82 protein-coding genes and 1 tRNA gene are annotated in these 50,414 nt (G+C 61.9%); 78 read left to right on the top strand and 5 right to left on the bottom strand.

Annotation, left to right across the window (positions count from 1 at the left end; all coding sequences use genetic code 11):
- Positions 1–30 precede the first annotated feature (30 nt).
- From OJ996_RS23310 to OJ996_RS23350, 9 genes are all read left to right on the top strand, one after another.
- Positions 31–501, top strand: coding sequence for an MOSC domain-containing protein (locus OJ996_RS23310; protein ID WP_264516115.1), 471 nt, complete (start codon positions 31–33; stop codon positions 499–501).
- A gap of 185 nt (positions 502–686) precedes the next feature.
- A complete protein-coding gene (locus OJ996_RS23315; protein WP_264516116.1) occupies positions 687–1,028 on the top strand; it encodes a hypothetical protein in 342 nt (113 codons plus the stop codon).
- 233 nt (positions 1,029–1,261) lie between these two features.
- Positions 1,262–1,630, top strand: coding sequence for a hypothetical protein (locus OJ996_RS23320; protein WP_264516117.1), 369 nt, complete (start codon positions 1,262–1,264; stop codon positions 1,628–1,630).
- Positions 1,631–1,681: 51 nt separating this feature from the next.
- Positions 1,682–1,984: a hypothetical protein gene (locus OJ996_RS23325; RefSeq protein WP_264516118.1), complete on the top strand. Its 303-nt coding sequence runs from the start codon at positions 1,682–1,684 to the stop codon at positions 1,982–1,984.
- A gap of 86 nt (positions 1,985–2,070) precedes the next feature.
- Positions 2,071–2,550: a hypothetical protein gene (locus OJ996_RS23330; protein ID WP_264516119.1), complete on the top strand. Its 480-nt coding sequence runs from the start codon at positions 2,071–2,073 to the stop codon at positions 2,548–2,550.
- Positions 2,551–2,604: 54 nt separating this feature from the next.
- The gene (locus OJ996_RS23335) at positions 2,605–3,018 is read left to right on the top strand and encodes a lipoyl domain-containing protein (RefSeq protein WP_264516120.1); all 414 of its coding nucleotides are present in this window, start codon (positions 2,605–2,607) and stop codon (positions 3,016–3,018) included.
- Positions 3,019–3,038: 20 nt separating this feature from the next.
- On the top strand, positions 3,039–3,632 hold the full coding sequence (locus OJ996_RS23340) for a DUF4304 domain-containing protein (protein ID WP_264516121.1): 594 nt from the start codon (positions 3,039–3,041) through the stop codon (positions 3,630–3,632).
- A 146-nt stretch (positions 3,633–3,778) separates the two neighbouring features.
- The gene (locus OJ996_RS23345; protein WP_264516122.1) at positions 3,779–4,267 is read left to right on the top strand and encodes a tetratricopeptide repeat protein; all 489 of its coding nucleotides are present in this window, start codon (positions 3,779–3,781) and stop codon (positions 4,265–4,267) included.
- A 104-nt stretch (positions 4,268–4,371) separates the two neighbouring features.
- Positions 4,372–4,860, top strand: coding sequence for a hypothetical protein (locus OJ996_RS23350; protein WP_264516123.1), 489 nt, complete (start codon positions 4,372–4,374; stop codon positions 4,858–4,860).
- A 205-nt stretch (positions 4,861–5,065) separates the two neighbouring features.
- Here the strand turns inward: OJ996_RS23350 and OJ996_RS23355 are convergent, their stop codons facing one another.
- Complete coding sequence (locus OJ996_RS23355; protein ID WP_264516124.1) at positions 5,066–5,902, bottom strand: DUF642 domain-containing protein; 837 nt, start codon at positions 5,900–5,902, stop codon at positions 5,066–5,068.
- A 229-nt stretch (positions 5,903–6,131) separates the two neighbouring features.
- Between OJ996_RS23355 and OJ996_RS23360 the strand changes: the two genes are divergently transcribed.
- The 54 genes from OJ996_RS23360 to OJ996_RS23625 all read left to right on the top strand — a co-directional run bounded on the left by OJ996_RS23360 (position 6,132) and on the right by OJ996_RS23625 (position 36,278).
- Positions 6,132–7,580 carry a hypothetical protein gene (locus OJ996_RS23360; RefSeq protein WP_264516125.1) on the top strand — a complete coding sequence of 483 codons (1,449 nt, stop codon included), beginning with the start codon at positions 6,132–6,134 and terminating at the stop codon, positions 7,578–7,580.
- Positions 7,581–7,644: 64 nt separating this feature from the next.
- Positions 7,645–8,091 carry a GNAT family N-acetyltransferase gene (locus tag OJ996_RS23365; RefSeq protein ID WP_264516126.1) on the top strand — a complete coding sequence of 149 codons (447 nt, stop codon included), beginning with the start codon at positions 7,645–7,647 and terminating at the stop codon, positions 8,089–8,091.
- A 116-nt stretch (positions 8,092–8,207) separates the two neighbouring features.
- Entirely contained in the window at positions 8,208–8,588 is a 381-nt protein-coding gene (locus OJ996_RS23370; protein ID WP_264516127.1) for a hypothetical protein, read from the top strand.
- Between the two features lie 38 nt (positions 8,589–8,626).
- Positions 8,627–8,962: a hypothetical protein gene (locus OJ996_RS23375; protein WP_264516128.1), complete on the top strand. Its 336-nt coding sequence runs from the start codon at positions 8,627–8,629 to the stop codon at positions 8,960–8,962.
- Between the two features lie 248 nt (positions 8,963–9,210).
- The gene (locus OJ996_RS23380) at positions 9,211–9,426 is read left to right on the top strand and encodes a hypothetical protein (RefSeq protein WP_264516129.1); all 216 of its coding nucleotides are present in this window, start codon (positions 9,211–9,213) and stop codon (positions 9,424–9,426) included.
- Between the two features lie 378 nt (positions 9,427–9,804).
- Positions 9,805–9,951, top strand: a complete 147-nt coding sequence (locus tag OJ996_RS23385; protein WP_264516130.1) for a hypothetical protein — start codon at positions 9,805–9,807, stop codon at positions 9,949–9,951.
- A 213-nt stretch (positions 9,952–10,164) separates the two neighbouring features.
- Positions 10,165–10,440, top strand: a complete 276-nt coding sequence (locus OJ996_RS23390; protein ID WP_264516131.1) for a hypothetical protein — start codon at positions 10,165–10,167, stop codon at positions 10,438–10,440.
- Between the two features lie 72 nt (positions 10,441–10,512).
- Entirely contained in the window at positions 10,513–10,911 is a 399-nt protein-coding gene (locus OJ996_RS23395; RefSeq protein WP_264516132.1) for a hypothetical protein, read from the top strand.
- 55 nt (positions 10,912–10,966) lie between these two features.
- Positions 10,967–11,425, top strand: coding sequence for a hypothetical protein (locus OJ996_RS23400; protein WP_264516133.1), 459 nt, complete (start codon positions 10,967–10,969; stop codon positions 11,423–11,425).
- Between the two features lie 90 nt (positions 11,426–11,515).
- The gene (locus OJ996_RS23405) at positions 11,516–11,953 is read left to right on the top strand and encodes a VOC family protein (RefSeq protein ID WP_264516134.1); all 438 of its coding nucleotides are present in this window, start codon (positions 11,516–11,518) and stop codon (positions 11,951–11,953) included.
- 3 nt (positions 11,954–11,956) lie between these two features.
- Entirely contained in the window at positions 11,957–12,154 is a 198-nt protein-coding gene (locus tag OJ996_RS23410) for a hypothetical protein (protein WP_264516135.1), read from the top strand.
- A 229-nt stretch (positions 12,155–12,383) separates the two neighbouring features.
- Positions 12,384–12,926: a dihydrofolate reductase family protein gene (locus OJ996_RS23415; RefSeq protein ID WP_264516136.1), complete on the top strand. Its 543-nt coding sequence runs from the start codon at positions 12,384–12,386 to the stop codon at positions 12,924–12,926.
- A gap of 67 nt (positions 12,927–12,993) precedes the next feature.
- Positions 12,994–13,311 carry a hypothetical protein gene (locus OJ996_RS23420; protein WP_264516137.1) on the top strand — a complete coding sequence of 106 codons (318 nt, stop codon included), beginning with the start codon at positions 12,994–12,996 and terminating at the stop codon, positions 13,309–13,311.
- Positions 13,312–13,333: 22 nt separating this feature from the next.
- On the top strand, positions 13,334–13,855 hold the full coding sequence (locus OJ996_RS23425) for a GNAT family N-acetyltransferase (RefSeq protein ID WP_264516138.1): 522 nt from the start codon (positions 13,334–13,336) through the stop codon (positions 13,853–13,855).
- 126 nt (positions 13,856–13,981) lie between these two features.
- The gene (locus OJ996_RS23430) at positions 13,982–15,088 is read left to right on the top strand and encodes a hypothetical protein (RefSeq protein ID WP_264516139.1); all 1,107 of its coding nucleotides are present in this window, start codon (positions 13,982–13,984) and stop codon (positions 15,086–15,088) included.
- Between the two features lie 132 nt (positions 15,089–15,220).
- Entirely contained in the window at positions 15,221–15,466 is a 246-nt protein-coding gene (locus OJ996_RS23435) for a hypothetical protein (protein ID WP_264516140.1), read from the top strand.
- Between the two features lie 381 nt (positions 15,467–15,847).
- Positions 15,848–16,273, top strand: a complete 426-nt coding sequence (locus OJ996_RS23440; protein ID WP_264516141.1) for an ester cyclase — start codon at positions 15,848–15,850, stop codon at positions 16,271–16,273.
- Positions 16,274–16,514: 241 nt separating this feature from the next.
- On the top strand, positions 16,515–16,865 hold the full coding sequence (locus tag OJ996_RS23445; protein ID WP_264516142.1) for a nuclear transport factor 2 family protein: 351 nt from the start codon (positions 16,515–16,517) through the stop codon (positions 16,863–16,865).
- A gap of 9 nt (positions 16,866–16,874) precedes the next feature.
- Positions 16,875–17,345, top strand: a complete 471-nt coding sequence (locus tag OJ996_RS23450; RefSeq protein WP_264516143.1) for an SRPBCC domain-containing protein — start codon at positions 16,875–16,877, stop codon at positions 17,343–17,345.
- 14 nt (positions 17,346–17,359) lie between these two features.
- Positions 17,360–17,755, top strand: coding sequence for a hypothetical protein (locus tag OJ996_RS23455; protein WP_264516144.1), 396 nt, complete (start codon positions 17,360–17,362; stop codon positions 17,753–17,755).
- A gap of 128 nt (positions 17,756–17,883) precedes the next feature.
- Positions 17,884–18,627: a hypothetical protein gene (locus OJ996_RS23460; protein ID WP_264516145.1), complete on the top strand. Its 744-nt coding sequence runs from the start codon at positions 17,884–17,886 to the stop codon at positions 18,625–18,627.
- 177 nt (positions 18,628–18,804) lie between these two features.
- A complete protein-coding gene (locus tag OJ996_RS23465; RefSeq protein ID WP_264516146.1) occupies positions 18,805–19,692 on the top strand; it encodes a nucleoside hydrolase in 888 nt (295 codons plus the stop codon).
- 63 nt (positions 19,693–19,755) lie between these two features.
- On the top strand, positions 19,756–20,088 hold the full coding sequence (locus OJ996_RS23470) for a hypothetical protein (protein WP_264516147.1): 333 nt from the start codon (positions 19,756–19,758) through the stop codon (positions 20,086–20,088).
- Between the two features lie 222 nt (positions 20,089–20,310).
- A complete protein-coding gene (locus tag OJ996_RS23475) occupies positions 20,311–20,619 on the top strand; it encodes a hypothetical protein (RefSeq protein WP_264516148.1) in 309 nt (102 codons plus the stop codon).
- 14 nt (positions 20,620–20,633) lie between these two features.
- Positions 20,634–21,008 carry a hypothetical protein gene (locus OJ996_RS23480; protein WP_264516149.1) on the top strand — a complete coding sequence of 125 codons (375 nt, stop codon included), beginning with the start codon at positions 20,634–20,636 and terminating at the stop codon, positions 21,006–21,008.
- Positions 21,009–21,056: 48 nt separating this feature from the next.
- Complete coding sequence (locus tag OJ996_RS23485; RefSeq protein WP_264516150.1) at positions 21,057–21,314, top strand: hypothetical protein; 258 nt, start codon at positions 21,057–21,059, stop codon at positions 21,312–21,314.
- A 97-nt stretch (positions 21,315–21,411) separates the two neighbouring features.
- On the top strand, positions 21,412–21,660 hold the full coding sequence (locus OJ996_RS23490) for a hypothetical protein (RefSeq protein WP_264516151.1): 249 nt from the start codon (positions 21,412–21,414) through the stop codon (positions 21,658–21,660).
- A gap of 67 nt (positions 21,661–21,727) precedes the next feature.
- Positions 21,728–22,120 (top strand): RidA family protein, encoded by a 393-nt coding sequence (locus tag OJ996_RS23495; protein ID WP_264516152.1) that lies wholly within the window; start codon positions 21,728–21,730, stop codon positions 22,118–22,120.
- A gap of 104 nt (positions 22,121–22,224) precedes the next feature.
- On the top strand, positions 22,225–22,968 hold the full coding sequence (locus tag OJ996_RS23500) for a hypothetical protein (RefSeq protein ID WP_264516153.1): 744 nt from the start codon (positions 22,225–22,227) through the stop codon (positions 22,966–22,968).
- A gap of 4 nt (positions 22,969–22,972) precedes the next feature.
- Positions 22,973–23,440 carry a hypothetical protein gene (locus OJ996_RS23505; RefSeq protein WP_264516154.1) on the top strand — a complete coding sequence of 156 codons (468 nt, stop codon included), beginning with the start codon at positions 22,973–22,975 and terminating at the stop codon, positions 23,438–23,440.
- A 147-nt stretch (positions 23,441–23,587) separates the two neighbouring features.
- Positions 23,588–23,794 (top strand): hypothetical protein, encoded by a 207-nt coding sequence (locus OJ996_RS23510; protein ID WP_264516155.1) that lies wholly within the window; start codon positions 23,588–23,590, stop codon positions 23,792–23,794.
- A 49-nt stretch (positions 23,795–23,843) separates the two neighbouring features.
- Entirely contained in the window at positions 23,844–24,296 is a 453-nt protein-coding gene (locus tag OJ996_RS23515; protein ID WP_264516156.1) for an AAC(3)-I family aminoglycoside N-acetyltransferase, read from the top strand.
- A complete protein-coding gene (locus OJ996_RS23520) occupies positions 24,293–25,021 on the top strand; it encodes an NAD-dependent epimerase/dehydratase family protein (protein ID WP_264516157.1) in 729 nt (242 codons plus the stop codon). The genes OJ996_RS23515 and OJ996_RS23520 overlap by 4 nt, the downstream gene beginning before the upstream one ends.
- A gap of 102 nt (positions 25,022–25,123) precedes the next feature.
- Positions 25,124–25,279 (top strand): hypothetical protein, encoded by a 156-nt coding sequence (locus OJ996_RS23525; protein WP_264516158.1) that lies wholly within the window; start codon positions 25,124–25,126, stop codon positions 25,277–25,279.
- 100 nt (positions 25,280–25,379) lie between these two features.
- Positions 25,380–26,012, top strand: coding sequence for a hypothetical protein (locus OJ996_RS23530; protein ID WP_264516160.1), 633 nt, complete (start codon positions 25,380–25,382; stop codon positions 26,010–26,012).
- A 5-nt stretch (positions 26,013–26,017) separates the two neighbouring features.
- Complete coding sequence (locus OJ996_RS23535; RefSeq protein WP_264516161.1) at positions 26,018–26,692, top strand: hypothetical protein; 675 nt, start codon at positions 26,018–26,020, stop codon at positions 26,690–26,692.
- A 38-nt stretch (positions 26,693–26,730) separates the two neighbouring features.
- On the top strand, positions 26,731–27,147 hold the full coding sequence (locus OJ996_RS23540) for a hypothetical protein (protein WP_264516162.1): 417 nt from the start codon (positions 26,731–26,733) through the stop codon (positions 27,145–27,147).
- A gap of 19 nt (positions 27,148–27,166) precedes the next feature.
- Entirely contained in the window at positions 27,167–27,679 is a 513-nt protein-coding gene (locus OJ996_RS23545; protein ID WP_264516163.1) for a hypothetical protein, read from the top strand.
- 39 nt (positions 27,680–27,718) lie between these two features.
- On the top strand, positions 27,719–27,970 hold the full coding sequence (locus OJ996_RS23550; RefSeq protein WP_264516164.1) for a cysteine-rich CWC family protein: 252 nt from the start codon (positions 27,719–27,721) through the stop codon (positions 27,968–27,970).
- Positions 27,971–28,035: 65 nt separating this feature from the next.
- Positions 28,036–28,740: a hypothetical protein gene (locus tag OJ996_RS23555; RefSeq protein ID WP_264516165.1), complete on the top strand. Its 705-nt coding sequence runs from the start codon at positions 28,036–28,038 to the stop codon at positions 28,738–28,740.
- 8 nt (positions 28,741–28,748) lie between these two features.
- Positions 28,749–29,333, top strand: a complete 585-nt coding sequence (locus tag OJ996_RS23560) for an LOG family protein (RefSeq protein WP_264516166.1) — start codon at positions 28,749–28,751, stop codon at positions 29,331–29,333.
- Between the two features lie 17 nt (positions 29,334–29,350).
- A complete protein-coding gene (locus OJ996_RS23565) occupies positions 29,351–29,872 on the top strand; it encodes a hypothetical protein (RefSeq protein ID WP_264516167.1) in 522 nt (173 codons plus the stop codon).
- The gene (locus OJ996_RS23570; RefSeq protein WP_264516168.1) at positions 29,869–30,414 is read left to right on the top strand and encodes a hypothetical protein; all 546 of its coding nucleotides are present in this window, start codon (positions 29,869–29,871) and stop codon (positions 30,412–30,414) included. Before OJ996_RS23565 ends, OJ996_RS23570 begins: the two co-directional genes overlap by 4 nt.
- A 49-nt stretch (positions 30,415–30,463) precedes the next feature.
- Positions 30,464–30,814, top strand: coding sequence for a hypothetical protein (locus OJ996_RS23575; protein ID WP_264516169.1), 351 nt, complete (start codon positions 30,464–30,466; stop codon positions 30,812–30,814).
- Positions 30,811–31,197: an iron chaperone gene (locus tag OJ996_RS23580; protein WP_264516170.1), complete on the top strand. Its 387-nt coding sequence runs from the start codon at positions 30,811–30,813 to the stop codon at positions 31,195–31,197. The genes OJ996_RS23575 and OJ996_RS23580 overlap by 4 nt, the downstream gene beginning before the upstream one ends.
- Positions 31,198–31,287: 90 nt before the next feature.
- Positions 31,288–31,797 (top strand): GNAT family N-acetyltransferase, encoded by a 510-nt coding sequence (locus OJ996_RS23585; protein WP_264516171.1) that lies wholly within the window; start codon positions 31,288–31,290, stop codon positions 31,795–31,797.
- A 120-nt stretch (positions 31,798–31,917) separates the two neighbouring features.
- The gene (locus OJ996_RS23590) at positions 31,918–32,232 is read left to right on the top strand and encodes a nucleoside triphosphate pyrophosphohydrolase family protein (protein WP_264516172.1); all 315 of its coding nucleotides are present in this window, start codon (positions 31,918–31,920) and stop codon (positions 32,230–32,232) included.
- 90 nt (positions 32,233–32,322) lie between these two features.
- Positions 32,323–33,078 (top strand): TIGR03067 domain-containing protein, encoded by a 756-nt coding sequence (locus OJ996_RS23595; RefSeq protein WP_264516173.1) that lies wholly within the window; start codon positions 32,323–32,325, stop codon positions 33,076–33,078.
- Between the two features lie 11 nt (positions 33,079–33,089).
- Entirely contained in the window at positions 33,090–33,527 is a 438-nt protein-coding gene (locus OJ996_RS23600; RefSeq protein WP_264516174.1) for a hypothetical protein, read from the top strand.
- Positions 33,528–33,602: 75 nt separating this feature from the next.
- On the top strand, positions 33,603–34,085 hold the full coding sequence (locus OJ996_RS23605) for a GyrI-like domain-containing protein (protein WP_264516175.1): 483 nt from the start codon (positions 33,603–33,605) through the stop codon (positions 34,083–34,085).
- Positions 34,082–34,669 (top strand): hypothetical protein, encoded by a 588-nt coding sequence (locus tag OJ996_RS23610; protein ID WP_264516176.1) that lies wholly within the window; start codon positions 34,082–34,084, stop codon positions 34,667–34,669. Before OJ996_RS23605 ends, OJ996_RS23610 begins: the two co-directional genes overlap by 4 nt.
- A gap of 10 nt (positions 34,670–34,679) precedes the next feature.
- Positions 34,680–35,027 (top strand): MmcQ/YjbR family DNA-binding protein, encoded by a 348-nt coding sequence (locus OJ996_RS23615; protein ID WP_264516177.1) that lies wholly within the window; start codon positions 34,680–34,682, stop codon positions 35,025–35,027.
- Positions 35,028–35,048: 21 nt separating this feature from the next.
- Positions 35,049–35,369 carry a hypothetical protein gene (locus tag OJ996_RS23620; protein WP_264516178.1) on the top strand — a complete coding sequence of 107 codons (321 nt, stop codon included), beginning with the start codon at positions 35,049–35,051 and terminating at the stop codon, positions 35,367–35,369.
- 138 nt (positions 35,370–35,507) lie between these two features.
- Positions 35,508–36,278 carry a hypothetical protein gene (locus OJ996_RS23625; protein WP_264516179.1) on the top strand — a complete coding sequence of 257 codons (771 nt, stop codon included), beginning with the start codon at positions 35,508–35,510 and terminating at the stop codon, positions 36,276–36,278.
- Positions 36,279–36,424: 146 nt separating this feature from the next.
- Here OJ996_RS23625 and OJ996_RS23630 read toward each other — a convergent pair whose 3' ends face one another.
- Positions 36,425–37,288, bottom strand: coding sequence for a transglutaminase family protein (locus OJ996_RS23630; RefSeq protein WP_264516180.1), 864 nt, complete (start codon positions 37,286–37,288; stop codon positions 36,425–36,427).
- Between the two features lie 251 nt (positions 37,289–37,539).
- Between OJ996_RS23630 and OJ996_RS23635 the strand changes: the two genes are divergently transcribed.
- The 3 genes from OJ996_RS23635 (at position 37,540) to OJ996_RS23645 (ending at position 39,161) form a co-directional block, all read left to right on the top strand.
- Positions 37,540–38,310: an Npun_F0296 family exosortase-dependent surface protein gene (locus OJ996_RS23635; protein WP_264516181.1), complete on the top strand. Its 771-nt coding sequence runs from the start codon at positions 37,540–37,542 to the stop codon at positions 38,308–38,310.
- 254 nt (positions 38,311–38,564) lie between these two features.
- The gene (locus tag OJ996_RS23640; protein WP_264516182.1) at positions 38,565–38,861 is read left to right on the top strand and encodes a hypothetical protein; all 297 of its coding nucleotides are present in this window, start codon (positions 38,565–38,567) and stop codon (positions 38,859–38,861) included.
- Between the two features lie 87 nt (positions 38,862–38,948).
- Complete coding sequence (locus OJ996_RS23645; protein ID WP_264516183.1) at positions 38,949–39,161, top strand: hypothetical protein; 213 nt, start codon at positions 38,949–38,951, stop codon at positions 39,159–39,161.
- A gap of 3 nt (positions 39,162–39,164) precedes the next feature.
- Here OJ996_RS23645 and OJ996_RS23650 read toward each other — a convergent pair whose 3' ends face one another.
- From OJ996_RS23650 to OJ996_RS26480, 3 genes are all read right to left on the bottom strand, one after another.
- Positions 39,165–39,641 carry a hypothetical protein gene (locus tag OJ996_RS23650; RefSeq protein ID WP_264516184.1) on the bottom strand — a complete coding sequence of 159 codons (477 nt, stop codon included), beginning with the start codon at positions 39,639–39,641 and terminating at the stop codon, positions 39,165–39,167.
- A 213-nt stretch (positions 39,642–39,854) separates the two neighbouring features.
- Positions 39,855–39,923 (bottom strand) — tRNA-Ser (locus OJ996_RS23655).
- A gap of 393 nt (positions 39,924–40,316) precedes the next feature.
- Positions 40,317–40,640, bottom strand: a complete 324-nt coding sequence (locus OJ996_RS26480) for an HNH endonuclease signature motif containing protein (protein ID WP_345783807.1) — start codon at positions 40,638–40,640, stop codon at positions 40,317–40,319.
- A gap of 208 nt (positions 40,641–40,848) precedes the next feature.
- Between OJ996_RS26480 and OJ996_RS23660 the strand changes: the two genes are divergently transcribed.
- The 12 genes from OJ996_RS23660 to OJ996_RS23715 all read left to right on the top strand — a co-directional run bounded on the left by OJ996_RS23660 (position 40,849) and on the right by OJ996_RS23715 (position 50,350).
- Positions 40,849–41,289 (top strand): phage terminase small subunit P27 family, encoded by a 441-nt coding sequence (locus OJ996_RS23660; RefSeq protein ID WP_264516185.1) that lies wholly within the window; start codon positions 40,849–40,851, stop codon positions 41,287–41,289.
- A 37-nt stretch (positions 41,290–41,326) separates the two neighbouring features.
- Complete coding sequence (locus OJ996_RS23665; RefSeq protein ID WP_264516186.1) at positions 41,327–43,018, top strand: terminase large subunit; 1,692 nt, start codon at positions 41,327–41,329, stop codon at positions 43,016–43,018.
- A gap of 295 nt (positions 43,019–43,313) precedes the next feature.
- On the top strand, positions 43,314–44,591 hold the full coding sequence (locus OJ996_RS23670; protein ID WP_264516187.1) for a phage portal protein: 1,278 nt from the start codon (positions 43,314–43,316) through the stop codon (positions 44,589–44,591).
- A complete protein-coding gene (locus OJ996_RS23675) occupies positions 44,588–45,406 on the top strand; it encodes a head maturation protease, ClpP-related (RefSeq protein ID WP_264516188.1) in 819 nt (272 codons plus the stop codon). The genes OJ996_RS23670 and OJ996_RS23675 overlap by 4 nt, the downstream gene beginning before the upstream one ends.
- Positions 45,396–45,530: a hypothetical protein gene (locus OJ996_RS23680; RefSeq protein WP_264516189.1), complete on the top strand. Its 135-nt coding sequence runs from the start codon at positions 45,396–45,398 to the stop codon at positions 45,528–45,530. The genes OJ996_RS23675 and OJ996_RS23680 overlap by 11 nt, the downstream gene beginning before the upstream one ends.
- A gap of 3 nt (positions 45,531–45,533) precedes the next feature.
- Positions 45,534–45,896 (top strand): phage head completion protein, encoded by a 363-nt coding sequence (locus OJ996_RS23685; RefSeq protein ID WP_425605575.1) that lies wholly within the window; start codon positions 45,534–45,536, stop codon positions 45,894–45,896.
- A gap of 49 nt (positions 45,897–45,945) precedes the next feature.
- The gene (locus OJ996_RS23690; protein ID WP_264516191.1) at positions 45,946–47,238 is read left to right on the top strand and encodes a phage major capsid protein; all 1,293 of its coding nucleotides are present in this window, start codon (positions 45,946–45,948) and stop codon (positions 47,236–47,238) included.
- Positions 47,239–47,331: 93 nt separating this feature from the next.
- Entirely contained in the window at positions 47,332–47,616 is a 285-nt protein-coding gene (locus OJ996_RS23695; protein ID WP_264516192.1) for a hypothetical protein, read from the top strand.
- Positions 47,617–47,621: 5 nt separating this feature from the next.
- Positions 47,622–48,152 (top strand): head-tail connector protein, encoded by a 531-nt coding sequence (locus OJ996_RS23700; RefSeq protein WP_264516193.1) that lies wholly within the window; start codon positions 47,622–47,624, stop codon positions 48,150–48,152.
- Positions 48,153–48,158: 6 nt separating this feature from the next.
- A complete protein-coding gene (locus tag OJ996_RS23705; protein ID WP_264516194.1) occupies positions 48,159–48,623 on the top strand; it encodes an HK97-gp10 family putative phage morphogenesis protein in 465 nt (154 codons plus the stop codon).
- A 4-nt stretch (positions 48,624–48,627) separates the two neighbouring features.
- A complete protein-coding gene (locus tag OJ996_RS23710; protein WP_264516195.1) occupies positions 48,628–49,029 on the top strand; it encodes a hypothetical protein in 402 nt (133 codons plus the stop codon).
- Between the two features lie 454 nt (positions 49,030–49,483).
- On the top strand, positions 49,484–50,350 hold the full coding sequence (locus OJ996_RS23715) for a hypothetical protein (protein WP_264516196.1): 867 nt from the start codon (positions 49,484–49,486) through the stop codon (positions 50,348–50,350).
- The last annotated feature ends 64 nt before the right edge of the window (positions 50,351–50,414 follow it).

Consider the following 50,414-nt stretch of genomic DNA (forward strand, 5'->3'; position numbering starts at 1 on the left):
TTGGTGTAGAGCCACGCTGAGAACCGGGTGATGAGTGCACAAGTGAGAGAGATCTACGTCGGCCGGCAGCGGGAGGCGCCGATGCAGTTCGTCCGCAAGATCGAGGTGATCGCCGGCAAGGGACTGGCCGGGGATCGCTATGCCGAGGGCACCGGCTCCTACTCGAGATCGAAAGGCATCCGGGACGTGACCCTCATCGAGATTGAAGACCTGTGGAATTTCTACGGGAGATCGGGGATCGATCTCCACCCCGGCCTCACGCGGCGGAATATTGTGACTGAAGGGATCAAGCTCTCGGACCTCATTGATTCATCCTTCACCATCGGGCCCGTGTCCTTTCTCGGCCTGCGCCCTTGCCCTCCATGTCGGCATCTCGCCAAGCTCATCGGCATCCCTGATGTTCTCCATGGTCTAGCCCACTCCGGGGGGATCTACGCGCAGGCCCTGAGTGACGGGATCATCAGCATCGATGACCCCGTGGGCCTGCCGGGGGCTGAATGAACTCGAATCAAGCGCAGCATGAAGGAAAGCCGAGGCGCGGAAGACGGCGGGGTATGGAGATGCATAGGGCCACTTCCGGGGCGCCGTATCCTCGACAGCCCGGGGCGCGGTTGCCTAGTATCGGGAGTCTGGTGCTGCCATGCTTCGAGCCGTTCTCCCGAGAGATGAACTTTCTATCCCGCATCATGATCCTCTCAGCGCTGCTCTCGCTCGCGGGCTGTGGCGATGGCGACAAGCTATGGGAGGACGGGAACTACCGGGTCTATGCGCGGCCCAATTGCCGCGAGATCATCATGGGATACCACTTCGGAGACGGTGGCGTCTTGGGACTATCCGGTCCCACCGTGACTGCGGCCGGGGCGGATGCCAGGCATGTGGTCTTTCAGGTGAACGGGGCGTCCCATTTCTACATCGTGAGAGAGGAGGGCGGGGAGGGGACGACTCACGGGCCGTATGCTGTCGAGGCATTCGAGGCCATCCGCCGGGAACTATCGCTGCCTTCCTTCGAGTGGCACCTCCGCCGATGATCCGGCAGGCGAGGTTGGTGTGGTGGTGAGTTTGGCTTCCACTTCAATCGGCCTGCTGCCTACGATCGGAACATCAGGCTGCATGATCACTTGATGAAGAGGGCACAACCCCAAGCATCCCGGTAAAAGGATGCTTGGAATAGATCACAAGGATGTGGAACAAGATTGGCCGGTTTTTAATTCAGTTTATGAGACGGGGTTCCCTCCCGTTTCCATTCGCGTTGCTCCTCAGCATGCTGCTCTTGGAGGCTTCCGATCAAATCCTGAGACCTGACCCAAGCAATATTTCGTCGGGCGATCCGGGCGAGACTCTGGGGGGATACTTGGTAGCCGCGCTAATCGTGTTGCTTCAGGGATTCATCGGCTTCCCAGCGCTGCTTTTCCTCGATCATGGCAGGCTCGGGCTCCGAAGCTTCCTCGGAGTTGCTGTGGTTATGTCCCTCCTGATCTCTGCATGGATAGGCTCGGCGCTGCGGGCCCCCCATCTCGGGGAATCGTTCGGCTTCATGTTCTCCATGGCCTTGGCCTTTCTCGGGCCTCCCCTTTTGCTCAGCTTCTGGATGGCTTATGCCCTTCGGCCGAAGAGGACAGCAGTGTCTTAAGGCTTTCCCGTCCTTTCGGGAGATGCCTGATTCTTACATTTTAAGAGAGCCATGCCTGCCGACGAATCCGATCCAATTGAAGCGTTCTTCGAGGGGCTCGTGGAAACGGTCTTCTACGGCGCTTCCTATTTCACCGGAGCCTTGGTGTTTGCCCTGCTAACTTTGGGGCAGATTCCTTTCGCCCCGCTTTCAAGCATTCATGAGAGGAAACGAAACAAGAAGCCGCCGAAGGGCTGGAGCATCTGGCTGCACCACCCCGTGCAGAAAAAGATCCTCCGCGCCGAGGTGATCTGCGCGGTCGGGTTTTTCAGTTGGATCGGCTTGGGATTCGCGATTTACCATGTGGTGAAGTGAAAGCGCCCCGTAACTTGGTGAAGCAGATCTCCCTATTTGCCGCTCTGTTTTCGTGCGGGTTCGCGGAAGCGCAGGAACCCAAGAAGATGCTGCATCCAGATTTTCCGGTGATCGAAGGCAAGTATCAGATGACCGACAACTGGTCGGTGACGCTGGACCAGAAGCATAACCGGCGGATCGAGGAAGGGAGCCTGGTGATCTGGCGACCGGGCTTCACGATCTGGACCCGGGTGTGGAACCTGAAGGAAGGGGAGACGGCGGAGGAGCGGCTGAAGAGTTTGCGGGCGGATATCTCGAAGGAGGCCACCGATGTGGTCGAGAGCAGGGATAGCATGCCGCTGCGGCTTTCCTACCGGCTGAAGGAGAAGTCGGAGGACGATCGGCAAGCGGCGTTCTACGGGGTCGCCGTGAGTGCGTCGGGCCATGTCCATGTCGCGATCTATTTCGATGATGCCAAGGACCTGAAGACGGCGCAGGAGATCTTCGCCAGCCTGACACCGGCGAAGGCCGAGGCCAAAGCCAAGGACGATGGTGGCCAGCCGACGAAGGGGCCGGAGGCGAAGTGAGATCCGCGGCTTTCGGCTAGAAGGGGCGGGCGGGTTCGGCTAAGGCTGGGTGGAGTGATCCGATTGAAAGTAAGAGCGCCCTACTCCGGGGAGAAGGTGAAGGACTGCAAGCTGGTGAGATGGCACCGGGAGGATGGGGCTGCGGTCGAGGTGGGCGCCTTGATCGCCACCTTGGAGACGAGGAAGGCGGTCAACGAGATCGAAGCCGCGGATGCGGGCGTGCTGCGGCACCTCGTGAAGGAGGGAGATACGGTGGCGATCGGAGCTTGCTTCGCGATGATCGAGAACGACGGTTTACGCGAGGAGGGTGATGCGCTCCACCTGACGATGGAGATCTCCCGGGATGATCTGGCCGCGATCGATGCGAGGCGCGGTGAGCTGAGCCGTGATGAGTATGCGCTGCGGTGTGTGCGAGAGAGGCTTGAACAAGATGCAAGCGCTAGCAGCAGCCATTCCGACGAGGCGTGATCTCGGCCGTTATTCTCTCAATGGAAGCGACCCCACAAGCCATCATCAAGGAGGTAAGCTCGAAGCTCCATCGCGACGTGCTGAAGCTGTGCGGATTCAAGAAAACGGCGTATGTATGGACCCGGGAAGGCGACTGGCTCAAGATCATCGATCTACAGTTCTCAAGCTGGAACAGCTCAGAGGAGGCAAGGCTCACCCTGAATCTGGGCGTCTTCATTCCGAATCTTTATCGTGCGATGCGATCTCATCCTGTCCCCGACAAGCCCAAGGAGTTCCACTGCGATGTCCGAACCCGGATCGGGATGTTGTTGCCGCCAGGCACCGACAAGTGGTGGACGGTAACGGCGGCAAGCAAAGCTCAAGACTTGTTCGATGAGTTGAGCGCGGATCTATTGGAAACTGGAATCCCTTGGCTCGATGGCCTTCACAGCTATGAAAGCGTTGCCGCGGAATTGCTGCTCCAGAAGAACCCTTTCAAGGCTGCCGTTGTGCTCAAGCTTGACGGTCGCGATGATGAGGCTGCCAAAGTAATGAGAACCGCTCGGGAGAAGGCTCACAAGCTGGCCTTGCCAGAGCTCGTGCGAGTCGCGAAAGCGTTGGGCATACCAGTCTAGATACGCTAAGTGCAGGCAGACCAGCGCTTGGCTTGAGTTTCATGCTCCGTTGGTCAAGGCCGGGCTTCGGGCGCTGCCATGAGGCTTGCGGCAAGTGTTGTGCTCTCGTGTGTTGTGGTAGATCATCGGGGGACAGGAGCCTGTTCATGGAATCAATCAGCGACATAGAGCAGATGGCAGAGGCTGCGTGGGATGCCGGTCACAACCGGCTGGCCCAGCGCCTGCTCCAGCGAGGTGCGGACTTGGGATCGGACGGGTGCATGCTGAACCTCGGCTACGCCTATGACGTGGGACTCGGCACCCGCACCGACAAGGTGATGGCGATGCGCTGGTACAAGCGGGCTTACCGCCGGGGCCATGCATCGGCTGCATCGAATATCGCCGTGCTCTACAGGGAGCAGGGCAGGGACCGAATGGTCTTCGCCTGGTACTTGCGTGCCGCAGAGCTTGGGGATGGAGGTGCCATGCTGGAGCTTGCGAAGCTCCTTCTCGCGGGTCGGGGTGTCCGTCGTTCTCCTTCGGAGGCCTTGGGCTACTTGCGGGGCGCGCTATCCACCAAGTTCATCTGCGAGGAGTCTTGGGAAGAGGCGGAGGAACTCATGCAACAGCTTGCGCCGAAGATCGTGCATGAGTGAAGATCGGCTGCGTCGGGGAGATGATGCGAGTCCCGTCGTTATCGGTCTTGTGCCTTTCCTCGACCTTGTGAAACATCGCGAGCCTTGAAGCCTACCTTGGAGAAATGAAACTCGGCGCCGATGACTGTCCGCACTGCGGGAATCTCTACGTCTTCTTCACCGGTGGATTGATCGGAGTTAGGTGTCGTGCCGAGGGCTGCCAAGCGGGGTATGTGACGAGCAATGTGCCGGCGATCTACTCCGATCACGTGGACTACACCTGCTTCGTCGAGAGCCTTCCCGAGGACTGGAAGCGGGCGGTGGCGTGGCTGGCAAACCGCTTCCAGATCCCGGTGAGAGAGGTCAGGAGATACAGGGATGATCCTTCAGGGCCCCTCGTCACCCGGAAGGCTCCGGAGCTTCTCGGGCTCCGCGCGGAGCTTGAGGAGCATGGCATCCGCATCCGGATCGAACCGGAGTTCAGGTGGACTGAAGATGACATCGTGCCTGAAAGCGGGGAGAGGCCGCTCAACGACGAGGAGTTGCGGACGATGAGCGAGATCATTGGCGAGGAGCGCGAATTGGATAGGCGGCCAAGTGAGGCCGAGATGTGAACATCAGTTTCTTTCTGAAATGCTATGCGACCGAACCGGAGCTCGAGCTGGCTCTACTGCACGAAGTGCGGGGTGTTGACGATCGCGCCATCGATCCCGGAGCACCGGAAGGAGCTGGGTCTGGATCCGTGAAGAATCCGATCGCGCAGGCCTCCGCGTGCGCTGCGGTGACGATATGATCTTGGTGACCCCGATGGATCACGCATCACTCGCTGAGCAAGGAGGCGCGGTAGAAGCGGCGGCCGATTGAGACGGGGGAGGCGGGGTCGGTGTGCTCCTGCGAAGCGGTGGCCAAGGTGAGATCGACCAGCGGGGACCAGGAGAGGGCGCTCATGTCGTGCGACCACTCGATGCGGTAGGTGGAGCCGACCGAACCGGTGAGGGTGAGCTTGGCCAGGCCGGTCATCGGCGCGATGGCGAGCGTGGGTTCCAGCACCTCGACGACGGAGGTGTGATCGAGGCCGATGTAGGCACCGCCGGCGGTGGATTGGCCGGTGATGCTGATGAGGGTGCTGGCGCCTTGTGCCACGAAGACGAGCTTGAATTCCTGCCACTGGCTGCCGGTGGTGCCGGTGGGATTGAAGGTGAAGGGCGCGGTGGTGCTGCCGGCGCTGGCATTCACGGAGATGGGCCCGTGGGTGGCGGGCGAGCCGGCATCCTGCTGGGTGCCGAGGTGGAACTTCAGCACATATCTGCGCCCGGCCACGGTGGGGATGCTCTGGGAGACGCCACCGAAGGGCGAGTTCTGCACGCCATCTCCCTGGAGATCGAGGAAGAAGGTGCCATCCCGCGGGATCACCGGGTGCACGTTCGGCGCGGAGTTCGGATACTCGCCCCAGGCCAGGCTGTCGTTGATCACGGTCCAGCCGGTCATGGCGGTGGAGCCGTTCGGCAGGATCTGGAAGCCATCGCCGCGATCGACGAAGGTGCCGAGCTCGAAGCTCGGATTGACGAGGAGGTTCTGGGCCTGCGCGGGTGCGGCACAGAGGAGGCAGGCGAGACCGAGGAGGGCGGGACGGGAGATGCGCGGGAGCGTCTTCATGCGGTGAGTGGCGTTCGGATCGGGAGTGTCGGGTGAGGAGCATGGGGGGAGGAAGCCAACCGGACCACTTTAGTCCGCCGAGGCATCTTGCCAAGATCGTTCCGGGCGGCGGGTCAAGGGTGTTATCGTGACGGGAATTTTTACTAACATCTACGGTATATCCGGATGTGCGAACTCGTGATGAAAACTTTGCCAGCCGCGGGATGCCATGCCTAGGCTGGGCGGGACTATGAGAACCCCCTCCCTCCCTCAGGTTATCCTCGCCCTCCTCTCCTGCACCGCTGCCCAGGCCACCGAGACCGATGCGGTCTCCTACAGCCCGCGGATCCACCCCCACGGCCTGTATGCCGACCGGCCGGCGGTGAATCCGGATGAGGTCCGCACGCGCGACAACGGCGGCTTCGACGTGCTGACGAATCTAACAGGTGTGACCGGTATGCGGGCGGACGCGGTGAAGGCCACGGCCAGTACGAGCTCGTATGAATTCCTGAACCTGCGCGTGGCATCGAACCAGACCACCTACGATGACTTCCTGGTGGGCTACTACAGCTTCGATCTGGCGACGCAGCGGCTGGTCCCACAGCGCTACGAGAAGGCGCCGGCCCTCGGGATCTTCGAGCCGGAGAACTACTTCCTGCTGAAGGACAACACGGATGCGGTGAACTTCTACACCAACCCGGCGACTCCGGCGCAGTTCGCACAGGGCATCCAGCACACGCTGCAGAGCAATACCGACTACTTCGCGAACCTGACGGCGGGGCAGCGGCTCTGTCTCTCGATCACCAACCTGCCGGCGGGTCAGGTGATGCGGGTGATCATCTCGCTGCAGGACGGGACGATCTATGCGGATGACCAAATCACCAGTCCGGGCACCTCGGTGGTGGGGACCTTCTCGAAGCTGCCGATCCTGGTCACGGGCACTTACCGGCTGCGGATCGAATCGGTATCGCCCACGGCGGCGTTCTCGTATCGTGCGCGCTTCTTCAATGAAAACGGCGCTGCAACGACCAACGTGGTGAACGGCAGCAATCTCGGCGTGAGCCTGGCCGGTGCCGCGGGGGGATTCGGTCTGCTCTATCAGAAGTATCGCGTGAGCCTGAGCAACGGCCAGACGGTGAGCGTGCCTGCGGATGCGGACACGGCGAGCTACCTGATCAACTCGCGCGGGAAGCTGCTGGACGGCGGCACGAACTCGGGGATCCAGAAGACGGTCACGGAGACCGGCACCTACTACATCATCGTGGCTCCGCTGAGTGAGAACACGTTCGCGAGCGAGTCTTACACCGGCACGCTCACGATCACGAGCGCGCTGAGCTTCCGGAACTGGTCCGTGGCTCACGATCTCTCCTATGGCAAGGATGGCAGCGAGCAGGATGCCGATGGAGACGGGGTGAAGAACATCGTGGAGTATGCGCTGGGGATGAATCCGAAGGCCAGCGATCCGGCTCCGCCGACCGCACTCACGCGCAATGGGAACGCGGTGGCGCTGAGCTACCTGAAGCCCGACTACGTGCAGGGCACCACGGTGCAGCCGCGCTTCTCCACGAACGGCCAGAGCTGGAGCAACGGCACGGCCACCGCGGGCGCGGCGGAAGCGGGCGGCACGCGCATGTCGGCCACATTTCCAGCGGGCTCAGGCCGCGGCTTTGGTCGGCTGGAGGTGAGCGGGGGCAATTGAAGCGGCGAGCGCCGGCTTGTGCTCTCGTCATGATTCCCGGACACTCGGGGCATCTGCTCCAGCAGTGTCACGCGTGAACGAGATCGAAACCAGAATCGAGGACGATTGCCCGGATGAAGTCCGGGAGCAGATCGTCCGCTCGCTCGTCGCCTACAACGATGCGAATGCGTCGCCGCAAGATTACCGCGATTTGGTGGTGGTGTCCCGCCTGGGAGGCGAGGTGGTCGGCGGCCTGATCGGGTTCACGCATTGGAATTGGCTATTCATCAAGCAGCTCTGGGTATCGGAGTCGGTCCGTGGCCGCGGCGTCGGGACGGAGCTGATGCGGGCCGCGGAGCGGGAGGCGGTGGCGCGTGCCTGCCTGCATGCGCACCTCGATACCTTCGGCTTCCAGGCGCTGCCCTTCTATCAGGGGCTGGGCTACAGCGTCTTCGGGCAGCTGGGGGATTACCCGGTGGGGCACACGCGGTATTTTCTGCAGAAGCGGGATCTGAAGGCGGGGGAGGTATGATCGTGTGGCGCGATGAGAAGCTCGGTGCGAGAATAACGACCCGGGCGAAGCTGTGAGAACGACGCTTGCCATGCCTGACAGGGGGCTCAATCTCCTCAGGATAGGTAGCGACCGAGATGAGTGGTATGCCGAGATACGAGATCATCAACCTCGGCTTTTCGCCGGCCGACGGCGAGAGGCCTGAGCTTCGATTCATTGAAGGGGATATCCATTTCTCATTCCTTGATTGGCGGGAAGTGCTCGTTCGGTTCACGGCATACGACGTGCGTTATTTCTCGTGGATCGAGGAGCTGGATGTGCCCGGTATTCGGGATGACGTTGCCTACGAGGTTCTCGAATCGGAAGTCATCCGGAAGTATAAGGAGCAGAAGATCATATCGCCAGATGATGTCTATCGACACTTCAAGATCTGCTTCAATGAGCAGGGAGTTTTGGATGTGGTGTGCGAAAGAATTGCCGTGCATGGCCAGAAGGGCTTGGATGAGGTGATTCCTTAATCTGATGACTCATGGATGCGATGGATCGAAGGCCTGACATGATGCGCCACTTTCCGAAGCGTCTCGCCCGGTGGCGAGGTGCGCGGGCGCGCTTGTGGACGCTCACGAGTGGCCATCCGGTCCTGACGATTCTGCTGACGATGGATGAAGTTCCGGGAGGTCTCATGATCTACTGTGGTAGCCCGGAGCGGATCGAGGCACCCCGGCACTGGGATAGCTCGGATATCCAGATCGAGCTCGATGCGGGTCTCTTTCGCGTGGTCGATCATGGAGCACGGGTTCTCATTTCCGAGTGTTCGGTGGGCCTCCGCGAGTTTGATTCGATCGATTGGGGCGCGCTTACCGAGCATGAAGGTGTGCCGGGGGATTCGTGAGTCTTGGACCGCAAGGGATTTGGCCTTCGCGGTGTGGGTGGGGGCGCTGGATGGCAGGCATCCGGAATCGGGGCGGCGTGCGCTTGAGCGGCTGGGACAGGCGCTGGTGAAAGGCGGGAAACTGTTCATCAATGGGGAGATCCGATCCGGGAGATCGGTCGTCAATCCGGGCCTTGAAGGATTGGAGGCTCGACTGACCGCGGCTGCAGGTGGATCCTTCCGATGTTAGCTTGGACCTCATCGAACGTATGAACCGGAATCAGATCTCTTGGTGGCTGTGGGCCATTGGCACGGTGTTGATCGCGCTAAGTTGGTTCGATGTGGTCAGTGGCACCGTGGGCTGGTGTGGCTTCGGAATCGGCATGATCGGTAGTGTCCTCGGGTGGGGTGTCGTCCCGCCCCGGGGCAATCCTCCGCCCGAAGGTCCGGAAGCCGATGGGCGCGAGAAGGAGCGCGAGGATTAAGAGCCTCATCCCCGGAGGATCACGGCGCGCTCGAGCCACCTTTCAGCGGGCTTGAGATCCGCGGTGGATTTGCAGATGCTCGGTTAGTCAACGCGAAGTCCATGCAATCGAGAAAAGACACCGCGTGGAAGAAGAGCCGGAAATTCGGCGATGTGAAGGGCGGCAGGCAGCGGCCGAAACTGGCGGACAATATCTTCGCCCGGGCGCACTCGCTGCAGCGGCCGGGGAGGGGGATCGAGCTTCCGCTGTTCATCAGGGACAATCCTTCGCGGGATTACTTCTTTCCGGTCGGGGAGGAGGAGTTGCGCCGGGAGTTGGCGCACTTGCCGCGGAAGGATTGGCGGGGCATCACGCACATCTGGTTCCGCGCTGCGGCGGGTGCTGGAGCGTTACGGGGCGGAACTGACAACCCGGGACGGGGAGTGGATCTCCAAGTGGAAGCTGCCGGGGCTGAAGAATTTCTACGTGGAGTATCTGTTCTTCCACGAGATCGGCCACCATGTGGACCGCTACCTGCGGCACTAGAGCAAGGCGAACCGGCGGACCCTGGAGGAAGCGGCGGATCAGTATGCCTTTAGCAAGACGACGAAGCGATCGATCACCTACAGGGCGGAAAAGGCGAGGATCAACGAGCGTGAAGAAGACTAGCAAATCGCGATGAGAGCACCGGATGCCACGCTTGTTTACGAGGACGTGATCCTATCGCCTGCCTGAAGAGGGGCATCATCATGCATCTTCGTGGTGGAGAGGCACTCCAGCTCGCTGCGGCCTACGCGGCGTTTCGGTCATGTCACGGTCTCATTCTCGGAGACGGAGGACATTCCCGTGATGATCTCGGGAACCCTTCCGGAGAATTGGAGCGAGGGGAAAAGCTTCGTCGGATTCTGCACGGCCCTGCTGGCCCACGTCGGGCTGTCGGCCGATACTCCCTACGATGCCAACTTTCATCTCGGCGGCCTGAAGGTGGGGATCCACGCGGAGGTGGACCGGCACGGAAACGTGATCAGATTCTAACAGCGAGAGGGGATTGATTTGAAGGGGTCGACTTGAGCAGCGCTCTCTGCTTCTTTCTCCGGCTAGATGTGGATGCGCCCGTTGATTGCCCTGCCGGTGATGCTGGCCTTGTCCGGATGCGGTGCCGGTTCCGGGGTCGTGCAGAATGATGAGCGGCCGGTAATGAGCGGGAATCCGGTGCGGGATGCCTACGCGACCGATCTGCACGAGTTCAAGCGGACGGGGCTGGTGAAGGCGGAGGTACTGGCCCGGGTGGGAGGTACGGCTTCGCAGCTGAAGACTCCGGACGATCTGAGGAAGCTGCCTCACTCGGAGCTATCCACCGTCATCTTGTCTCCGGAGGCGCTTGCGGAGAGGAAGCTCGAGTATGGGCGGAGTGCCGAGACCTATCATGTGCTGGCGGAGGGCGGGAGCGATATGATCCTCTTCTTCGAGAGCGAGGGACGCTTGCGGGAGTATTTCCATTTCTAATGGGATTCTCCTTGAGCCAAGGAAACTCCGGGTATGATGCCGACGGGTAAGAACCATGCGAAAGCCAGCACTTGTCATCGTCGGATTCCTACTATTGTTCGCAGTGGTGGTGCCATGGGTGGTCGCGTATCAAAGCAGCTGCTCGGTGACTCACGGCTACGGGCGATTGAATGGCCGCCAGACCGATTGCGTGGCGGTGGATGGCACGCACTTCGACCGCTACTTGTGTCTCATCTTCGATGGCTCGGCAGGTCATCGGGTTTCCCCGGGGGAGCGTGACATCCTCCTTGATGGCCGGCCGGTGGAGTTCCCGTATGGTGAGAACGTGGGATTCCTCCATTCGGACGGGCGGATCGAGTTCACGGCCATCTCCCAGGCGAATATCGAGTCGGAGAGCTATCGAGGCAGTAGCGAGATCTACTATCTTCTGGGACGATTGCCCTCGCAGAAGCAGATCGCCTTCGGTGTCCCCCGCGAGGAATTTGTGAGGCGGAAGTTCTTGGGGCCGGAATGAAGGTCAGCCTGCTCTTGCGCGCGGGAACGGGAGTTGCTTGATAAGGGATGCTGGCAAGAACGTCGGCGAACCAATAACCCTGAAACCGACATGGCACTCAAGCGCATGGATAACGTGCTGATCGTGGTGGAAGACCTCGATGCGGCAATCGACTTCTTCACGGAGCTGGGGATGGAATTGGAGGGGCAGATGACGGTGGAAGGGGCGTGGGTGGATCGGATCATCGCGCTGGAGGGTTCGCGCAGCGACATCGCGGTGATGCGGACGCCGGATGGTCATAGCCGGATCGAGCTGGACCGCTTCCAATCGCCGAAGGCGATCCGGCGCGAGGTGGAGGATGCGCCGGTGAATACGCTGGGCATCCGCCGCATCATGTTCGCGGTGGATGATCTGGAGGAGGTCGCCGCGCGCCTGCTGGCGAAGGGGGCGAGCATGGTCGGCGAGATCGTGCGCTACGAGAATGCCTACAAGCTCTGCTACATCCGCGGGCCGGAGGGGATCATGATCGCGCTGGCGGAAGAGCTGTAGGGTATGAGGAAGCTGCTTCTCTCTCTTCTCTTGGTCCCGCTGTTGCTGGTGGTGGTGCTCGGCTTCAAGGGGCTGCTGCCGGGTGGCGATGGCGTGGTGGCGCGGCGGAAGCTGGCGACGATGCAGTGGGAGCGGCCTGATGTTGCGGGGTGGCGCACGGACGCGCCGCAGGAGCTGAGGGATCCGCCTGATGTCAGGTGAGTCATAGGCGCATCCAGCGATGAGGCTCCGGCATCGCGGACACAAAGGGTTTGGCCGTGGACTCCTTGCTCCCCTTTAGGGAGCGGGCGGGTGGGGCTCTCACCCGGGGTTGCGTCGCGGTGCTTCTTACCCCGGGCTATCTCCTTGCCGCCCCTTTGGGGCTCTAGATCGGAGGCTGTAGCGAAGCGCAAACTGGACGGCGCGGGAGGGACTGGTGCAGGGTGCTGCCATGCGACCTCTGCGGTATTCCATCAATGTGACGCTGGACGGGTGCTGCGATCACCGCGTGATGTCCGGAGGCGAGGAGATGCACCGCCGTGCGGCAGAGAATTTGGAACGGGCGGATGGACTGATCTTCGGCCGGGTGATCTATCAGATGATGGAGGAGGCCTTCCGCCCGGCAGCGCAGACGGCGGAGGGTCGGTCGGATCCCTTCGTCCGCACCATCGATGCAGCGAAGAAGTATGTGGTCTCGGGCACCTTGGAGAGCGTCGATTGGAATGCGGAGCTGCTGAGCGGCGATCTGGCGGAGGCCGTGCAACGGCTCAAGCAGGAGCCGGGCAAGGGATTGGCGACCGGCGGGGTGACGCTCCCGCTGGCACTGGCGGAGCTGGGATTGATCGATGAGTATGAATTCATCGTGCACCCGCTGCTGGCGGGTCATGGCCCCAGCGTCTTCGCGGGGCTATCGAAGCATGTAGCCCTGAAGCTGGTGGACCGGGTGGAGTATGACTCCGGTGCGGTGGCGCTGCGGTATGAACCGCAGAGGTAGTGACGGGATCATGGATCTTGGATTCCACTCGCCCGCACTTATCATCCCAACCCCCAAGCATACAACCATGACTGCAAGTTCCCTCAGTGCCCTGATCGTCCGCTTCTTGGCCGTCGGGCTGGGAGTCTATGGCGTCACTCTCCTCATCCGCGGGATCGTGGTGCAGTCGCAGGTGAGCCAGATGCAGAATACATTCGCGGCATTCGAGAGCCTATCCGGACCGGGATCCACGGGGGACTCCGAGCTCTTCGGTGGTGCAGCCGGTTCCTTCAGATCGGTGATGCGGCTGCTCTACTGGGGATCGGGGGCTTCGCTCGTGGTCTCGGTAGTTCTCTACGCGGCGAGCCGGAAGCTCGGAGCACTGATCGCCCGCGGGCTGGATTGAGATCGTGGACAGCGATCATGCCATGAACCTCATCCGCTGCACGCAGGAACGCCATGCCGGAACGATCCTGGAGATCCTCAATGAGGCGATCTTGAACTCCACGGCGCTCTTCGACTACCAGCCGCGGAAGCCGGAAGCGATGGTGGCGTGGTTCGAGGCGAAGGAGCGGGGTGGCTATCCGGTGATCGGCGTGGAGAGTGGGGATGGCAAGCTCATGGGCTTCGCTAGCTATGGCAGCTTCCGGGCATGGCCGGCCTACAAATATTCGGTGGAGCACTCTGTATACGTGCACCGGGACCATCGCGGGAGGGGACTGGGGCGGATCCTGATGCGGGAGTTGATCTCGGCAGCGGAGGAGCAGGGCTATCATGCGATGATCGGGGGAATCGAGGCGGGCAATGCGGGGAGCATCGCACTGCATGAGTCGCTAGCCTTCACCCACGCGGGGACGATCCGCGAGGCGGGCTTCAAGTTCGGGCGCTGGCTGGATCTGAGCTTCTACCAGTTGATCCTGCGGACCCCGGCAGAGCCTTGTGACGGGTGAGACATCAGCTCGGAACGAGACGAGCCTAACCGTAATCTCGTCCGGGATACCGACAAGTTCCGGTGCCGCTGGCTTTCTTGATTTATCAAATCGTTCAATTCGTGGGGGCGCCTCATGAGAAAAGAAATGAAAGCACTTTGGATCTCTCTGCTGGCTCTGGTGCTCGTGATGCCGGCTTTCGGCACCTCGATCATCTTCCCGACCTTTTCGACCCCGGTAATGGCGGGAGATACCCTGGTGGTTGTATCGCCTGATCGAATGGCTTTTATTGGCCTCTCCAAGTCGGGAAAGAAGATGTGGACACAGCCCTTGTCGACGAAGGGGAGCCTGATCGAGCATGGATCGGGTAGGACGCTGCTCGTCCAAGGAAGTTCGGTAAGCTCCTTGAACCCAAAGGATGGGACCATCAAACCCCTCTTCGATTCGGATCCGAAGGTCGAGTGGATGAAATACTCTCCGGAGGCAGACCTGTTTTGGGGGCGATTGCTAGGTGATGAACCGGGATTAGCGCTCTTCGATGGTGATACCCATACCTGCCTGGCGAAGGAGGTGAGCGGCGAAACGGTAGCCTATGCCGATGCCGGTTTGGTCGTCATCGCGAAGGGCCTGCGCAAGCCTGTACGGGGCGGCCATACCTTTTCAAAGGGGTGGATCGAGGGTTTCGACCGCAAGGCGATGAAGCGCATCTGGTCGGCTCCGTTCGAGAAGGAGCCGTCGCCCTACCATTTTGTAGTCCGTTGCGGAGGGTATGTCGTCTGTGAAGACGGCCGGGAGTTGATGGTGATCGACGTGAAAAGCGGGGAGTTGCGCCGCCGCCCCGCCGCGATGCCGGAGGATGCCCTTGGGCCGAAAGGGCTGAGGGATGAGAACGGGGATCTGGTCTATCTGACAACGGTCATGAACATGAGTAACTTCCACGAGAGCGAGCAGACCCTTTACCGGTTAAGGCTGCCGCATCTGGAGGTCTTGGAGAAGAAGGTGATGAAGGTCATTGAGGCCGTGACGAGTGAGAAGGCCGGGGATCTCTTGATCACGGATGCCCTGTATCGGACCGCTTGCTTCCGGCCTGACGGGTCCAAGCTCTGGGAGCACTTCCAAATGCATCGGACGCCGGTTATAGACGGCGTGATCTATTTCTCCGACTATAAAGAGGGAGTCGCCCGAATGGGAGCATTGGACGTTTCCACCGGGGACCAAACGATCTTCATTTCCGAGAAGGTGGAGATGAGGTAGAAACGCCATGAACTGCTATCGGGAGGACCCGCATCAGAAGAAAGGCACATTATGAAGGTATCCCCCTCTAAACGATTCTGTGCCGCTTGGCTCCGCTACTTGGGGCGTGGGGCCCATGTGCTGGTGGCGCTGATGATTTCCGGCTTTGTCGTGCAGGTTCTCTCGGTGGCCGTCTTCTGGCTGGTCCAAGTGGTCTCCGGATCGGAGAGCGGAAGCGATGGCCCCATGAGCGGGATTCTCATTCCCGCGGTGTTCTTCATCTTGGTCGGCCTTCCTTTATTCGGATTCCTGTTCTCGAGGGCTTATTCTCCGAGCGAACTTGCGGCGGTGGATCGGGATGAACCCGGTGGGGAGTCCGTGCATCCGGTCCGGCAATGAGCGTGCAGGATCCCGACCAGTGGTATATCGAGATGGTGGAGGGCTTTGAGCTGTATCTCTAGGGCTTCATCAAGGAGGTTGTGGCCCGATGGCGCCGGAACTAAGACTCACCGAAGACGAAGTGCAGGCTCTGCGGGCAATCCTTTCATGCCTGGTGGTGAAGGATCGCACCGGGACGCTGGGGATCATGCATGGGGCCGAGCGCTTTGTTTCGACGGGGCGCAATTTTAAGAAGGCGGAGAGGGACCAGATCGATTCACTCGCTAGGAAGGCGGGGTTGGGTTCGGGCTTGCCGCTCTATCGCGGGTGAAGACGGGGACGGTCCTTGCAGGCCGCTTGGAGGGATCTAGTGTTAGGGCCTGCTTGCGCTCACTCCTGTCTATGCCTGATGCCGAACGTCGGAAAGAGATCCTGTCCCGCTTCTTGAAAGAGGTGTGGACCGACGGAGATGCGGATGCTGCGGAGCGCTACATTGCACCGAGCTACACGATCCGCCATGATCCCGGGGACCCGTGGGATGGGAAGCTGCTGGATCTGGAGGGCTACAAGGAGCGGGTGAGAATCTCCCGCGCGCCCTTTCCGGATCAGCGCTTCGAGGTGCAGGAACTTTTCGCCGATGGCGATGCGGTGGTGGTGACCTGGCTGTGGTCGGCCCCGCATCTGGGTGAGATCCCGAGCTTCCCGGCATCGGGCAAGACGATCCGCATGTCCGGCGCGACGGTGTATTACTTCGACGGGGATCGCCTGACGGGGCATTGGCAGATCACGGATCGGCTGGGGGTGTATCGGCAGCTATCGAGCCCATGAGGGAAGGCAAGGAGAACGCGGAGCGATAAGGAGCGGGGACATTCTTGTCCCCGGAGGGAGCGTGCACCACGACGACAGGAATGTCGTCGCTCCTTATGTAGCGGGACGACTTCGACGTTCCGGCTGGGGGCATGCGCGTAAGGGAAGCTCATGGCGATCCCCGGGGAGAGTCGCCCGCTACGATAGAAGGCCGATCCATGTGCGGGATTTGAAATCTCACCCGTCTGCCTTAGCTTGCGAGATGTCCGATGAGAACAAGGCGACACTAACGAAAGCGAATGCGGCGATCAGCGCCGGTGACTACGAGGGCTTCCTGGCGCACTGCACGGAGGACACCACCTGGACCTTCGTGGGCGAGCAAACTCTGGCAGGTAAACAGGCGGTGCGGGAGTGGATGAAGACGGCTTACGTGGAGCCGCCGAAGTTCAAGGTGGCACGCCTGATCGCGGAGGGGGATGCGGTGGTGGCGATCGGGGAGATCATCCTGAAGGATGAGGGCGGGGAGGAGACGCGCCATGAGTACAGCGATGTTTGGAGCTTCCGCGAGGGGAAGATGTCGGGATTGAGTGCATTCGTGGTGCCGAGCAAGTAGGAGGATCTCGTGTCCAAGCGAATCGACACGGCCACGAAGCGGATCCATGCACCCGCCGCCGCGATCTATGCAGCCTTTGCTTCGGCGGAGGCGATGGCGGCTTGGCTGCCGCCGAAGGGGATGAAGGGAGAGATGCTGAAGTTCAGCTTCCGCGATGGCGGCGGCTACCGGATGCGGCTCATCTATGAGGAGGCGGGCCAAGGCGCCGGGAAAACGAGCGAGGATACGGATGAAGTGGAGGTCCGCTTCGTGAAGTTGGTGCCGGGCGAAAGGATCGAGGAGTCGGTGAACTTCGATAGCGAGGATGAGGCGTTCGCGGGCACCATGCGGATCATCTGGCTGCTGGATCCCGGGCCGGGTGGCACAGAGGTGACGGTCCGTTGCGAGGACGTGCCACCGGGAATTGCCGCGGAGGATCATGAAGAAGCACTCGCATCTACGCTGGAGAATCTGGCTGCATTCGTGGAGCGCGGTGGGTAGGGTGCGTGCCACTGATGCGCTACGTCCTCCTCGGCTACATCGGCCTGTTCGGCTTGAGCTATCTGCTGATGGCGGTGTCCGAGTTCTTCCTGACGCCGGCAAAGGAACGGGATCCGCTGCGGGAGACGCTCGTCGATTTCGGCTGTGGTGCGATTCTTCTCGCGGGGATGTTGTTCCTCGCGACCGGAGTATCGGACCTTCTTCTCAGGCAGATATGGCTGATCGCGGCTCCTCTCGCGGTGCTGCTGCAGCTGGCCCTGAGTTGGCGTGCGCGGCGGCGCGAGGCGCAGTCATCCGCACAGGGTGATACGCCTCCGTCCTTTCTCTTGCCGGATCTCGGCACGCTTCTCCTGAGCCTGCCTGCGCTTGGCTTCAATCTCCAGTTCGCGCTGGCCGGATGGACACGCTGACCCGGGCTTCTGTCGCGAGATTGTTGCCACCCGACGGTTAGGCCGCACAAAATGCCGTCCGGTTTCATCGCCGGGGAGCTTGCAGCCCCGGAATTGCTCCACTATCAGCGGGGTAACCGCTTGAACCCATGAGCCGCCAACCCTGTAAGCGCTGCGGCGCGATGATCCTGGAAGCCACCGCAGATGCGAACGATGGACTCTGCGCCCCCTGCGCGAAGGGCGGAGGAGTTTGCGAGGTCTGCGGCACGCGGATGTCCCAGCCGAACAAGAGCGGCGGCTATGTGTGCTGGGATTGCGAAAAGTCCCGGCGGATCGATGCGGTGCCGAGCCTGCCGAAAGGCTGGCAGCAGGAGATCGATGTGGATTGGGAGCTGGTGACGGACAACTATGCGCTGGCAGTCGATTCGGTCCTGCAGCGTTTCCTGCCTGCGCAGGGGGATGATCCTGCTTGCAGCGCGGTCTTCCAACTCTCGCAGAACGCGATGCTGGAGCTGCACCTCAACACCCGGGACGGCATCGCCGGGATCCCGGCCAAGATGCGTAGCATCGCGAACTGGGGCCAGGAGCTCTCCGATGAAGGATGGGTGGAGCGGGTGGGACTGTGGTACACACCAGCATGGAAGTATTCCGAGCTCGGCCTCGCCTTCGCGACCGACACCTCGAGGGCCATCGAAGATTTCCACTACGACCTCTACGAGAAGCTCTCCGAGGACGGCGCGACGGAGGGATTCAATACCGCGCGCCTGGCCGCGATCGAGCGCGTGCGGCAGTCCGATGCCTTCGCTCGTATCGTGAAGACGCCGGACTTCACCGTGCACGTGGCGGATGACGACGGGCTCGAGTATTACAGCAAGGCGCAACTGGGAGGATAACCCCTATTGGGGATCGACGCGGAGGCGGCGCGTGGGTGTCATGATCCATGCTCAAGCATCTTCGTCCTCTTCTGTGGATCGCATGGGGCGCTCTCGCGATTGCTTGCGCGCAGGGTGAAGAGACGGCCAAGCCGCGGGCGCGGGTGATCGTGGACAACGATTTCGGCGGTGATCCGGATGGCTTGTTCCCAACTGGCGCATCAGCTCCTCTCGCCCTCGGTGAAGGTGCGCGGGATCATCGGCTCGCATCACTATCCGGGCGGATTTTTCAGCTACTCCGGGGCGCCGGAGGAGGCGTGCAAGGCGGCGAAGGAATTGCTGGAGGTGATGGGGCTGGGTGGGAAGGTGCCGGTCCATCAGGGCGCGAAGGAGCGGATCGGCGAGGATGGCGCGGCGCGGCCTTCGGATGCCGCACGCTTCATCGTGCAGGAGGCGATGCGTGAGGATGTGAAGACGCCGCTCTTCATCGCCTGCGGGGCCGGGCTCACGGATCTGGCGAGTGCCTATCTGCTAGAGCCGGCGATCGGGAAGCGCATCCGGCTCATTTGGATCGGCGGGCACGAGCATGAAGGCATCGCCACACCGCCGCCCGGCGGGCAGAGGATCGAGTATAACCTGGGGATCGACCTGAGAGCCGGGCAGATCGTCTTCAATCAATCGGACATCCCGGTCTGGCAGGTGCCGCGGGATGCCTACCGGCAGGCGCTGGTCTCCACCGCCGAGCTGGAGATGCGGATGAATGATGGCGGCAAGCTCGCGGGCTTCCTGAATGCGCGCCTGCAGGAACTGATGACGCGGGCCTATCGCGATACCGTGGAGACCTATGTGCTGGGTGACAGCCCGCTGGTGCTGCTGACCGCGCTGCAATCTCCTTGGGAAGCGGACCCGGCCTCGAGCCGCTATCTCAAGCTGCCGACACCGCGGATCAACGGAGACGGTCGCTATGATGCGAATCCGCAGGGCCGGGAGATGCGGGTCTATACCCAGATCGACAGCCGCCTGATGTTCGAGGACTTCTACGCGAAGCTCGCACTCTTCTCCCGGCAGGGTGGGGAGGGGGAGTGAGAGGGAAGAGATAAAATTCGGCTGCAAGTGGTCGCCGCAGGCTGCTAGGGTAGTTTCCTCACGATGCCCAGTTACACGGTCAGATGTCTGTTCGAGTGGTCCGCGGACAGGGTCGAGACGCTCAAGCACCTCTACGAGGAGCGCATTACGTTGTGGAATGCCGCCACCTTCGAGGAGGCTATCGAGCTGGCGGAGCAGGAGGCTTCCGAGTATGCGGAGGAGCACGGCTTCACCTTCATCCAGCTCTCGCAAGCGTTCTGGATGTTCAGCGAGGTCCAAGGGTCCGGTGTCGAGGTCTATTCGCTTTTGCGAGAAAGCGATTTGGAGCCCGACGCTTATCTGAACGCCTTTTTCGATACCGGCTTCGAACGCGAAGAAGATGTTCGAGCTTCGTGATGTTGCGAGGAAGTTCACCCAGGCCAAACTCCTGGAGAGGTTCGGACTCGTGGTCATCGCCATGACGAGAAGCGGAAGGACGCGATTGCCGGGGTGATCGGCGATTGTCTCGACGCCGCTGATCGTCGCATCTACGAGTTGCCAGTCCTTCGCGGCACTGTTGCCGATTTTACTCTCATCAAGCTTCTTCCTCTACTCGCGGTTCCCGTCCTCGGACTAATGATGAGCGCTTGCGAGCCTTCGGACCCTAACGGGTTACCGCCGATCTCCTCGATCCCGCCGACGACCACGAAGGAAGGTAGCCTGGCCAACAAGGCCCTCACGCAGGATGCCACGCAAGCCATCCGGAAGATCACGGGAGGTAGCGGGGCCTTGGTGAAATTCGTGATCCAGCAGCCGGTGGGCACGGTCGGCAAGAAGGCCTGGCGGGAAGTCTGGGTCCATGAGCCGAAGGGCCTGGGGCAAAGTTTCATCCTGACCTTCCGCGAGGATGGCCAAGGCTCGGCGGACTTCGAGATCCAGAAGATGTAAAGGAGGGCGGCGCAATGAAGGCAGATCTGATCGCCCAACTCACCAAGGCCCTGTCCGAGGTCGAGACAGCACTCTCGCGGCATTCCGCTCCTTGGAGTGATCTGTCCGAGCGTTGCTCGTCGTGGCGAGAGGTGATCGGCAGCAGCGATGCCGTGATGCTCGAGCAGGCGGCCAAGGAGATCAGAATCAAGTTCCATCCCAAGTCTGAACTGCCCCTCGACTACGAGCTGCAGGAGGAGGTCGAGGCGCTTGCTCTGGGCTTGGAATCAGAGCAGCTGTGCCAGTCCTATGCGGCCGTCATCCAGCGCGTAGGACGGAAGCGGGCGCAGCGGGAGTGGGAGGCTGCCATCTCTGATCCGGAGGCCTTGTTCCCACGTGGGCTGGAGTAAGGCCTGTCCATGCTTGATGGCAGAAGGAGGATCTGCGAAGACCCGGGCATGAGCCGTCTCGACCAAGTAATGGGCACCCTGCTAGAGACATGGGACCAACGCTATACCTTCCGCCACGAGCGCACGGAGCCGCGGCTGAGCTTCGAGGTTCCCGGTTTCACGCTCGATGTGGTGGAAGCGGCCGGGGAGGATGAGGTGGCGCTCCACTTCGAGGAAGCCGGCGTCAAGCACCGGGCCGAGTGTTCGGTCGAGGAGGCGCCGCGTATCATCGAAGCGCTGTTGTTCCCGGAAGAGGAGGAGGGCTAAAGCGGACGCATGCCGACGGGTCACGGACTCCGATCGTGATCTTCGTGCCGGATTTTTCTCCCATTGGGGAGAGCGCGGATATAAAGGGTGCACTGCCATGGGCATGGATATCACCGGCTTTCTGATTATGGATGGGGATGGGGACCAAGTCCTCGCGGATGCTCAAGGACAGTATCTGGCTTTCGATTGCCCGGGATGCGGCCACCCCCTGCTCGCTACCACGCTGGAGAACCAAAGAGGGTCCGATGAGGATCACCCGGCGGAGTGTCCGGATTGTGGTGGGGCTTACTTCCTCGATCCCCGTCTTTCGGCGAAGAAGCTCTATATTCACTCGGTGGAAGAATAAGGGACGCGATGTTTGGATGCCTACCCCTTGACTCCGTAAAAAGCGCGGCGACCTAGGGGCTCTTACCATGAGCACGCGCACCGCCATCTTCCCAACCAGCCCGCACGCCCTTTACAAGGAGCACGGCTATTCCCCCGCGATCCTCTCCGGCGATTTTCTCTTCGTCTCCGGCATGGTCGGAGCGCGTCAGGATGGCTCGCCGGAGCCGGATCTCGCGGCGCAGGTGCAGCTGGCCTTTGATAATCTGGAGGGCGTGCTCAAGGCCGCAGGCGCGGGCTTCGACGATGTGGTCGACCTCACCTTCTACATGATCGATCCGGATGCCAGCGTGGGTTACGTGCTGGAAGGCATGAAGAAGGCCTTCCCCGCCGAGCCGCTGCCGAACATCACGGCGGTCGGCGTGAACTGGCTCGCGGGATTCCAAGTGGAGATCAAGGTCACCGCGCGGGTGCCGAAGTGAGAGGATCTCCGCGCGGAAATTTGCGCCCTTCTTCGTGAAAGCTTCACGCGGCGTCTGGTAAGATCCGGCGCATGGGGATGCGCTCGATGGATGATCTGTTCAGGATGGGTGTCAGAGGCATCATGCTGCTGGCGCTGATTCTGTCGTCGGCGGTGTGCGAGGCCCGGGCGGTCCGCAGCATGGGGATGAAGGAGCTGGTGGCGCAGTCTGCCTTGGTCTTCGTAGGGCAGGTCACATCCATTCGTCCCTCCGGCATCACCACCACGCTGACCTATCCCACCTGGGGGAATACGGTCTTCGAATGGCTGGAGGTCGAGGTAAAGGTGATCGAGGAAGTGAAAGGCGTGAAGAAGGGCCAGGTCGTCCGCACGCTGATGCTCTCGATCCGGGGCGAGTCGTTCATCGTCATCAATCCTCCCGGGATGGTGAAGCCCGGGCTCGGGCAGCACCATTTACTCTGCCTGCTGCCGACGACTCAGCCCGGCTTTCATGCATCCATCACCGCACCTTTCGATGACCGGGAGGGGATCTTCCTGCTCGACCGCAAGGAATGGACGGAGGGTGCCACCTACTTCGATGACAAGGGCAGGAAGGTGGCATTCAAGGATCAGAACGAGAAGAACGCGATGCTCTGGAATCTGGTGGATGGCCGCGGCAGGATCATGCCAGGTGGTGCCGCGGCGATGCGGAAGAATTATCAAGCCGAGATCGCGAGGAGACCGCCGGCGGAATCCGTGGTCCACCTGAAGTGGAAGAAGGTGGAAGGCAAGGGCGGCTGGCAGTGGAATGAACCTGCGGAGGAGAAGAAGGTCGAGACGAGGCGGCGGCCAAAAGCGAGCGGGAAATAGTGGCATGGTGGAAGGGCTCTTGGAGCGCCGGCGCATCTCGACTCTTGTCTCCCGGTCGTTTGGCGGCTTTCTTGGATACGTGCCTCTTGCCGCCCTCTCGTCCGAAGTAATCACAGCTCTCGGCGTCGTGCTCTTGCTGCTGGCCGCGATCCACATGGCCGCTTGGTGGAGATGTCCTGTTGAGAGGCGCGTTCACTACCTGAACCAATTCGGCTTCTTTCTCTTTCTTACTCTCTTCATCCCCATTTATCCGGGAGGTGGCCATGTCCGCAGAACACTGCTGTGGGAGGTCTACAACTTTCTCTTCATCCCCGGATTCTATCAGGACGACCACACCCGGCTTCATACTGTCGATTACTTGGTATTCGGGGCCATCGTCCTACATCATTTGGTCTGCGTGGCTTTGGCCAAAATGACTACGCGGTTCCTCTTCCGTAGGAAAAAGGTCTCGGATGGGAGTGATGGAGATTGATCGAAGAAGCTCCCGGAGGCTCCAAGGGGGCGGACCTTCCGCCAAAGCAGCCAGCGCGTGCTTGTGCAGCCCGCCTCTTTCTGAATACTGGCGGGTGCTGGATACTCCTTGCCCTAGCCTGAAACCATCCCGGGAGGGATCGATGCCATGAATCCGATCGAGAAGAGAAAACTTCTGAAGTGGAACACCATCCTCTGGCTGCTGGCGATGATCGCGCCCGCGGCGCTCAGCCTGTCGCTCGCCGGGACGAAGTTCCCGTGGCCGATGATCCTGCCCTTCCTGCTGCTCGGCTGTTTGCTCGCCTCGAACAAGATGCTGCTCCGCGCGCTGGAAGCGGCAGATGGCGCGCCGTGAGACAGTGCGCGGGTTTGACTCTGCGGCAGGCTTTGCTTCCTTGCGAGGCATGAGCGCCTACACGATCCGCCACCTGGGGCCCGATGATCTCCCCTTGATGAGGGGGATGCTCGATCTCTTCGGTCGCGCCTTCGAGGAGCCCGTGACTTACGGAGACAAGCGGCCGGGCGATGCCTACCTGCGGAGCCTGTTAGGCGGGGATTCCTTCATTGGCATCGTGGCCGTGCAGGAGGGTGAGGTGGTCGGCGGGATCGGTGCCTACGAGCTGCGGAAATTCGAGCAGGAGCGGAGCGAGATCTACATCTACGACCTGGCGGTGGCGGAGGAGCAGCGGCGCCAGGGCATCGCTACGGCGATGATCGAAGCGCTGAAGGGCATTGCGCGGGAGCGCGGGGCCTGGGTCATCTACGTGCAGGCGGACCTGCAGGATGATCCGGCAATCGCGCTCTACACGAAGCTGGGCGTGCGGGAGGATGTGCTGCACTTCGATATCGCACCATGAAGCGGATCTTCATCGCCGGGGCCAGCGGGGCCGTGGGTCGACGGCTCTGCCCCATGCTGGTGGCGGATGGTTACGAGGTGACCGGCATGACCCGTTCGCCGGACAAGGTGCCGATGCTGCACGAACTCGGCGTGCAGCCGGTGGTCGCGGATGCCTTCGATCAAGCCGCGCTGGATAAAGCGCTGCTGGATGTCCGGCCGGAGATCGTGATCCATCAGCTCACGGAGCTGCCGCGCGCGCTGGCCGCGGAGCAGATGACGGAGGCCCGTGTCCGCACCGCCCGCATCCGGGAGATCGGCACGCGGAATCTCATCGCTGCCAGCGTGGCGGCGGGTGCCAAGCGCCTGATCGCCCAGAGCATCGCCTTCGCCTATGCGCCGGGCGAGCCGCCCTATGACGAGTGCGCGTCGCTGAATCTCGACGATACGGTATTTGCGGTCAGCGTTCGCGGTGTTGTCAGCCTGGAGCAGCAGGTGCTGGGCGCGCCGCTCACCGGCATCGTCCTGCGCTACGGGAAATTTTATGGCCCCGGCACCGGCTTCGATCACCCTGCTGCGGGTGGGCCCGTGCATGTGGACGATGCCGCGCGTGCCGCCTGCCTCGCCATCGCGCGCGGCGAGCGTGGCATCTATAACATCGCGGAGGAGGACGGCATTATCTCCAGCCGGAAGGCGCGGGAAGAGCTCGGCTGGGTGCCGGGCTTCCGACTGCCGGGCAGCGCTTGATCCGTTCTTGCCGCAGGCCGGGGGAAATGGTGAGATAGCGAGCGAGGATCCATGGAGCTTGTCCCGCCTCCATCCCTCGTTCTCACCCCTCGTAGACACACCATGATCCGTCCAGTCGCCACTCACTGGGCAAGGCGCGGTAGGGATGCCGCCTTGTTTCTGTTCCTCGCCACGCTCGCGCTGCTGGCCTTCGCCTTCTACACCGGAGAGCCGGGCTTCTTCCTGAAGTGGTTCTTCGGCCTGCAGGCGGACACCTGACCTGGCCGGGAGCGCTTGCCTGCGGCTCCTGCTTCTGTTGCTCTCTTCGGATGAAGAGAGAGGGGACCATGCGGCCATGATGGAAGGGCTGAGGAATGCCATGAATCTGCTCTGGCTCATCGTGCTTCTTGGTGCGCTGGTCGGGGTGATTCCTTTCCTCTTCGCGCTGGTCCGGACGATCCGCGGGAAGCAATGGCCGCGCTTACGGAAGCTGGTCCTGATCCCGCTGCTGGGATTCGGTCTCTTCCTCGGTGCGAATGCTGCGGTCCGCCACTTCAGCTACCGCGAGTATCTGGCCAATCTCTTCGATACGAAGGTGGCTCTGGGGAAACCGGTGTTCGCCTACGATTCGGAGCGCTCCTTCAATGGCGATGGCTACTCGATCACGGTCTACGAACTGCCGGACCCGATCCGGCAGCGCTTCTCAAGCGCCGATGAAAGGCTGCTGAGCGAGTTTCCCAAGCGACCGGGTTACCGCAAGCATTGGCAGTCCGAGTCGTGGCGGCGCACGCCTTTCGAGGCGCGGTTTGCTCGTGAGGTCGATATGGCCCTGAACGATCTCCGCGGCGGAGATCTCAAGACGCGGTTCGCGGAAGTCCGCGAGACGCTTTCGAAGGAAGGGGCCTACTACGCCTTCTTCTACAAGAAGCCGGGCGACTACGTTGCCAATGTGGATTTCTACATCGTCGATCTTCCGGGCAATCGATTGTATATCATCAATCACAATACTTGAGGCCCATGAGGCGCTGGATTCTGCTCACCCTGCTTTCGCTCTCCATGCTGGCCTCGGGGTTCGTGCTGAGTGGCTATCTACATTGGACGCGGGATGTCGCGCGTCGTGATGAAGATGAAGCGCGGCACGCTGAGGAAGTCGCGGGCCTTCGCCAGCGGATTTTCGGCGACAACTACTTCCATCACGAAGGCCTCTCCCCGGAGATGGATTCGCGCCTCGCGGCATTTGACCCGGCGAAGGATGGATCACGGCTCAGCCTGTCATACGCGGGAGGCATGAGCGGCCGGGAGTTGCATCTCGTTCTCTCCGGAGATGGAAGTCTGGAATCCGAAGAGAATGGTGAAAGTGAACGCTTGGCCACGATCCCCGCCGGGCAGTGCAGGAGCGTCTTTCTGCAAGTGCTTCGTAGCGGCTTTCTCAACTACTCCGAGGGCACGGTTGAGCTGAAAAGGGAACTTCTGTGGCCGGGATCCCGGCGCAGTGTCACGGACAACCCGGATACCGTGATTCGCATCACGGCGCCGATGCTTGAGATCGATAAAACGGTGTCGATCTACACACCGCAGGTGGAACTGGACAACTATCCGGACATCATCGAGTACCAGATCTTCACCCGGATCGAGAAGGACATGCTCGCCTTGGTTCCGGAGGGCAAGTCACCTTGGAAGGAGTCGAGGTGAGCTTGCCATCCTAGACCGCTTATCTTCATCCTCCCCTCATGTCCACCGCTGCCCCTCCTGCCACCGAGCCGCTCTACCGCTGCATGACGAAGGGCGTGAAGGGCGCGGCGGAGTCCTTCGAATACGGCATGAGCTGGGTCACCTCACGCCGCGCGAGGCTCAAGGTCTTCCCGGACCGGCTGGAGTGCGGCGATTGGGCGATCCCCTACGCGGCGATCACCGATGGTGTGCTCTTCGAGACGCGGCAGATGTTCATTCCCTGCTACATCCTGAAGGTGCGCACCGCCACGGAGTGCTATCAATTCGGCCTGAACGGGAATAAATTCTGGCGCAGCGAATTGCCCTTTCCCGTCACGCGGCAGAAGGGGCGGCTGAAGTATTCGGCAGTGAGCATCGCGATGCGGGTGGTGCTGCTGATTTGTCTGGCTTGGTACTGGTGGTCGAGCACCCGTTGAGATGGCGATGCAAGATCCCATGGAAGACCCGCCACCCGGCACATGGCAGCGTCCGCAGTCGCGGTCGCGCAGGACCTTCGGTTGCTTCATGACGGTGCTCGGAGTCGTGGTGCTGCTCTTCCTGCTGCTGCTGTGGTCGATGCCGGATTGCAGTGCCTCCTCCAAGCAAGCGAAGGTGGCGCGCGCTCTTTCGCCGGAGCAGTTTCAGGAGCTCCACCGCGTGATGACCGAGTTGAGAGCCTCGATCCCCGAAGAGGACCGCGACTATCAGAACGACCTCTGGGGCGATCGGATCCCTCCGTCCTTGCGATGGCTCAAACCCGCGGTGGTGAGGGTGGGCGGTGATCATCAGGTCATCCGTCTGGAAGGCTGCATGGATCACTTCCTGGACTTGCGATTCTATCGACTGGGGGAAAAGCCGGGAGTGGTGGAGAGGGATCTCAGCCCGCGGATCGTTCTCGTATCGGGTGAATTCGATCGGCAGGAGGAAGTGCTGTGGCGCGCTGAGAAGCCTGTCGCCGAGCCGAAGTGAAGCTTGGCAAGGCTTGCCCCGCCCGGTCTCATTTCCGAAGTGATCGCCGAGATCCCGCAACCCTTGCCCGAGTTCCACTGCCCGCTCTGCGGTGGGCCGAACGACTGCGCCGCGGCGGCGAACTGCAGCTTCACCGCGCCCTGCTGGTGTCGGGAAGTGACCTTTGCCGCGGAGCTGCTAGCCCGCGTGCCGGAGCCGATGAAGGGCCGGGCTTGCATCTGCCGGGCCTGTGCGGAAGCAGCGGCGGCGGGGCAGGGTAGCCTGACGGATTCTTCACCGCCCATGTCGTGACTTTGTATCGACCGCTTGCGGCGGGCGGCTCAGTGGTATTTATTCTCACATCGTAGCCCTATCTCATGAAAATCTCGATTGCACGGATCGCCCTTCTTTCCGGGATGCTGATCCTCCCCGGAGCCGCCAAGGAGCGCACTTTTACCAGCGCGGATGGCAAGGAACTGACGGCTGAGATCGTCTCCGCCACGGAGAAGGATGTGACGGTCAAGAAGTCCTCCGACGGCAAGGAATACAAGCTGCCGCTGGAGCGCCTCTCGAAGGCTGACCGGGACTTCGTGGCCGCGTGGCTGGAGAAGGCGAAGATCAACATGCGGGCGGAGAAGGACATCGAGGTGGAGTTGGAAGACGGCACCAAGCGGACGATGAAGATCCCCGCGGGCGAGTATCTCTCCTGGGACGGGACCCTGACCCTCTACGCCGGCGAGACGGTTCACCTGGAATTCGCGAAGGATGGCGACAAGTGGGGTGACGCCGAGGTGGTGGCGGAGGTGAAGCACCCGGAGCGGACCATCACCTTCTCGCTCACCCGCACGCCGCAGATCACAAGCCTGAACCGCAAGACGGCGATGCAGGAGACCGTGGCGGTGGATTGCGGTAGCCGCGAGATCGGCTCCGAGGACTTCGCCCGGAACAACCTGATCCCCACGGAGAAGGGGAAGGAGGCCACCGATAGCTGGGGCGGCGCCGTGTGGAACGTGCGCCTGACGAATATCGATGTGAGCACCCGCCCCGCGCTCGAGGTCTACGAGGAGCGGCTGGCCAAGTGATGGGCAGCATGCGCAGCGTCTGTGTCTTCTGCGGCTCGAATCCCGGGCGCGATCCGCTCTATCGGGAGGCCGCGCAGTCGCTCGGGCGCTATCTGGCAGGGCAGGGGATCGGTCTCGTTTATGGCGGCGGCCGCGTGGGTCTGATGGGTGCGGTGGCGGATGCGGTGCTGGCAGCCGGTGGCCGTGTCACCGGCGTCATCCCGCGCGCGCTGGCGGAGAAGGAGATCGAGCACACCGGGCTGAGCGAGCTGCACGTGGTGGACTCCATGCACGAGCGCAAGCTGATGATGGCGGATGCCGCCGATGGCTTCATCGCCCTGCCCGGAGGGGTCGGCACGCTGGAAGAGATCTTCGAGGTGATCACCTGGACGCAACTCGGCATCCATGTGAAGCCTTGCGGCTTCCTCAATGTCGGCGGCTTCTTCGATCCGCTGCTGGGCTTCCTGCGGCACATGGCCGCGGAGCAATTCCTGCACGGGAAGCACCTCGAGATGATCGCCAGCGAAAGCGATGCCGGTGCCTTGATCGCGCGCATGGCCGCCTTCACCCCGCCGCAGGTGGAGAAGTGGGTGGACCGGCAGGTGAGGCCCTGAATCATGGAAACCCGGGAATGAAATGCCTGACCGATAGCGAAGTTTCCGTCTGGCTGCAGCCACGCGGGATCGCGGAGGACCCCTATGCCAGAGGAGTAGCGCCGGAGCACTACCTCCAGTTCCTTGTGCCCCTGAAGTATTCCCGGATCGAGAGCTTTATCGGTTGCTACTGCCGACAGTTAATCCCTGAGAGCGAGTTGCTGATCCAAGTGACGGATTGGGCTCACTACACGCCGGAGCAGATGTTGATCGTGGACGGGATCCGCGCGCTTCATAGAGAGCAGCGATGCTTGATTGATGCGCCGGGCCATTGGATCGCACCGGACGAAATGCCGGTCGCCCTGGCGCTCTTCACCCACTGCACTGCCGCCGCCTGGAGCGCCTATCTTTACAGTCCGCAGGATCGGACCACGCTTCACATTTGGGAGGGAGAGCTCTTCGATTTCTGGTCGGACAGCGCCGAGAAGCACGCCGCGATGCGGGCCTTGCTTCGCGAGTTCAAACTTGAGGAAACATCGTCGACGAAACCCGAATCGTGAAGAAGCTTCTCATCCTCCCGCTCCTCGTCGTCATCGCCTGCCTGCTGGCGGGTGCCTACGGGGTCTTGCACGATCAATTCACCTACAGCATCTCCAAGGAGTACTACACCAAGTTCAAGTTCCGGCAGTTCGGTTTGCTGCACTCGCCGCTGCCCGCGCGGGCGATGGTGTCGATTGTCGGCTTCGGGGCCACCTGGTGGATGGGGCTTATCATCGGCTTGCTGGTCGGGGCTGTGGGATTCATTCACTCGGGGCCGCGCCGGATGTTGATCGTCTCGCTGCGATCGCTCGTGCTGGTGATTGCGGTCAGCCTGTTGGTCGGACTGGCGGGCTTGGCGTATGGATTCTTCCGGACGACCACCTTCGACCTTGCTTCCTATCGCGGTTGGTTCATTCCGCCCGGTCTGGAGGAGCCGCGGCGTTTCCTGCTGGTCGGCTACATGCACAATGCGTCCTACCTCGGCGGCGCGCTCTCGATCGTGGTTGCATGGATCTATCACTTCCGGGTCCGCAGGCAGGACCGGCTGCGAGGCGGCGATTGATCTCCCTCCGCAGAGCTGCTTATCTTTCGCGCGAACCCGCGTCTCCCCGATGCACATCAGCAACTTCAACTGGGTCTGCTTCGAGTGCCGCACGTCCCGCCGCGAGCCGAAGCTGGCGCGGCGCGTACCGGTCTGTGCGGAGTGCGGCGCGGATTGCTTTTGCCTCGGCTACAAGGTGGAGGTGCCGCGGCGCTACGCGGTGCGGGAGTGGCGGAAGCTGCGGGATGAATGCCGCCGCCGCTACCACATCGGGCGGGATTCCGTGCGGCGCTGGAATATCCGCCGCATCCACGCGCTGGAGCAGGAGATCATCCGCCGCGAATCCATGCGGGAGAACAAGGACCGTAGCTATCTCATCAAGCGACTGAAGGACGAACTCGTGAAACGCCGCTCGCTATGAAGGAATCCGACAGCAAGCCCGCCAGCGTGGACGACTACATCGCTGGCTTCCCCGCCGAGGTGCAGGCGATCCTGAAGAAGGTCCGCGCCACCGTCACCGCCGCCGCGCCCGAGGCGCAGGAGGTGATCAGCTACCGCATGCCTGCGCTGAAGCAGAAGGGCATCCTTATCTTCTACGCCGCCTTCAAGGGTCACATCGGCTTTTATCCACCCATCACCGGCGATGCGAAGCTGGAGCAAGCCGCCGCTCCCTATGCCGGGGAGAAGGGCAACCTGCGCTTCCCCTACGACCAAGCGATCCCCTACGAGCTGATCGGCAAGCTTACCGAGCTCCGTGTCGCGCAGGACAAGGCGAAGGCGGCGGCGAAGAAGCGGAAGCCATGACTCCCATGTCCCTCCGGGGCAAGGGGGCTATTCCAAACGCACACTCCCCAGCTTGTCGCCGCGTGGCCGTCGTGCATGCTGGCCCAATCCGTGGCAAGCAAACCCAAGATCTACATCCGCCCGCCGGACTTCCCCGATGCGGTGGCCTTCGTGGCGGCGGCGCAGCGGAGCAAGAAGCTTCACGTCCCCTACATCATCGCGCCGGACACACCGGAGAAGTTCGCAGCCTACCTGGAGCGCATGGCCGCTCCGGCGAATTATCCCTTCCTGATCTGCCGTCGCGATACGGAAGAGCTGGTGGGCGTGGTGAATCTCACGCACGTGATCCGTGGCATGTTCTACAGCGGCTACCTCGGCTACTACGCCTTCGCCGGTCACGAGCGGCAGGGCCTGATGAAACAGGGCCTGCAGGCAGTGGTGAAGCACGCCTTCAAGGAGATGAGGATGCACCGGCTGGAGGCGAATATCCAGCCGGCGAATACGCCCTCCATCGCGCTCGCCGCCGCCTGCGGCTTTCACAAGGAAGGCTTCTCGCCGCGCTACCTGAAGGTGCGTGGCAAGTGGCGAGACCACGAGCGCTGGGCGATCGTGCGGCCTTAGAAAAAGGCCATTCGGCTTGTTCGGTGGGACAGGGTAACAGAGCTTCATGGAGAACCCGGTGATCCGACAATGACCACACCTGAAAGCAACACCGACTTTTCTTCCGCCATGGATCGAGCCATGAGAATCCGGGAGATCTATCACGCGCTGGAAACGAAGAACCACGGCAGCGCGTGGACAATCCAAGAAGACATGATCGGATTCACCTACGATGTGGGTGAACTGGGACGGTTGCTGATGGCCGACGAAGGCCGCTGGGTCTATCCCGGCGATCTCAAGCAGGATCTAGAGCACAAGCTTGCGGAGTGCCTGTGGTGGCTTCTCGTCTTCTCCGGGCGCCTGGGGATCGATCTCGATTCCGCCTTCGCCTCGAAAATGGCGGAGCGGGAGTCCGAGCTCTCCGCCAGTCTCGCGGGACCGGCCGCGGAGGCTTGATGTCGACCACGCGAGGGGCGGCTTGGATCTTGATCGGACTGCTGTCACTAATTATGGGCTGTCATTCCCTTACGAAATCTCTCCTCTCCCATGAATATTTTCTGGCGTATCTTGCCGGTCCTTCTGGCAGTCCTTGTGGGATCTTCCTGCGGCGAACGCGGCAGCACCGCCGGTACCAGTGCCAGTCCCGCGGATACCAAGGCCTTCAAGATCGAGGGCGAATGGGAACCGGTGGATGGCACCTCCAATGGGGAAGCGCCGCCACCCGGCTACTTTGATGACATGGTCTTCGAGTTCAGGGCCGGGAAGATGCGGCTCAACGGGTCGAGCGCTGTGGACTACAGCATCGATGCCAGCACCACCCCGGCGCGGATCGATATCAAGAATAGCCTGAACCAAGTGGGCATCCTGAAGCTGGAAGGAGACCGCCTGCATCTCTGCACCGGCGTGGGCGGGCGCAGGCCGAAGGAGTTCAAGACAGCGGCAGGTAGCAACGAGACCTATCTGGTGCTCAAGCGGAAGGAGAAGCCCGGTGAGTTCCTGCCCGTGGACCTGAAGGTCGGCGGCATCTATGCCAAGGAGAGCGACGACGGGAAGTACAGTCTCCTGAAGGTCCTGCGCGTGGAGGACGACATCGTGCACATCCGTTTCTATGAAGACCGCTTCGACAAGATTCCGTTGGGTGTCGTGACCAAGGATCTCAAGGTCCTAACCAGCCACGCCCCGCTGGAGCGGAAGGCCTTCTTGGAAGCGGAGCGCGACCTCGTCGCTATTGAGGCGGTCTCGGAAGACGAGTTGGGCGGCTACCGGCTTTATCAGAAAGCGATGGAGGAGGGGACTCGATGAAGGGAATTTCTATGAGATTGTTTCTGCTTGGCCTGCTCTTGCTGCGCCCCCTCGCGGCGGAGCCGCTGGATCTGGCCTTGCCCGGTCCGGTGAAGATCGAGAAGGCGACCTACTACTTGAACGGCGACAGGACCGGCGGGTCGGTGGCCGTGATCTTGATGGATGCAGAGGGTCGCAGCCATGACGTGCACTACATGACTGCGGATTTCCCGCCGGAGGAGGGCGGCGGAAAGCTTTCGATTCGGCGCAAGCCATCAGATAAGGACGAGAGCTTCGAGAAGGGCAGCAAGGAAGAGGCCCGGCTCTTGAAGCTGCTGCGGGCGGCCTGTATCGAAACCTACGGCTCCGCCGATGTGGCCCGGTTGCGTGAGGGCAAGGGGAGAGGTGATGCGATGCATGGTTTCGCCATGTCCTGCCTGTTGCACCACTTCCCGGAGAAGGGGAAGTGAGCGAAGGGCGGCATCCGGTGGCGATGTGGGGAGAGTTTGATTTCCCAGCGTCGATCCGCGAAGGTGTTCGCTGCCATGGCGGATGAGATCCATGTCATCGATGTCGCGCCGGTCTTCACCGCGGTGATCCGGGAGCGAGTGGCGCGTGATGAGCTATCCCGTTTCGTCCCCGCGGCGTGTGGCGAGGTCTGGTCCTTCCTCCGCGATGCCGGCCTGCCGAAGCCGGGTCGTCATCTCGCGCTCTATGGAGCGGATGGCATGGTGGAGGCGGGCGTAGAGGTCGGCAGCCCTTTAATCAACTCGGGTCGGGTGCTCGGCTCGCAACTGCCTTCGGGTCGCGCGATCACGATGGTTCACCACGGTCCCTATGATCGACTTGGAGAAACGCATGCGCGCATCCGCGAGTGGTGCGCGGTGCAGGGTTTCCGCAGCGCGGGCATCTGCTGGGAGCTCTACGGTCACTGGGAGGAGGGGTGGGAAGAGGATGCTTCCCTGATCCGCACCGATGCGTTTCATCTTCTCAAGCCGGAAGATATCCAGCCCGCAGATCCGCCATGAACTTCCTAGCCGCGAGTGATTCCTCCGTATGGCGCCTGTTCGCCAGGGGCCAGATGAATGGCGTCATCCTTCTCGGCCTTCTGATTGGAGTTGCCTTTGCTTGGTGGATCGGCTGCTCGCGCCCCCGTTTCCGCGCGCTCCGCCTCTTCTCGGCGACGGCGCTCGCCATCGCGGCGCTCTCGATCGCGATTGTCGCTATCTACCGATGGCCGCGGGTAAAGGACCCCCACAACTTCGAGTCGCAGCGCCTGCCTCCGGGCTACATGCTCTTGTACGGACCGGCGGAGGATTCCTACGTGGGGTCGATCATCGCTCCGGATGGACGGGAGATCAGCATGGATGTGGGCGCGATGGCCGGGATCTTCGCCGATCCCCGCGAGCGTGAGAAGTATGACCGCTTCAGCGAGTGGATCGTCGAAGGGCACAAGGCTTACGTCGCCGACAAAAGGTATCCCGATCCTCCTTCCCGCTTTCTGTCCATCACCTTCGAGAAAGGCTGGGTGAATTTCATCGCCCGGATTGATCGGGATGAGGAAGTGGAGGAGGTCAGGAAGCTGGTGATGACTTATCGACCCCGGGACTAGAATGCTCTCCATGAAACTCGCTGCCATCCGCACTCATGCCCTCGCGCTTCCGGAAGTCACGGAAGAGCCGCACTTCGACTTCTCCTCTTTCCGGGTGCGCGGGAAGATCTTCGCCACAGTGCCGCCGGATGAGGAGCACCTGCATGTCTTCCTCAAGGAGGGATCGCGGATCGCCGCGCTGGAGCAGTGCTGCGCCTTCGCGGAGGACCTGCACTGGGGGAAGAAGGTCCTCGGCCTACGCGTTTCACTGCCGGAGGCGAATGCCGCCGCGGTGAAGAAGCTGCTCGAACTAGCGTGGCAGGAGAAAGCGCCCAAAACCCTCGCCGCGCAGTGGCGCGGGAATCGTTTGCAAAGCTAAAGAATCGGCGGACTGTGCCGGATGACGGAGGCACCGACGAACATCTGGATCAAGTGCGCGGCCGGTCTCACGGCGTGGATCGCACTGGCAGCGGTGGCTTCTTGGTTCGTCTTCGGGATGGCCGGCTCGCAGCCTTTCGGGCTGGTGCTGCTGGTCTGCTCGGCGGTGGCGCTGCTCGTCGGCTTGGTCCTGCTGCCGTATAACATCATCGAGGCGGGATACATCGGCATCATGTTGAGCGTGGCGCTGCTCCTGCTCGGGTGGAGTTCGCCCTTTGTCGCCAGCGCCCTAGGCGGAATCGTGACCGGCTTCTGGTGGAGCCGGGTGACACGCTGCCAGTGAGGACGGGGCTCGCGCGCACGCCAGAGCGGCTGTACCGCGAAAGGGTCCACCCACCCCCGGATCTTCTAAAAAAGAAATCCGCCCGATCCGCGAAAGAAAGCGGATGCGAAATGCGTCTTTTCTAGCATATTGAATGCGATGAAGGCGTCCTCGGCGTGGAGTTTGGTCGGAGCGGGCCTGCTGTTTCTGGCAGTCGTCCTGATCGTCCGTGCCGGCGGGCTCGCGGAGGAAAAGGGGAGGGAAGAGGCGCGCGCCTATGCGAAAGCAAGGGAGCCCTTCCCCCGTGAGGCGAAGAGCGATTCCGCCCGCGCGGGATCAAAGCCGCCGCGCGTGCCGGAATCCGCCGGGAACCCGCGTATGCGTCTGAAGCAGATCCATGTCGAGGGCACATGGGAGCACAATCTCATGCGCTCCCTGCTCGGGCCCTTTGATTCCTCCGAGCTGCGCCGTGTGGCGGAAGATCCGCAGCGCGATGAACGCCGTTTCCTCCAGCTGCTCCTGCGCGCCGCCGCGGAACGGGATCCCAGCTTCCGCGATCTGCTCGGTCGCCCCGCGCTGCGGCAGGATCCGCAGGCGGAACTCGGCCTGCTGACCTATGCCTTCTCCATCACCCGCAATCGCGAGGCGCTGGAGAAGATCCTGAAGCTTCACACCGACACTACTCCGGAGAAGCGCACCTGGGACTCGAACGAAATCATGGCGCTGGCGGTGATCGATGAATGGGACCTCACGCGAAAGGCGCTTGTCGCCCATCAACTCAGCGGCGATAGCAGCGGCGGCGATGCGAAGTATGCCTTCTGGTTGAAGCGCCGCTATCTCTTCCCGCAGGACAAGAGCTTCCCGCAGAGTTTCGAGGAGTTCACGCGGCAGATGGAAGAGGAGCAGCGGAAGAATGATCCGGATGGCTGACGGTGATCACCCGATGTTAGGAGGACGACTTCGTCGTTCCGGCCGGGGGCGTCACCAGGAGAGAGACCCCATGGCGATCGAGGGAGGATCCGCCCCGCCGGAAGCACAAGAGTGCTTTCGCTACGATCGCCCGCTTCACGCGCGGCTCAGAACGGCGCCTTCACCAGCGTGGCCAGCAGTTCTTCCATCAGCTCGGCATCCTCTTGCTCGCCGCGCACGGACCATGCGGTAGCCAGCTCCTCCACCACGCGCACCAGCAGCTCGCCCGGCGTGGCGGCACGGGTGGCGATCATGCGGATATCCCGCGGGTAGCGGCGCATGCGGTGCGCCAGATCATCCGGCTGTACGCGGCGACCCTTCACCAGCGGCTCGCTGAGGATCACGCTGCTGTCGTCGTGATAGCGGCAGAGCAGGGAACGCGGCAGCAGCAGCCCGTCCACATCGATCTCCAGACGGTGAGCGACCAGCAGGAAGATGATACCCAGCCCGACGGCATTCGAGGGATTACCCGCCAGCACATGGGCCAGATCGTAGTTGTCCGGATCATCTTCCTCACCGGTGTTCGCGGTGAAGCGGCCGCTTTCGAAAAGAGCGGCGTTGATCCCGGTGGCACCCAGATCGGCACCGGTGACCTCCAGCTCCTCGGCGATCAGGTCGAGCGCATCGCCCAGCGGTTGGCGCAGGCTCACGCCATCGTGCAGGTAATCGGACAGGCTGCGGAGCAGCGCTTCGAATTGATCCCAATCGTCCGCCACGGCGGCGGCACCGCCGGCGGGCACGATCCACTCGCGGCGCAGGCGCTCTCGCCGGGCCGGCAGCAGCAGCAGGGAGAGCAGCTCGGTATCGGCCTCGTTCAGCTTCACCGCGGACTCGCCCAGCAGCTCGCTCACATCCCCACCGAAAGCGCCCAAGGCCTTCTCCACCGAAGCACGCACGGGCGGTGAATCGTCGTCGAGCAGCCTCAGCAGGACGGAGAGGCGCTCCGGAGAAGTGTCGGTACTGTTGGTCACTAGGAGAGAAAAAATGAGAAAAGGACTGGGGTCGCGTGCTTGGGGTTTCCCCGTGATAAACGCGTTGAAACGTCCTGCAATGCTCAATTTCCTAACAAGGGAAGGCCTCTCATCATGCGGAGTGATGCTGTCATGATACCCAGCGCATACCCTATATGGGTGTGTTTGTAGCAAATCACCCCGCGTAATCACGGTATATTGACGTTTCAGATTTGCTAAATGATGGGTGCGGCTCTACACCGCGCCCCCGCATGCGAACTTCTCTCTCGCTCCTTTCATCCCTCGCTCTGGCTACCGCCTCCGCGCACGCTGCCATCATCGTCAGCTACGCCGAGGTCCCCGGCCAGTACAACTCCACGCTCCAGAACACGAGCGTGATCGACTTCAACTCCGCCACCACCGGCTACCAGGAGAGCCTGACTTGGAGCGGCGTGGGCACCTACTCTCCGGTTACGGTGAATGCCGCCGATGTCTATGGCGGCGCCGGCAATCCCGATGGCTCGAACTACCTGGTGCAAGGCGCCAACGGTCCGTCCGCGACCACGCTGACGCTTACCAATCCGGTGAGCTACTTCGGCCTCTGGTGGTCGGCAGGCGATAACCAGAACGTGCTGGAGTTCTACTCCGGCACCGACCTGGTGGCGCGCTTCACCACTGCTTCGCTGCTCACCGCGATCACGGCGGATGGCGGCTACATGGGAAACCCTGCCACCGGGATCTTTGGCGATGGCAACGGCACGGAGCCGTACGCCTTCGTGAACTTCTTCGGCGAGGACGAGGGCGTGTCCTGGGACCGCATCGTCTTCACCAACGAAAGCGGAAGCGGATTCGAGAGCGACAATCACACGGTGCGCGATCTCACATGGGGTGGATACGGTGGCGAGACCGGTCCGCTCCCCGGCAATCTCGTGGCCCGTGTGGAAGGCAACAACGTTACACTGATCCCCGAGCCTGCGAGCGCGGTATTGGGAATGCTCGGGTGCTTCACCCTCCTGCTCCGCCGTCGCCGCGCTTCGATCTAATTTTTACCCCGGAAGTCACGGCCCGCCGGCAAGGTTCACCGGCGGGCTCTCCGTGTACAGGCAAGCTCTCGGCTGCCATGGCTGGGTGCGGTTGCATCCAGCGACGCGGAGGATCGTGAAATGCACGGCAGCGGCTCCACCCCATGCTCCGTGAATCTCCCGTAAGTCGGGCGAGTTCTTTGTAGCGCAGGCGATTGGTGACGGATGCATGGATCGACCATGAGGAGGAACATTTCCTGCGAGAGTGAGACGCGATGAACCTCTGCTTGGAATCTCCCCACTTTCGCAAGGTCGTGAAGCCGCTGGACCTGAGTTCTCACCACGACTTCGAGGGCGACTATCTGCGGGAAGGTGAAGCGATCGCAGGGGAGCGCTTGCACCGTGACGATTGTGAGATCGGTGATTGGGTTCTGGCAGCCGGAGTTCCCGAGTGGACCACGAAGACGCCGCGGCATCTACACCTCACGGCCGATCATCCCGGCCGCCGGCTCTTCGTCAGGGGGCTCCGCGTTTCAAAGGGAGAGCCGGTGGATGTCTGGGTCAGGATGTGAGCGCCCGGATGGAGCCGCAGCGGCCTAACGGAATAATGCTGAGCAAGAGGCATTGCCACCGCGCGCGCGGCTGCCTTGATCGTCGCCGTGAATCGCCGCGGCATCCATCGCTTAATCCCTGAAGACTGCGCGGTAGGCGATTGGGTGCTAGTGCTCTCGGTGCAGCATTGGGACGACTCCTTGCCGGAACAGCACAGCATCGCCATCCGCGATAACGGCAGGCTGGAGGAGTGGACCTTCCAAAAGGGCAGCCGCGAGTTCCAAGGGAAGGATGCCGCGGTCTGGATCCGCGTGAGCTGATCCTCACCACTGTGGCATCGCGGCGACGATCTGCATCTTCTTCCTGCGCGCTGCCCACCATGAAGCGGCGAGCCAGAGCGGCAGGTAGCATGCGAGGATCAGCCAGAGCGGGATCACGCGATCCATGCGCTCCTCATGGTATGCTTCCGTATCGGTCACGCTGGCTCCCCACTCGAAGCCGGGGAAGGCACCGCTGCCGTCTTCATCGAAGAGTTCGTAGCGGCTGAACTTTCCCGCTCCTTGATCGTGCGGGTAAGGATCCGAGACGAGATCGGTGCCGAAGGGATCCGGCTTGCTTGTCACGCTGCTCGACTCGATTTCGATCGAGCCGAAAGAGAGCAGCACCGAGTGGAAGGTGGAGTCCTGGTGCCGCAGCCACACGGTACCGTGAACCATCGAATCAGCCCACGCCCACAGCAGCATCACGATCGGGAATAGCCCGATGAAGAAGGTGCCGGTGCGGTGAATGGCGATGCTCACGCGCGGAGAGTGCTCCAGCTTTGCGGAAAGGAAAGCCCGGGACTCATGCCGGGCCAATCTTCCTGCCCGGCTATCGGCACGGTTATGCGCTATCCGGATAGCGGCCGGGATATCCGGACAAGTCTGCGCCGGGTATCCTATCCGCTATCGTGGTGTGCCGACCTGCGGCCACGAAAAAGCCCGCCGGAGCGGGCCAAGGAAAAAGGTGAGGAATGGTGCGCGATACTGGTTTCGAACCAGTGACCCCCACCGTGTCAAGGTGCGTTTAGTGGCTCAGCGCGCGTCATAATCCTCGAAAATCGGCCTGAAGTGGTCAATTTTGCTGAAGGTTTGGGCACCGGTTGGGGCACGAATTGGACACCGATCATGGCTGCAAAGGCAAGCTGCACACAGAGTGTGCAAGATTCGATGGCACCGTTGTCCGATTTGCGTCCGAAGCCATATAGATTCGTTTGGCTACCTTCCTGCATAGGGGACCGCATGAAAGTGTTCGCTCTTCGACTGTTGGCAATCCCCGTCATAGCACCGCTTCTTTTCTCATGCGATGAAGTTGGGGACAACGACCATCCAAACCTCCAAACCCGGGAGGGAATCTCGCCACCTCAGATGATCGACGGTCGCCAAGAGAAGATCCTCCCAGGCACACGCAACGACAGAGGAACCGATCAGGACTGATCAGCCGAATCTCGCTGTCTTCTTGGAATGGCAGGAATGGCAGAGAGGCTGATGGTTTGCCGGGTCATACATCGCGCCTCCCATCCGCACCGGGCGGATGTGATCGGTGTGCCCTGCTGGTGCGACAGCTCCCACGGGGCCGAAGGACACAACAACCACGGTGCCGCCCTGCCACGTCCTTACCCGATCGCAATAGCAGATCGGCTGAGCTACGAGGTAGCGACGGCTGTAGGCATGCCAAGCCCTATCGTATGTCCTTGTATCTCTAAGGCTTCGAAATGTCTTAGCCTTGCTTATCTTACGGGTGAATCGTGCATTTCGCATGAAGTTTGGTTAAGATAAGTTAAAAACTAAGGTATCCGAAGGGGGGAGGGGGTCAAATCTCTAGCGCAGGCCAACCGGAAGAGCGCGCCCAAGCTTTTTTAATCGCTCTGTGAGTTTTGAGGGGGGGTGGGGTCAACGCCCCCAAAGTCGGGTCAACAGGTTTTTTTCTGAAGGTCCTTCAAGGGACATTGGGCCCGATCAAACGCCCATGGGAGCCCGCGGACCAGCACCGAAAGACAACCTCGCCTCGATGGCCGGGGTGCTCGAACCCTTGCGCCAGAAGGCTCCGGACGGGATCCGCGGCGGCAGCAGCGCGAAGAAGGAGTATGAGCGTCTTGCTGCCCAGCTTTCGAAGCTGGGCCACCTCACCGACCTCAACCGGCAGGCGCTCGTGAACTACTGCGAGGCTCGCGAGCTCGCTGACATGGCCCTCGATGAACTCCACGCTCTGGGGGTCACCTTGGAGAATGCCGAGAGCGGGAACCGCTACATGAACCCGGCCATGACGGCCTTGTCGATGTCCCTTGCGACCATGGAGCGGGAGGCGAAGGCGCTGGGCATGACTCCCGCCGCATTGCAGTCGATCAAGAACGTCAAACCCCAGAAGAGTGAAAAGAAAGAGGGAGGACCCAGCGCCTTCCTCACCTAAGCGGAAGCCGAGGGCGGGGGCAGGTAAAAAGAAGGATGTGCCACCGGTCGAGCACGTGGCAGAGACCTATGCCCGCGAGGTGACGGGAGGCGCGAGGCTTGCCTGCCAATGGGTGCGGCTGGCATGTGAGCGGTTCCTGCGCGACCTGAAGCGGAAGGATATCCGCTTCGATGTCGCCGCGGCGGACCGTGCGATCGCGTTCATCGAGAGCTTCCGCCACTACAAGGGCGAGTGGGCGGGCCAGCGGATGAAGCTCGAGGCATGGCAGAAGTTCGTCATCGGCAACATCTTCGGGTGGAAGTGGTCAGCGAGCGGCCTGCGGCGATTCAAGTATGCCCACGTCGAGGTACCGCGGAAGAACGGCAAGACCCTGCTAGCCGCCGGTATCTCGCTCTACATGCTGTGTGCCGACGGGGAAGGCGGGGCCGAGGTCTACAATGCCGCCACCAAGAAGGATCAGGCGATGATCCTCCACAAGGATGCGAGGGTCCTGATCGAAAAGAGCAAGGACCCGGACTTCAAGGCGGCTTTCTCGATCCGGAAGAACCCTCCGATCATCGAGTATGAGGCGGCGGACAGCTACATGCGCCCGCTCGGCCGCGACACCGAAGGCGACACCACCGACGGCCTCAACCCGCATGCCATCATAGCCGACGAAACCCATGCCTGGGCGACCGAGGGTTTCTGGAACGTGCTCAACTCGGCCCTCGGGGCGCGGTCGCAGCCTCTTTTTCTGATGATCACCACGGCCGGTTACCGCTTGTCGGGCGTGGGCCGCCAACACTCGCTGATCGTGCAGCGCATCCTCAGGCAGGAAGACGGAGGCGAGGGCGACGATTACTTCGGCATCATCTACACGATCGACGAGGGCGACAACATCGAGGAACCGCTCACTTGGGCGAAGGCCAATCCCCTCTATGGGATCACGGTCAACGAGAAGAAGTTCAGGTCGCAGATCGCCTTGGCCAAGGCCAACCCGGCGATCAACCGAGAGCTCAAAACCAAGTGGCTGAACCTATGGATCAATCAGGCCTCGCTGTGGCTGGACTCCGACAAATGGCTGCATTGCAAGCTGGAGTTCGACAAGGAGCAGCTCGCGGGCAAGCGCTGCTACGGTGGCCTCGATCTGGCCATCACGCGCGACCTCTCGGCGCTGGTGTGGGTCTTTCCCCCGCAGGAAGGCATCGAGCGGTGGACCTTCCTGCCCTACTTCTGGTGTCCCGCGGAGGACATCGTCACTCGCTCGAAGCGCGACAAGGTGCCCTATCAGACCTGGGCGGAGAAGGGATTCATCATTCCGACGCCGGGCGAGGTGATGGACCAGGGCTACATCCACCGGCAGATCCTCGAGGACTGCGGACGCTACGACGTGCAGGCGGTGGGCTACGACAAGACCTATGCCGCCTCACTGATCAACCCGTTGGTGGAGCAAGGGGTCAACATGATGAGCTTCTCACAAGGGATCATGACGATCTCGCCTTATGCGAAGGAGCTGGAGCGCTTGGTGATCGAGGGCACCAACTTGAACCACTTCGGCCACCCTGTGCTGGCATGGAATGCCGGCAACGTAGTGGTGCACATGGACGCAAACGGCAACATCAAGCCGGACAAGAAGAACTCGGAGGACCGGATCGACGGGATCATCGCGGCGATCATGGGTCTCGGGGTGGCAATCGAGACCGAATACGGTGGCTCGCTCGCCGGCGACTGGGGTTGCACCGTTCTATAGGAAAGGAAAGACAGTAGCGCCAGTGACGCTCTCGCTGTAGGATTCGCGGGTGATCTTCGAAATCTACCGGGATTCCAGCCAGCTGTTTCACTGGAGGCTCTATCTTGCCAAGACCGGGGTTACGGTCGCGCAGTCGCCCGAAGGGGTTAGCCAGTTCGTTGTCTGCGAGGCAGCCATTCAACTCGTGAAGTCGGTAGCGCCTGCGGCGGAGGTGGTTGTCAGGTCCGGTGCTGAACGGCCCGAAAGTGAATCGCCGGGTGTCCCGCCCCCGGCCGGTTGACGCCAGTCTGGCGGTGTGTTCCGCCGATTCCAAGCTGCCGTCGCCGCCTTCTCGGCATCCGCCAACACGCCGGCCGTGCCGCTCGATGGTTCCCCTTCGCAGGGCAACCTCGATGTCACGGCGCCGATCTCCGATTGGCGGCGAATGTGGGGGGATGGGGAGGGAGGCACGTCTTCCGCGGATCGTCTGGCCGCGGTCTATGGCTGTGTTTCCGTGATCGCCTCGTCGATCGCAGCGATGCCGCTGCAGCTCTATCGGAGCAGCGGGGACAAGCGGGAGCGGGAGCGGAAGCACCGTTTGGCTGGGTTTCTGGGGGATGCGCCGAACGAGGCGATGACCTGGCCTCAGCTTCGGGAGGCGCTGCTCTACACCATGATCCTGCGGGGCAACTCCCACTCGCGGCAATTCTGGTCGGGAGGCTTCGTGCGCGAAATGTTCCCGCTGCCGCTGGGGACCGTGACTTCGAAGATCACGGACTTGCGGCGGGTGGTCTACGAGATCGGGACCAACCCTTGGAAGGTGCCTGCGGGTAACTTCTCCAAGCCGGACGTGGCGCACTTCAAGGCGTTGTCGGCGGATGGGATCGACGGGATCAACCCGATCAAGCATTGCCGCCTTTCCACCGCGGCGGCGGCGGCCTTGGCGACCTACGGGAAGAACTCGGCGGAGGACGGGCAACCGATCCGCGGGATCATCACCGCCCAGACGACCTTCAAGAATCCCGATCAGGCGAAGCAGGTGCGCCAGCGCTGGAGCGAAGCGTGGCGCGGGGCGCAGAACGGCGACGGGGTGGCGATCTTCGAGGGCGGGGACATGAAGTTCCACCAGGTGACGATGAGCATGCGCGACGCGCAGTTCATCGAGTCGATGTCTTTCTCAGTCGAGGAGATCTGCCGGATCTTCAACGTGCCGCCGCACAAGGTGCAGAAGCTCGACCGGGCGACCTTCAACAACATCGAGCACCTCTCGCAGGAGTTCTACATGGCGACGCTGGTGCCGTGGATTGTCCGGGTCGAGGCGACGCTCAACCAGTGCTTGCTGACGAAGGGGGACCGGGAGGCGGGCTACTACCTCCGCCACAATGCCGACGGTCTGCTACGCGGCGACCTGAAGAGCCGTGCGGAGGCCTATTCCAAAATGGTGGGCAGCGCCCTCAAAACCCCGAACGAATGCCGCGCCTTGGAGGACCTGCCTCCGATGGAAGGCGGCGATCAGCTCCTTTTCCCGACCAATCACGTGCCCCTTGTGAAGCTGGGGCAGGAACTCGCGCCCGAACCGCCCTCCGACCCATGAAACGACCCGTCCTCATCGAACACGAAGAGATCTTCGAGGCTCTCGACCAACGCAAGCTGACGCCCGCCATGAAGGCGAAGCGCCCGGAAAACGTGTTGCCCGAGATCACCAACCTTTCCGGTGGCAGGAAGAAGAAGGCCGCCACCATGTATCTCTACGACGCCGTTTCCTACTGGACCGGCAACGACGCGCGGAGCTTCCAGCGGATGCTGGCGCAGACCGACGCGGAAGAGATTCACCTTCACATCAATTCCCCGGGCGGCTCGGTGTTTGAAGGTGTCACGATTTTCAACCTCCTCGCCGACCATGATGCCGACGTGATCGTCCACATCGACGGGCTGGCGGCCTCTATCGCCTCCGTCATCGCTTTGGCGGGCGACACCATCAACATCGCGGAAAACGGGATGGTGATGATCCACAACCCGAGCGTGGTGGCCTGGGGCGACGCCACCGTGATGCGGAAGCAGGCGGAGATCCTCGACAAGATCCGCGATGCGATCGTCAACACCTACGAGACGCGGACCAAACTCGACCGGGCCGCCCTCACGACAGCGATGGATGCTGAGACCTGGTATTCCGCCGACGAGGCGATCCTGTCCGGCTTTGCCATGCACAAGGTGAGTGCGAGCGAGGCCACGGCGTTGTGGGTGCCCGGCGACTTCGAAGGCCTTCCCGCGGCCGCGATGATACTGGGTAAAAAGCCCGCCGATCCGGCGCCGGCCGATCCTCCCGAACCGGAGAACATGGGCACGCTGGAAGATGTCACCGCCGCTTCCGACTTCATCGCCCGCATCAGAGCCAACCATGGACTCTGAAATCAAGGACCTGATCCGGGAGTTCATTGACGCCCTGACGGATCACTCTGCCGCCCTGCGCGAACATGCGGAGGCCTTGCGCTTGGAAGCAGGCGCGGAAGAGCAGGAGCCCGACACCTTGTAGACCATGAACCCCGGCACGATGAAACACCCGATCCGGTTCGAGCGGCGCTCGACCGAGGTAGATGCGCTTGGGCAGCCGGTGCCGGAATGGGTGCGGGTGGGGGCTTGCTTCTCGCGCCGGATGAGCGAGCGGGCGAAGGCGATGGAAGAGATCGCCGATCGGGAAAGCGAAGGTCGCACGATGCTGTTTCGAGTCCGGACTCGCCCTTTCGTCGGATGGTACCGGGAAGGCGATCGCTTGGTCGAGCCGCCGCGCAACGGGCTTCCGGAGAAGATCTGGTCGATCGATGGGTGGGCGGAGGTGGAAGGCAGCAACGGCATGTATGTCGACATCAAGGCCTCGACCCCGGCTGAACGCGGCGAATGAGGGTCGCGGACCGTTCCGTTAGAGGCAGGGTTTGCCGGATGGTGCGGGCATGGATCGAAACGACATCCTACGCTCGATTGAAAATCACCGCACCGGCCTCGCTCCGCTCCTGTCGGCTTACGAGGATCTGACCAAGGCCACCAAGGGCACGGGGGAGGGCGGCAAGGACCGTCCTTTCACCGCCGAGGAGTGGTCCCGCCATGAAGCGCTTGGCACGGATATCAACCGTATCAACCAAGCGATTGCCACGGACCGGGCCGCCCTTAAGGCGCTCAATATGTCCGAGGCTTCCGACGATGAGACCGCGCAGAAGCTCGGCCTCTCCGACCGTTCCAAGTTGCCGATGGCGACGGACGAATACATGGACAACTTCCTGCAGTTCGCTCGCGTCGGCTTCGACCAGCGAGCCTGCTCTCCGGATGTCTACAAGGCTCTCTCCACCGTCGCCCCGTCCACCGGCGGGGTGCTGATCCCTACGGTGATCGAGAACAACATCCTGATGGAGGCTCTTAGCCAGTCCCCGCTGATGGAGATCTCCGACGTCACCTTCACTTCCTCGATCCACACGCAGATTCCGTTCATTGGAACCATCGGCGTGTTGGCTCCCCGCAAGGAAGCCGAGGCCTACCTCAAGACCGAGCCGGCTCTCTCGGTCAAGTCCATCGACATCTACAACTACGGCGGCATGTTCCCGGTCTCGCAGGAGTTGATGGAGGATGCCGACGGGCTCGACGCTGCCTTCCGCCGCGTTTGGGCGGAGGCCTTCGCTGAAACGATTGAAGAGTATGGCTGGAAAGGAACCGCGGGCTTCAACGCTTTCGTGGACCAAGCCGGCAATGCCGCCCCGGTCACCCTCGCGAGCCGCGTCTGCCCGGGCATCCTCTCGCTCGGCACCGGTATTGTGCCGGCCGTGGTCAACAGCGCTGCAACGACCATCACGGCCGATGACATCATCAAGCTGAAGCAGGCCGTGAAGCCCGCCGCGCGCCGCGATGGCGTGTATGCCATCTCCTCGGACTTCGAGACCAAGGCGCTCTTGCTGAAGGATACCACCGGCCAGCCGATCTGGCGCCCGAACCTCATCGCGGGCCAGCCCTCGATGATCAACGGATCCGCTTATCACGTGAGCGATCGCCTCGACGCCGTCGCCGCGACCAAGACCCCGGCGCTTTTCGGCAGCTTCAAGCGCGCCCATGAGATCAAGATCCGCAAGGGTCTGACCGTGAAGAAGAGCGATCACTATCTCTTCGGCAACGGCATGATCGCCGTCGCCGCGGACGTCCGCTGGGGCGCCATGGTCCGCTTCGCCAACTACATCGCCCGCCTCAACACGCCGGCGTAATCACCTACACCTATAACACTGCCCAAGGGGCACTAGCATGGTTGCAACGAAGGCCGGCCGGAATGTCCGGCCGGCCTTCCAACTTTTAAGGTTATGACCAACAAGGAAATCATCGCGAAGATCGAAGCCGCGGGCCACCAGGTGACCGGGAATCTCAACCGCACCAAGCTCGAAGCGCTGGCCGCGGAAAGGGGAGTCAGTTTGGAGGAGCCGACGCCCGAACCGACGCCCGAGGATGGTTCCGGAACTACTGCGGATCCCGTGGATGACGGCTACGACCAAAACCGGCTGATCACGCCGGTGATGGCCGTTTGTGCCATCGCCGGCGACGCGGCCAAGGTCGAGCTCGCTTCGGCCGCTGAAGAATCCGCCGAGTAATCCCCATGGCCCGGCCTGTCATCGACCTGACGCTTGCCAAGTCGCACCTCCGCGTGGAGCACGATCTCGACGACGAGTTGATCGCGCTCTTCGTGGAGGCGGCGATCGACCGCACCTTGCAAGAGATCGGCCTCGCGGGAGTGCTCGAGCGGGAGCACGAGACCAAGACGACGCTCTCGGCCTTCGGCTTCCTCTATCCGGTGCAGGAGATCTCCACCGTGGAGAAGCGCGATGCCTTCGGGGTGTGGCGCGAGATCCCGGCGGAGGAGTGGGAGCTTACGGGGTCGATCGAGGAACGGCAGGTTCTCACGCTGTTCGAGGATGCCGGGCACCGCTCGGGCAGCGAATACCGGGTCGAGTGGAAAGCGGGCTTCAAGATGCTGCCGGCATGGTTCCGGGTGGCCTGCTATTTCCTGCTCGGCCACTACTACGAGAACCGGAGCTCGATCATCGTCGGGCAGGGACTCACCGCCATGGAAGTGCCGCAGGGCTTCCATCACCTCTGCGGGCCTCACAAGCGCTGGTTTTTCGCCTGATGTCCGATGGCCAACCGGATCGAGATCACGGGGTTCAAGCAGCTTCGGGACAGCGTGGCGAAGTTGGACCGGCGACTGCAGCGCCGTGTCTACGGTGCCGCGGTGCGTGCGGGCGGCAAGCTGCTGGTCGATGCGGCACAGGCGGCGGTGCCGGTACGCACGGGTGCGGTGAAGCGATCGCTGGTGCACCGCGCGAGCTCGAAGCCGTCGAAGGGACTCTTCGGGGTCAAGGTGACGGTGAAGGGCGGGGCGCGGTCGAGTGATCGGCTCGCACACCGGAGAGGCGGCAAGGGAGCAGACTACCACCCTGACGCCGTCGAGCGCTACTACCGCTTCACTGAACTGGGAACCAAGCACCACCCGGCACAGCCCTACCTCAAGCCCGCGCTGGAGGGGAAGGCCGACGAGGTCTTGAACGTGGTGAAACGGGAACTGGCGGCGGGACTCGAGCGGGAAGCGAAATCACTCTGAACCGATGAACGATCTTCTCGCGTGGCTGGTGGCGGCGATCAAGGCCGAGCCGTCACTTGCTGAATTCAAGGACCGTGTCTTTCCCGATGCGGCGCCGGAGAATGCCAAGAATCCCTGCCTCGTCTATCAGCTCTACGGCGACGAGAGCGAGGCCACCTTGGATCCGGGACCGCTGAAGGATGGCAGCTATGCCTATCAGATCCGGATCTATGCCGGTACGCGGATCCGGGCGAACGCGCTGCGGGAGATCTTCCGAATTAAATTCCAAGGCATGACCCCGCTGTCGATCGGCGGCGGGTGGAGGATCGAGGGAAGTGCCTGGGGAAACCTCGCCGAAACCTACGACGAGAAGCTCAGGGACTATGGGGCGCTCGGAGTGCTGGAGGTTCATCTCACAGGAGAATGAACGGGCGCGCCCGGCCGGGGGGGGATTTGACGGGCGCGCCCTATCTCCAGGGGGGAGAAGTGCCGCAAGCCCGATGCGAGAACCTGCGACGGCGGAGTTCATAGGATAGGGATCGTGTAGGGTCGACGTTCCCGTTTATAGCGGGAATGTTTGAAAATCAGAGATTCCAAACTACTCGGCGCGGGAGCCTAGCGGAGCAAGGCAACGAGGACGCATCCGAAGATCAGAAGCGCAAGACCGAGTGCCGCGAGTTCCGATCGGAACGTGAACAGGTGGTTGAGCATCGATGAGGATCGTGCGGCCATTACCATGGATTATCGCCAGAATGCAATGCCGTCAGCGATAATTAGATAAGGACCTCTCCGAGTCCAGCCTGTGGCCTGCCCTTGAATGGGCCGAATCGGAGCGGGGCTTCGTGGGCAGCGAGCGGGGCAGGCAGTAGCGTGGCGGCAGCATGAAAGGCAATTGCTCGAAGCTACAGCGCTACAACGGCACGAATTGGGACACGGTCTCGGCAAAGGTTTCCATGAGCGGCCCCGGCCTCTCGCGGGAGACGGTCGAAGAAGAACCCGTGATCGACTGTGATGCCAGCGGCGGCAACAAGTTCAAAGAGAAGTCACCCGGGACGAAGGAGATCGGGGATATCACGGTCGAGATCAAATGGAACCCGACCGTTCCGACGGGCACGAAGCAGATCGAGCGGTCTACCGCCGCGGGCATCGTGAGTGCTGCGGGCAATGCCCTAGTCACGATCACCAAGGCGGGCATGACCGGCTCGCCGATCGCCCTCAACATTCCCGTCTCTCCCGGCTCCCCGGGAAGCTGGGCCGGTGAGGTCCGCAACTACCTCGCCACCCATGCCGCCGCCGCCAACATCCGCGCGGTGGCCGAGGTGATCGATGGTGCCGGCACGTTCATCGACCTCCGCGCTCTGGATGCCGCGGCCGATGATGGGACCTTCAACATCGCGCTCGCCACCGGCACGGCGACGGGCATCACGGCCGCTCCGAACTCGGCGACGCTCGTCGCGGGTGTGGCGGGCGCGGACAATGACGAGAATCACCATCTGTTCGAAGACGACTTCGACAAGGAGACGGCGACCTTCTGGCGGATCGTGCATCCGAATAACGCCGCCACCGGCGTGCTGGTGCATGCGACGGTGAAGGAAGTGGGCGAGCCGAACTACGAGCCGAACCAAACGGTGAAGCGCTCGATCGTGATCGAGCCGACGGGCCGCCACTACAAAGCCGGCAACGCGATCGCGGCCGAGGTGCTGCCGGTGGGCATCCTTGCGCCCCAAGACCACTACGGTCACCACTAAGGATTTGCGGCTTCCGGGCTTTGCCGCATGACAGGGCGGTCACCTCGCGAGAGGTGGCCGTTTT

This window comes from Luteolibacter rhizosphaerae (genome assembly GCF_025950095.1).
In the GTDB taxonomy this organism is placed as follows: domain Bacteria; phylum Verrucomicrobiota; class Verrucomicrobiia; order Verrucomicrobiales; family Akkermansiaceae; genus Haloferula; species Haloferula rhizosphaerae.

What these genes read in the sequence shown, in the direction of transcription:
- OJ996_RS23310 (WP_264516115.1), top strand. Translation starts at nt 31, where the DNA reads ATGAGTGCACAAGTGAGAGAGATCTACGTCGGCCGGCAGCGGGAGGCG.
- OJ996_RS23315 (WP_264516116.1), top strand. Translation starts at nt 687, where the DNA reads ATGATCCTCTCAGCGCTGCTCTCGCTCGCGGGCTGTGGCGATGGCGAC.
- OJ996_RS23320 (WP_264516117.1), top strand. Translation starts at nt 1,262, where the DNA reads ATGCTGCTCTTGGAGGCTTCCGATCAAATCCTGAGACCTGACCCAAGC.
- OJ996_RS23325 (WP_264516118.1), top strand. Translation starts at nt 1,682, where the DNA reads ATGCCTGCCGACGAATCCGATCCAATTGAAGCGTTCTTCGAGGGGCTC.
- OJ996_RS23330 (WP_264516119.1), top strand. Translation starts at nt 2,071, where the DNA reads ATGCTGCATCCAGATTTTCCGGTGATCGAAGGCAAGTATCAGATGACC.
- OJ996_RS23340 (WP_264516121.1), top strand. Translation starts at nt 3,039, where the DNA reads ATGGAAGCGACCCCACAAGCCATCATCAAGGAGGTAAGCTCGAAGCTC.
- OJ996_RS23345 (WP_264516122.1), top strand. Translation starts at nt 3,779, where the DNA reads ATGGAATCAATCAGCGACATAGAGCAGATGGCAGAGGCTGCGTGGGAT.
- OJ996_RS23350 (WP_264516123.1), top strand. Translation starts at nt 4,372, where the DNA reads ATGAAACTCGGCGCCGATGACTGTCCGCACTGCGGGAATCTCTACGTC.
- OJ996_RS23355 (WP_264516124.1), bottom strand. Translation starts at nt 5,902, where the DNA reads ATGAAGACGCTCCCGCGCATCTCCCGTCCCGCCCTCCTCGGTCTCGCC.
- OJ996_RS23360 (WP_264516125.1), top strand. Translation starts at nt 6,132, where the DNA reads ATGAGAACCCCCTCCCTCCCTCAGGTTATCCTCGCCCTCCTCTCCTGC.
- OJ996_RS23370 (WP_264516127.1), top strand. Translation starts at nt 8,208, where the DNA reads ATGAGTGGTATGCCGAGATACGAGATCATCAACCTCGGCTTTTCGCCG.
- OJ996_RS23375 (WP_264516128.1), top strand. Translation starts at nt 8,627, where the DNA reads ATGATGCGCCACTTTCCGAAGCGTCTCGCCCGGTGGCGAGGTGCGCGG.
- OJ996_RS23380 (WP_264516129.1), top strand. Translation starts at nt 9,211, where the DNA reads ATGAACCGGAATCAGATCTCTTGGTGGCTGTGGGCCATTGGCACGGTG.
- OJ996_RS23395 (WP_264516132.1), top strand. Translation starts at nt 10,513, where the DNA reads ATGCGCCCGTTGATTGCCCTGCCGGTGATGCTGGCCTTGTCCGGATGC.
- OJ996_RS23400 (WP_264516133.1), top strand. Translation starts at nt 10,967, where the DNA reads ATGCGAAAGCCAGCACTTGTCATCGTCGGATTCCTACTATTGTTCGCA.
- OJ996_RS23405 (WP_264516134.1), top strand. Translation starts at nt 11,516, where the DNA reads ATGGCACTCAAGCGCATGGATAACGTGCTGATCGTGGTGGAAGACCTC.
- OJ996_RS23410 (WP_264516135.1), top strand. Translation starts at nt 11,957, where the DNA reads ATGAGGAAGCTGCTTCTCTCTCTTCTCTTGGTCCCGCTGTTGCTGGTG.
- OJ996_RS23415 (WP_264516136.1), top strand. Translation starts at nt 12,384, where the DNA reads ATGCGACCTCTGCGGTATTCCATCAATGTGACGCTGGACGGGTGCTGC.
- OJ996_RS23420 (WP_264516137.1), top strand. Translation starts at nt 12,994, where the DNA reads ATGACTGCAAGTTCCCTCAGTGCCCTGATCGTCCGCTTCTTGGCCGTC.
- OJ996_RS23425 (WP_264516138.1), top strand. Translation starts at nt 13,334, where the DNA reads ATGAACCTCATCCGCTGCACGCAGGAACGCCATGCCGGAACGATCCTG.
- OJ996_RS23430 (WP_264516139.1), top strand. Translation starts at nt 13,982, where the DNA reads ATGAAAGCACTTTGGATCTCTCTGCTGGCTCTGGTGCTCGTGATGCCG.
- OJ996_RS23435 (WP_264516140.1), top strand. Translation starts at nt 15,221, where the DNA reads ATGATTTCCGGCTTTGTCGTGCAGGTTCTCTCGGTGGCCGTCTTCTGG.
- OJ996_RS23440 (WP_264516141.1), top strand. Translation starts at nt 15,848, where the DNA reads ATGCCTGATGCCGAACGTCGGAAAGAGATCCTGTCCCGCTTCTTGAAA.
- OJ996_RS23445 (WP_264516142.1), top strand. Translation starts at nt 16,515, where the DNA reads ATGTCCGATGAGAACAAGGCGACACTAACGAAAGCGAATGCGGCGATC.
- OJ996_RS23455 (WP_264516144.1), top strand. Translation starts at nt 17,360, where the DNA reads ATGCGCTACGTCCTCCTCGGCTACATCGGCCTGTTCGGCTTGAGCTAT.
- OJ996_RS23460 (WP_264516145.1), top strand. Translation starts at nt 17,884, where the DNA reads ATGAGCCGCCAACCCTGTAAGCGCTGCGGCGCGATGATCCTGGAAGCC.
- OJ996_RS23465 (WP_264516146.1), top strand. Translation starts at nt 18,805, where the DNA reads ATGGCTTGTTCCCAACTGGCGCATCAGCTCCTCTCGCCCTCGGTGAAG.
- OJ996_RS23470 (WP_264516147.1), top strand. Translation starts at nt 19,756, where the DNA reads ATGCCCAGTTACACGGTCAGATGTCTGTTCGAGTGGTCCGCGGACAGG.
- OJ996_RS23475 (WP_264516148.1), top strand. Translation starts at nt 20,311, where the DNA reads ATGAGCGCTTGCGAGCCTTCGGACCCTAACGGGTTACCGCCGATCTCC.
- OJ996_RS23480 (WP_264516149.1), top strand. Translation starts at nt 20,634, where the DNA reads ATGAAGGCAGATCTGATCGCCCAACTCACCAAGGCCCTGTCCGAGGTC.
- OJ996_RS23485 (WP_264516150.1), top strand. Translation starts at nt 21,057, where the DNA reads ATGAGCCGTCTCGACCAAGTAATGGGCACCCTGCTAGAGACATGGGAC.
- OJ996_RS23490 (WP_264516151.1), top strand. Translation starts at nt 21,412, where the DNA reads ATGGGCATGGATATCACCGGCTTTCTGATTATGGATGGGGATGGGGAC.
- OJ996_RS23495 (WP_264516152.1), top strand. Translation starts at nt 21,728, where the DNA reads ATGAGCACGCGCACCGCCATCTTCCCAACCAGCCCGCACGCCCTTTAC.
- OJ996_RS23500 (WP_264516153.1), top strand. Translation starts at nt 22,225, where the DNA reads ATGGGTGTCAGAGGCATCATGCTGCTGGCGCTGATTCTGTCGTCGGCG.
- OJ996_RS23505 (WP_264516154.1), top strand. Translation starts at nt 22,973, where the DNA reads ATGGTGGAAGGGCTCTTGGAGCGCCGGCGCATCTCGACTCTTGTCTCC.
- OJ996_RS23510 (WP_264516155.1), top strand. Translation starts at nt 23,588, where the DNA reads ATGAATCCGATCGAGAAGAGAAAACTTCTGAAGTGGAACACCATCCTC.
- OJ996_RS23515 (WP_264516156.1), top strand. Translation starts at nt 23,844, where the DNA reads ATGAGCGCCTACACGATCCGCCACCTGGGGCCCGATGATCTCCCCTTG.
- OJ996_RS23520 (WP_264516157.1), top strand. Translation starts at nt 24,293, where the DNA reads ATGAAGCGGATCTTCATCGCCGGGGCCAGCGGGGCCGTGGGTCGACGG.
- OJ996_RS23525 (WP_264516158.1), top strand. Translation starts at nt 25,124, where the DNA reads ATGATCCGTCCAGTCGCCACTCACTGGGCAAGGCGCGGTAGGGATGCC.
- OJ996_RS23530 (WP_264516160.1), top strand. Translation starts at nt 25,380, where the DNA reads ATGAATCTGCTCTGGCTCATCGTGCTTCTTGGTGCGCTGGTCGGGGTG.
- OJ996_RS23535 (WP_264516161.1), top strand. Translation starts at nt 26,018, where the DNA reads ATGAGGCGCTGGATTCTGCTCACCCTGCTTTCGCTCTCCATGCTGGCC.
- OJ996_RS23540 (WP_264516162.1), top strand. Translation starts at nt 26,731, where the DNA reads ATGTCCACCGCTGCCCCTCCTGCCACCGAGCCGCTCTACCGCTGCATG.
- OJ996_RS23545 (WP_264516163.1), top strand. Translation starts at nt 27,167, where the DNA reads ATGGAAGACCCGCCACCCGGCACATGGCAGCGTCCGCAGTCGCGGTCG.
- OJ996_RS23555 (WP_264516165.1), top strand. Translation starts at nt 28,036, where the DNA reads ATGAAAATCTCGATTGCACGGATCGCCCTTCTTTCCGGGATGCTGATC.
- OJ996_RS23560 (WP_264516166.1), top strand. Translation starts at nt 28,749, where the DNA reads ATGCGCAGCGTCTGTGTCTTCTGCGGCTCGAATCCCGGGCGCGATCCG.
- OJ996_RS23565 (WP_264516167.1), top strand. Translation starts at nt 29,351, where the DNA reads ATGAAATGCCTGACCGATAGCGAAGTTTCCGTCTGGCTGCAGCCACGC.
- OJ996_RS23575 (WP_264516169.1), top strand. Translation starts at nt 30,464, where the DNA reads ATGCACATCAGCAACTTCAACTGGGTCTGCTTCGAGTGCCGCACGTCC.
- OJ996_RS23580 (WP_264516170.1), top strand. Translation starts at nt 30,811, where the DNA reads ATGAAGGAATCCGACAGCAAGCCCGCCAGCGTGGACGACTACATCGCT.
- OJ996_RS23590 (WP_264516172.1), top strand. Translation starts at nt 31,918, where the DNA reads ATGAGAATCCGGGAGATCTATCACGCGCTGGAAACGAAGAACCACGGC.
- OJ996_RS23595 (WP_264516173.1), top strand. Translation starts at nt 32,323, where the DNA reads ATGAATATTTTCTGGCGTATCTTGCCGGTCCTTCTGGCAGTCCTTGTG.
- OJ996_RS23600 (WP_264516174.1), top strand. Translation starts at nt 33,090, where the DNA reads ATGAGATTGTTTCTGCTTGGCCTGCTCTTGCTGCGCCCCCTCGCGGCG.
- OJ996_RS23605 (WP_264516175.1), top strand. Translation starts at nt 33,603, where the DNA reads ATGGCGGATGAGATCCATGTCATCGATGTCGCGCCGGTCTTCACCGCG.
- OJ996_RS23610 (WP_264516176.1), top strand. Translation starts at nt 34,082, where the DNA reads ATGAACTTCCTAGCCGCGAGTGATTCCTCCGTATGGCGCCTGTTCGCC.
- OJ996_RS23615 (WP_264516177.1), top strand. Translation starts at nt 34,680, where the DNA reads ATGAAACTCGCTGCCATCCGCACTCATGCCCTCGCGCTTCCGGAAGTC.
- OJ996_RS23620 (WP_264516178.1), top strand. Translation starts at nt 35,049, where the DNA reads ATGACGGAGGCACCGACGAACATCTGGATCAAGTGCGCGGCCGGTCTC.
- OJ996_RS23625 (WP_264516179.1), top strand. Translation starts at nt 35,508, where the DNA reads ATGAAGGCGTCCTCGGCGTGGAGTTTGGTCGGAGCGGGCCTGCTGTTT.
- OJ996_RS23635 (WP_264516181.1), top strand. Translation starts at nt 37,540, where the DNA reads ATGCGAACTTCTCTCTCGCTCCTTTCATCCCTCGCTCTGGCTACCGCC.
- OJ996_RS23640 (WP_264516182.1), top strand. Translation starts at nt 38,565, where the DNA reads ATGAACCTCTGCTTGGAATCTCCCCACTTTCGCAAGGTCGTGAAGCCG.
- OJ996_RS26480 (WP_345783807.1), bottom strand. Translation starts at nt 40,640, where the DNA reads ATGCGAAATGCACGATTCACCCGTAAGATAAGCAAGGCTAAGACATTT.
- OJ996_RS23660 (WP_264516185.1), top strand. Translation starts at nt 40,849, where the DNA reads ATGGGAGCCCGCGGACCAGCACCGAAAGACAACCTCGCCTCGATGGCC.
- OJ996_RS23675 (WP_264516188.1), top strand. Translation starts at nt 44,588, where the DNA reads ATGAAACGACCCGTCCTCATCGAACACGAAGAGATCTTCGAGGCTCTC.
- OJ996_RS23680 (WP_264516189.1), top strand. Translation starts at nt 45,396, where the DNA reads ATGGACTCTGAAATCAAGGACCTGATCCGGGAGTTCATTGACGCCCTG.
- OJ996_RS23685 (WP_425605575.1), top strand. Translation starts at nt 45,534, where the DNA reads ATGAACCCCGGCACGATGAAACACCCGATCCGGTTCGAGCGGCGCTCG.
- OJ996_RS23690 (WP_264516191.1), top strand. Translation starts at nt 45,946, where the DNA reads ATGGATCGAAACGACATCCTACGCTCGATTGAAAATCACCGCACCGGC.
- OJ996_RS23695 (WP_264516192.1), top strand. Translation starts at nt 47,332, where the DNA reads ATGACCAACAAGGAAATCATCGCGAAGATCGAAGCCGCGGGCCACCAG.
- OJ996_RS23700 (WP_264516193.1), top strand. Translation starts at nt 47,622, where the DNA reads ATGGCCCGGCCTGTCATCGACCTGACGCTTGCCAAGTCGCACCTCCGC.
- OJ996_RS23705 (WP_264516194.1), top strand. Translation starts at nt 48,159, where the DNA reads ATGGCCAACCGGATCGAGATCACGGGGTTCAAGCAGCTTCGGGACAGC.
- OJ996_RS23710 (WP_264516195.1), top strand. Translation starts at nt 48,628, where the DNA reads ATGAACGATCTTCTCGCGTGGCTGGTGGCGGCGATCAAGGCCGAGCCG.
- OJ996_RS23715 (WP_264516196.1), top strand. Translation starts at nt 49,484, where the DNA reads ATGAAAGGCAATTGCTCGAAGCTACAGCGCTACAACGGCACGAATTGG.